Genomic DNA, 56,249 nt, shown 5'->3' with positions numbered 1-56,249 from the left:
CGCAAGTCCGCCGTGCCAAGCGCGGTGTCCACCGGCACCGTATGCACCAGCTCGAATCCGGCAATGGCAAAGTCCGCCTGGACCAGCGGACTGACAAGCAAGCCAGCCAGGCCTGCGATCCGAACGCTGAGCAGCGCTCGTGGAAACTTCATGCATACGGACATGGGCGTCCTCATATGAAAGAAAGGCGGGCGCCCCCTGCGCCCGCCCCGGGAATCACGCGGTAGTGCGGCTGTGCAACGGGGTCGGTACCCGCTGCGGTACCTCATCCTGCACCCGGGCACCGGTGGCCGCGCGGATCAGCAGCATCTTCAGTTGATCGTTGATGCGCTCCAGGCTGTCCTGGAAAAAGTTATGGAACACCACGCAGAACAGGGCGATGGCGATCCCCAGCCCGGTGGCGAACAACGCCGTGCCGATACCGCCGGAAATCTGGCCCGGGTCGGACACGCCGGCACTGGCCAGGGCCTTGAAGGTATCGATGATCCCCAGGATGGTCCCCAGCAAGCCTAGCAAGGGCGCGGCGGTGGTGATGGTTTCGATGATCCACAGGCTGCGGGCCAGCGGGGCGCGGGTCGACAGGTATTGGCTTTCGATCACATCGTCCAGGTCCTTGCGCGAGCCCTGGGCAGCCTTTTGCGCCAGGACCGGCAGGACCATGCTCAAGGGCAGGCTGTCGCGGCGGGCGGCGCCTTGCGGCAGGTCCCGCTCGCTGTGCACGTGGCTGCCCAGGGCCTCCATCAACGAGCGGGCCTGGCGCCGCACATAGGCAAAGTACAGGCCGCGTTCGATGGCGATGAAGATCGCGATGGCCACCGCGGCATACATCACATAGAAGGTGATGTCGTGAAGCAGGTTCATGTCCATGATGCTGTACCTCATTCTTCGATAAATGGCGGATGACGATCAGAAATTCGCTTCCAGGGAGACGGTCACGGTGCGTTCCAGGCCCACGATGTAGGCCGGATCGCCGTCACGAAAACCCTCGTAGGTCGCGGCGTTGGTCTTGGTGGTGTACACGCCGTCCAGGTACTTCTTGTCGAACAGGTTGTCGACGTTCAGGCGCAGGGTCGCGTCCTTGACCACTTTCTTGTCCACCGGCAGGTAGATGCCGGCGCCGAGGTTGAACACGGTGCGTCCGGAAATGGCTTCGTCGTTGGTCAGGTCGCCATACAGCTTGCTGGTGTACTTGCCACCGAAGGTGCCGTAGAAGCGCCCGTCGTCGTAGCCGATGTTGGCCGCCAGCATGTTCTTCGGCACGTTGGCGAACTGCTTGCCGCTGGTGGGCAGGACAATGGCCTTGCCGGCGTTGTAGACGGTCAGGTCGTCCTGCTGCTCGGCGCGGGTGTAGGTGTAGGAGGTGTAGTAGTTGAAGTGGTGGGGCAGCAGGCCGCTCCATTCCAGCTCCAGGCCGCTGTTGTCGACGGCGCCGGCGTTGATGTCGGCGAAGTCGCCGTTGATGTCCCTGGAGGAAACCTGGCGGTCCTTGAACTTCATGTAGAACAGGGTGGCGGCCAGGGTCATGTCGTCGCCGCTGTAGCGCCAGCCCAACTCGTGGTTCCAGCTGGTTTCCGGCTTGGAGTCGATGGAGCCGACGCCCTGGTCGTAGAGCACGTAGTTCTGCGGGATGCGCATGTTGCGCGACAGGCTGTAGAACAGCTGGTTACGCTCGTCGAGCTGGTATTTCAGGCCGGCGTTGGGCAGCAGCTTGTTATAGGTCTGGCTGCGTTTTTCCGGCTGTTCGGTGAGGCTGCCGTGGTTGGTGCCGTCGCGCTTGACGTCCATGTAGGCCAGGCCTGCCACCAGGGTCCAGTCCGGGGCGAAGTACCAGGTGTCCTGGGCCCAGACTTTCTGCGCCGGGGTAACGGTGAAGCGGTCGCGACCCTGGACCTTGTTGCCGTTGGCGTCCACCACGTTATCCGAGTCCGGCCAGGTGCTTTCCGGCTTGCCACTGCTCTTGAGCGGAATGAACGGCTGGGTCTGGCTCTGGCGCGCGCGCTCATACCAGTAGCCGAATTGCAGGCTGTGGTCGCCCAGGTCCCAGTTCAGCTTGGTGGTGATGCCCGGACGCCAGGTCTGGGTCCGCGAAGGGCGGTAGTAGACGCCGCTGGTGGAGGAACCGTCGGCGTTGTACTGGGCGGCGCTCTGCAGGTTACTCAGGTCGAATACGCCACCCCGGTTGGAGCCGCTGTTCAGCGCGTAGCTGGAGGCGCCCACGCCGCTGCCGTTGCCCCAGTAGTAATAGGGGATGACCGACAGGGCCAGGTTGTCGGCCAGCTTGAATTGAGTGTTGAGCACCGCGGTAAAGGTCTGGAACGGGTTCTGCGCCAGGGCGTAGTAGCTGGTGACCTTGCCGTTGCTGCCCAGGGCCGGCGTCGACGGGTAGGGGTCGTACTTGCGGCCGTTCTGCTGGAACTGGGTCTTGGTCAGCTGGCTGTAGCTGTTGTTGTCCTGCTCGTGGTACTTGAGGATCAGGTTGGCGGTGTTGCCGCCGCCCATGTCGAAGAAGCTGTTCCATTCCACCTTGTCCGCCCGCACCGCACCGTCGCCGCGCCATTTCTCGCCTTCGGTATGAGACAGCGAGAGCCAGTTGCTCAGGCCGTTGACTTCGCCGGTATTGAGCCGGGCGAAGGTCTTGAAGGTGCCGTTGCTGCCCGCCACCTGCTTGACGAAGGCCCCGGTTTCCTTGGTCGGGCGGATGGTCACTATGCCGATGTTGCCGCCACTGGAGCCGATGTGCGGGCCATCGGCTTCGGCCGCGCCCTGGGTGACGAAGATCTGCTCGATGTTTTCCGGGTCGCCCAACAGGTTGGAGTACAGCGCGTAGTTGCCGGAGTCGTTGATCGGCATGCCGTCCACCGACATCCCCACCTGGTCGGAGTTGAGCCCGCGCATGGTGAAGCGGAAACCCGAAAGCCCGGTGGCGTCTTCGCTGGAGATGTTCAGGCCCGGGGTGTATTTGAGCTTGTCGACGGCGTTGCCGGTGGCGGTCTGTTTGTCCAGCGCCTCCTTGGTCACCGTGGAGCGCCCCTTGATGCTCTCCTCCTGGACCATGTAGCCACCGCCCGCCGTGGCCTTGCCTTGCACGCCAATGGTGCCGACGTCGCTGTCGCTGGTGTCTGCCATGGCGATCCCATGGCCCATGCTCGCGGCCACGAGTGCCAGATGAATCCGGGTGAACTTCATCACTGTCGTCCTGCTGTTGGGTGCTTACTGCACGCTGTAGTTGAAGGTGGCGGTGAAACGTTGCTCGTTGCGTCCGCCGAAGGCTTGCTCGGGGAACGGCTTGACCTGCTTGATCCGGCGCAGGCTGTTGGTGGCGGCCCGGTTCAGCAGCATGCTCGAGGCCTGGGTCTGGATCCCGGAGTCGAGGACGCGGCCCTGGCGATCCACCAGCAACCAGACCACCACCTCGCCAGTGGGGCGTTCGAGGGAAGCCTGGCGTCCGCTGGGGTACTGCTTGTAGCTGTCCAACTCGTTGCGCAGACCTTTGAGATAGCTGCCTTCCAGGGCCTGGCCGTCGACCTTCGGCGCCGGCGGCGGGGCGGGTGGGGCCGGGGTCGGGGCGACGGCGGGCTGCACGGGCTTGGCGGCGACCGGCGGCGTGGGTGCCGGCGTTGCCTTGGCGGCCACGGGGGTTGGCTTGGGCTGCGGTTTTGGCTTGGGTTCAGGTTTCGGCTGTGGCTGTGGCTTGGGCGGCGGCGGAGGGGCCGGTTCGGCTTCCTGGTCCTCGATGACCGGCGGCGGTGGTTCCTGTTCCACCACGGGCTCGGGGGCCACTTGCGGCTCTGGCTCGACCAAAGCGATTTCAACCGCCGACTCGTCATACACCGGCTGCACTTTCAGGGTTTGCGACTGGATACCCAGTGCGATCAGCACCAGGGCGATCAGGGCCGGGACACTGCCCAGCAGCTGACGCGCACGAAACAGGGCGTACATGATCAGGACTTACGCGTGGCGATGGACACCGAGGTAAAGCCACCCAGGCGCAGGGTGTCCATGACCTCGACCAGGCGTGACACTTCCACGCCCTTGTCGCTGTTGACGATGATGGTCGACTTGCTGTCAGGCTTTTGCGCGGCCTTGAGCGCCGGCACCAGGGCTTCGACGCTGAGGTCCTTGCCATCGAGTTGCAGCTGGCCTTCCAGGCCCAAGGTGAGGATGAACTTGTTCTGCGGCTTGAGCTGTTGCGCACTGCTGGCGCTGGGCAACTGGGTCTTCATGCCCAGTGCCGGAATCACGTTCAGGCTCACCAGTACGAAAAACACCAAGAGGAACATCATCACGTCGATCATCGGGATCAGTTCGATGTGCGCCTTGCGTTTTTTCGGTTCGTCCCAGGTTCTCATTCCGTTACCCCGTCGTTGATTAGGGGCGACACGCTAGCAACGGAAAATGACCGAATGGTTAACTTTAATTTAAGCTTTTAGGTGTCTAGGACGGGGCCCGCAGAAGATCTTGCAGTCTTTTTCGACGGTCATGAAACTGACATGACGGGGGCGCACTTTTGCGATTTTATCCGGCGAGCACCCCGACATGAGCGCTGCACTTCCTTCTTTATCGACCCCGCGACTGGCGCTGAAAGCGCTGCAAAAACACCAGGCCGAAACACTGTCCGAGCTGGCCAACGGGCCTGAGATTGCCGACAACACCGCCGCGATTCCATCGCCTTACACCCTGGAGTCGGCGCTGACTTTTATCGATGGCCAGGAGGAAAATTTCCGTTCCGGGCAATCCCTGGCGCTGGGCGTTCATCTGCGCGAGAGCGATGAATTGATCGGCGTGATCAGCCTCAGGTTGTCCGCCGCTCATCGCAGCGGGCACCTGGGCGGTTGGACCGCCGCGCACTGCCGCAACCAGGGCTACGGCGCCGAAGCGGCCAACGCAATCATGGCGTTCGGCTTTACCGAACTGGCGCTGCACCGTGTTGGCAGTCGGTGTTTCGCCCGTAACAAAGGCTCGGCCCGGGTGATGGAAAAAATCGGCCTGGGTTACGAAGGCTGCATGAAAGGTGCCTTCCTCAAGAATGGGATTCATGAGGACATGTTGCTGTACGGGCTGTTGCGTGCCGATTGGCAGCCCGCGTCATGAGTGACGACTTCAGCAAAGCGGTGGATCTCGACCGTCGCCGGGTGCTGTCGGGCCTGGCGGTGGCGACGGCTTTTTCGATCCTCAGCCCCTTCGCCCGCAGTGCCGGCATCGACTATCCCTTCACCCTGGGCGTGGCCTCCGGCGATCCGCTGCCGGATGGCTTTGTCATCTGGACCCGCCTGGCGCCACTGTTCAACGCGGCCGATGGGCGTGGCGGCTTGAGCCGCGCGGTACCGGTGCGCTGGCGGGTGGCCAGTGATGCGGCGATGAGGCGGATCGTGAAACAAGGCGTGGTCACGGCCACCGAGCGTTTCGCCCATTCCGTCCACGTCGAGGTCGCGGGGTTGGAAGCGGGGCGGCCCTATTGGTACCAGTTTGAAAGCCTCGGGGCGCAGAGTCCGACAGGGCAGTCGCGCACGGCTCCGCCGCTGCACGCGATGGCGTCGGCACGCCTGGGTTTTGTCTCCTGCTCCCACTGGGAGCGCGGCTACTTCAGTGCCTACCGGCACTTGGCCGCGGAACAGCCCGATCTGGTGTTTTTCCTCGGCGATTATATTTACGAGAAATCCTATGCGCCCGACTCCGGCAAGATCATTCGCCCCCACGGCAGTGACGAGGCGCTGGACCTGGCAGGCTATCGCAACCGCTATGCCCAGTACAAGACCGATCCCGACTTGCAGATGCTCCACGCCAGCGCGCCCAGCGTGGCGACCTGGGACGATCACGAGGTGCAAAACGACTACGCCAATCGCTGGTCCCAGGATCCGGGGACTCCGGTCGCCGCGTTCCTCAGGCGGCGGGCGGCGGCGTATCAGGCCTTTTATGAGCACATGCCACTGCGCGCCCGCAGCCTGCCCAAGGGCGCGGACATGCGTATTTACCGGCGCCTGGACTACGGCCGGCTGGCCCGTTTCCATGTGCTGGATGGCCGCCAGTACCGTTCCGAGCAACCCTGCATTGCGCCCAATGGCAGCCATCAGGGGCATATCGCCGAAGACAGTTGCCTGGATTTACGCAACCCCAGGCGCACCATGCTGGGCTGGGAGCAGGAGGCCTGGCTGGACCAGGGCCTGGCCCAGTCCCGGGCGCAATGGAATGTGATCGCCCAGGACCTGCTGGTGGCGCCGCTGATCCAGCGCGTCCCGGCGAGCCAGGCGCTGGGCTCCTGGACCGACGGTTGGGACGGTTACAGGGCGACTCGCGAGCGCGTGCTGGCGTCCATCGAGCGCCGGCGAGCCAGTAACCCGGTGTTCTGGGGCGGCGACATTCATTCGTTCTGGGTCACGGACCTGCATGCGCGGGCCCATGACCCTGACTCGCGGATCGTCGCCACTGAATTCGTCGGCACCTCGGTCACGTCCGACGGCTAGTCGTTCAACGCCATCCTGCCCCTCAATCCCCATGTAAGGTTTTTCGAGAACCGCTGGCGGGGATATGTGGCGGTGGAGTTGGAGGAACGGAAGATGCTGACGCACCTGCGGATCATTTCCGATCCCCGGGATCCCCATGCCAGCGTCTCGACCCTCAAGTCCTTTGCGGTGGAATCGGGGCGGGCGGGGGCGGTTGCGGTCTAGGCAAGGAGCGGGGGCGCGCATCGATCAGCAACTTGTCTGACCGTCGTAGGCGCGTCCGCAACGAATCGAGGATCGATTTGACCCGAGCCCTGTGCGCCTGTGCTGGTGCCGGGCAAGGCGTCTCGGGTTTAATGTCGCGCAAACATAGGCCTCAGGGAGGGGGCATATGAGGTCCGTCGGCGATCGCTTATCAGCCTACAACGATGCGCTGCGCGTCTCGTCTTTTCGCCAGTTGCTCATTGGCCAGGGCCTGTCGATGGCCGGCGACGCAATTTGTCTGGCGGCGCTGCCGATAGCGCTTATCCGGGCCGGTTTTGGTGCGGAAGTATTCGGCCTGGTCATGGCCGCCGTCGCCCTGGGGACAGTAACGGGCGCCTTGGCCGGAGGCGTGCTGGCAGACCGCAAGTCGGCGAAGCAGGTGCTGATCCATACCGATACGGCAAGGGGCATTGCCCAGCTTGCCGCGGTCGCGCTGCTGGTCTCGGGCGCTGCGTGGTGGTGCCTGCTTGTTGCCTATCTGATCTTTGGTATCGGCATCGGTGTTTCCCGCCCCTGTGCCCAGGTCCTGCTGGTCAACCTGCTGCCCAGGCAGGCCCTGGTGGCGGGAAACGCTGCAATGAACTTCGTTGATAACCTGGTTGCCGTGGTGTTTCCGGCAACCCTGGGCGTGTTCATTATTCTCTGGGATCCGGTATGGGGAATATTGATCGATGGCCTGACGTTCTTCTGCGCAGCCCTGTATACCGCGCGGTTGCCCGACATGGCTGAGCATGCGCCTGAAGATGAGTTGTCCATTGGCCAAGCGCTGAAGGGCATCACCCTCATCAGCGGCAACGCCATGCTGCTACTGGGTTTCGCCGCGACGCTGGTGGTGAATGTGTTGTGTTTCCCGATCTTCCTGGTCGTCGCGCCTTACGCCATCAGCGAGCGCTTCAGCGAATCCATGTGGGGCCTGTGCCTGGCCGCATCAGGATTGGGTGCCTGTATCGGCTCCATCGTCACGGTTCTCGCCTCCGGCCATGAGCGACTGCCCGGCCTTGCCGTGACCTGCGGTCTTTTTCTAGCCGGCGCCATGGCACTGCTCGGTCTGGGAAGTTCGGCCTGGATGGCGATTCTCGGGGCAACCTTCGTCGGTATCGTCGAAGCCTCATGGCTCACGGGGTGGGCGACGGCCATGCAAAGGCTTGCCCCCGAGAAGGATCTGGGCAAGGTCGTGGCGATCGATACCTTGGTTACCAGCGGCGTGCACCCGTTCATCTACCTCGGCAGCGGAATCCTCGGCGGCATCCTTGGTTACTCCCAGACCCTGACGCTTACCGCCATTGCCAGTGCCCTTGGCACGCTATTCATTGTCCTGGCCTCCAGCCTGTTCATGTCCAGGAACGCTCGAAATGATCAAGTGCTCTAGTGTCCAGGGACAGATACTGAGGGAGGAGGGCGGGACTTGAATGGGCAAAGGGCAAGTGGCCGGGATTACGGCTTCGGCTGCCAGGCCGTCGATGCGGCCGCCGCCTTGAACTTGGCGCGGTTTTCCGCGGTGGCCGGTGGTTCCGAGTCACCGAAAATCGCCTTGAGCCAGTGCCCGTCGGTAGGGTTCGGGAAGAGGATGAACTTGCGTCCGAATTGCTCTTTGTCTTCAGTCATCAGGCTGTTGCGTTGCTTGACGTCCGCGACGTAGTACTTGCGCTTGAAGTCGTTGAGGTTGTCGCCCAGCATGACCACCACCTCATAGTCCTTGGCGATTTCCGTTTGCCGAGGCTCTTTGTTGGAGCTGTCGCGATAGACCGTCAGGTGTTTTTCATCGGCAAAGGGCAGTTGGTTCTTGCGCAAGTTGGCCAGGGCGTATTCCTTGGTTTTTTCGCCCTGGTCGCGACTGGTGACGTAGAACACCTCGACCCCCTTCGACTGCGCGTAATTCAAGAACTCCAGGGCACCGGGCGTGGCGACCGGGCCATTGTCGGCGACCCACTGGTCCCAGGCGCCGTCATCGAAAAACTCTTTCCCCGAGTTGATCATGTAGCCCCAGTAGCTGTTGCTGCCCAGCACGGTGTCGTCGACATCGCTGATGATGGCTAACGGCCGATCGCCGTCCTTGTGCGCCTGCAGGGCTTGATCCAGACGCATCCTGGCGATGTTGAAGCCTTGATGGTAAAGCGCATCGAACTCGGCCGCGGTCTGCTTCCAGGCAACCGCTGCAGTCAGCAGGTTGGAAGCTGGGCTGGCCGCCTCTGCGGCAGAGGCGGGAGTCCAGGGCAACACAAGAAGGGAGAGGAGCAGGGGGGCGATCAAGGGCTTGCTGGTTTTTATTGTCATATTCGACACCTTGGAGTGAGTTCGAAACTGCGTGAACAAATACCGCCAAGCCGTTCTATAGCAAGCGGGTTTGCCGCTCAATACAGATGTCGTGTTTTCAGATTAATGAGGCGTAATTCTCTACCTGGCATCGCCCGAGATCAGAAACAGCGAAGCCAGAGTATCTTTCGCGACACTCTGGCTTCGCTGTTCCGGCCGGGTTACTTGATCAGCGTTTCGACAATGTTCAATGGCGCCTCGGCGTACTTGGCGAACTCCATGGAGTAGCTCGCGCGACCCTGGGACATGGAGCGGACGTCGGTCGCATAGCCGAACATTTCCCCCAGCGGCACTTCGGCACGGACAATCTTGCCGGAGACCGAGTCTTCCATGCCCTGGATCAGGCCACGACGACGGTTCAGGTCACCCATCACGTCGCCCATGTAGTCCTCGGGGGTGACGACCTCGACCCGCATGATCGGCTCAAGCACCACACCCTTGCCCTTTTCCCGCAGCTGCTTGGTGGCCATGGAGGCCGCGACCTTGAACGCCATCTCGCTGGAGTCGACGTCGTGGTAGGAACCGTCGAACACGGTCGCCTTGAGGCCGATCAGCGGATAACCGGCGACAATGCCGTTCTTCATCTGCTCTTCGATACCTTTCTGGATGGCCGGGATGTATTCCTTCGGCACCACGCCACCCACCACCTCGTTGGCGAACACCAGGCCTTCGGTGATATTGCCTTTTTCGTCGACGTCGGCCGGAGCGAAACGAATCCAGCAATGGCCGAACTGGCCACGACCACCGGATTGACGCACGAACTTGCCTTCGATCTCGCAGCCGACGGTGATCTTCTCGCGGTAGGAAACCTGCGGCTTGCCGATGTTGGCCTCGACGTTGAACTCGCGCTTCATGCGGTCAACGAGGATGTCCAGGTGCAGCTCGCCCATGCCCGAGATGATGGTCTGACCGGTTTCTTCGTCGGTCTTGACCCGGAACGACGGGTCTTCCTGGGCCAGCTTGCCCAGCGCGACCCCCATCTTCTCCTGGTCAGCCTTGGTTTTCGGCTCCACCGCCACCGAAATCACCGGCTCAGGGAAGTCCATACGCTCCAGGACGATCGGCTTGTTGATATCGCAGAGGGTGTCACCGGTGGTGACGTCCTTCATGCCGATCAGCGCCGCGATGTCGCCGGCACGCACTTCCTTGATTTCCTCGCGCTGGTTCGCATGCATTTGCACCATGCGACCCACACGTTCCTTCTTGCCCTTGACCGAGTTGATCACCGAGTCGCCGGAACTCAGGAAACCCGAGTAGACGCGAATGAAGGTCAGGGTGCCCACGAACGGGTCGGTAGCGATCTTGAACGCCAGGGACGAGAACGGCTCATCGTCATCCGCATGGCGCTCGTCGATGATTTCGTTATCGTCGGTACTGTCCGGGTGATGGCCCTTGATCGACGGGATCTCGGTCGGCGCCGGCAGGTAGTCGATAACGGCATCGAGCACCAGGGGAACGCCCTTGTTCTTGAACGAGGAACCGCAGACAGCCGGAACGATCTCGCTGGCCAAGGTGCGCGCGCGCAGGCCGGCCTTGATCTCTTCGACGCTCAGTTCACCTTCCTCAAGGTACTTGTTCATCAGCTCTTCGTTGGCTTCGGCGGCGGCTTCGACCATCTTGGCGCGCCACTCCTCGGCCAGCGCCAGCATATCGGCGGGAATTTCTTCCTCGCGATAGGTGGTGCCCTTGTCGTCCTCGTTCCAGTAGATCGCCTTCATCTTGATCAGATCGACCTGGCCCGCGAAGCTGTCTTCAGCGCCGATAGCCAGCTGGACCGGAACCGGGGTGTGGCCCAGGCGGCTCTTGATCTGCCCGACCACGCGCAGGAAGTTGGCGCCGGCACGGTCCATCTTGTTCACGTAGACCACCCGTGGCACGCCGTACTTGTTGGCCTGGCGCCATACGGTTTCGGACTGCGGCTCGACACCGGCGGTACCGCAGAACACCACGACCGCGCCGTCGAGTACGCGCAGCGAACGCTCCACTTCAATGGTGAAGTCGACGTGACCCGGGGTGTCGATAATGTTGACCCGGTACTTGTCATCGTATTGGCCGCGCGAACCTTTCCAGAAGGTGGTCACGGCAGCGGAGGTAATGGTGATGCCACGTTCCTGTTCCTGCACCATCCAGTCGGTGGTGGCAGCGCCATCATGCACCTCACCCATCTTGTGGCTCAGGCCCGTGTAGAACAGGATCCGCTCGGTCGTGGTGGTCTTGCCCGCGTCTACGTGGGCGACGATACCCAGGTTGCGGTAATGATTGATGGGAGTTTTACGACTCATGATGCTCTCCTTGAAGCGGGACAAGACAGATGTTCACTGGTTCCGACGGAGCAGGCGGACGTGGTGCTCGCCGCCAGCTTGCCAGGCGGCCCGCGCACTCTGTCAAAGCGCCGTCGAACACCTGAGGATGAGCAATGAAACCAGCGTTACAAGCAATGTAGTCCTCCTCGCGGACAAGGCGCTCGATAACTTACGGCTGACCTCAGCCAAAGGGTTATATAGGCCTGGCTGGCATATATCCTATGGGCCTTGATGGTATTGCCCGCAGCCATGGCGCCATGCGTATCGCACTCCCCGGTATATCGAAGTCGAACCTGATCAACACCCTCCGCGAGGTTGACTCGACGCATCCTTTATTAATTCCAGAAGCCATGCCTGAGTAATGGATCACCTGATCGTGACCGACATAGATACCGTGATGGGTGGGTGTATATGCCACTGCCGACAATTAGGTGAGATCCTGCAAGGAATGTAGGCATGCGTGGTCTCCAGGAGACATGCTTTAAGGGAGCACCAGCGAGTTCGTCACATTCCGGGATGGCGGTGCGCTATCATCGGTAACTCTTGTACAAACACATACTGCAGTGACTGTGGGTATCAAGTAACGACCATTTTAGGCGGTTCTCCCGGACAGCCTTTCAGCGGCATAGGAGACAGGGATGTTCCGTCGTTTAGCTCAGTTTTATTTTTCGAAGCGCGAGTACGTCAGCTCCCTCCTGAATCATGCATTAGGACAGTACAAGCGCTACAGAAAAGCTGGCGACAAAGCAGTGGTCGCCGCCCGTGAATACCTGTCTGTACCCAGCAGTAGAATGGTCTTCGAACCACTTACGCCTGTTCTTTTGGAGGTAGATCGGTCGCACCGTTACGAGAGTGAGCTGCTGAGTGCACTGAGCAACGACCAGATTCGCAATATCGCGATTACTGGTGAGTATGGTGCTGGCAAAAGCAGCGTCATCCGTACGTTTGTCGATCGTCACCCTGAACTCACCTATGCGTTTGTATCACTGGCCGCCTTCGGCAAAGATCTGAACAAGGAAGGGGCAGGGAAGGTGACCTCGGCTGATTCTTCAGTCGCTCCCGTTGAGTCCAGTTCAAACTCTTCAGATCCCAAAAGTGCAGAGAAAAAAAACGATTCGGATATTTTGACGCGCATCGAGGAAACCATCGTTCAGCAACTGCTGTACGCGGTACCGTCAGGTCAACTGCCGAAAACTCGATTGAAGCGAATCATCCAGGCGTCTTCGCCCATCATCTGGTTTCGTACACTTTTCTCCTTTCTGATGATCGTAGGCACGCTAAGGCTTTACGTTCCGACAGTCGAGAAGCTACCGAAAGTCGACCCGGCTTGGTTGGTCGAATGGCTTCTAAAAATCCCGGGGTGGGCGGCTGTTCTGGTGCTGGGGGGTGGTGGCCTCTACATGATGTTCTCAGCGTTGAAGTTGCTGTCCCTGTTCAGCATTGATGGCTTCACGATCAAAGGTGGAAAGCTGGAAACGACCCACCACGGCTCCGTGTTGCACAAAAATATTGATGAAATCGTCTACTGCTTTGAACGCAGCAAAATCGACATCGTAGTGATCGAGGATCTGGACAGGTTTGGTATTCATGACGTTTTTACGCGCCTGCGGGAAATTAATTTCATCATCAAGCAATCCCCGCAAATCAACCGACCGGTTTACTTCATCTATGCGCTTCGGGATGAGCTGTTCGCCGTAGGTGAGAAAACGAAATTTTTCGACCTGATCATTCCGATAATCCCCGTGGTCAACTCCGAGAACTCTCGCGAGAAGATGCTTGAGATGCTTCGTGAGCGCCAGTTCAATGGAGCTGAGCTAGGAGCTGGGCTGGACTACTCGTTAGTTGAAACTGTTTGTTACCTCATTGATGACATGCGGTTGATCAAGAATATCGTCAACGAATTCGACATGTTCTCCAGCATTCTTGGCGGTGGCTCCGGCTTGAAGCTTGATCCGAACAAACTGTTTTCAATCATCGCAATTCGCAATCTGCATCCTGCTGAATACGCTGACTTGGTAAAGCGACGTGGGGCCATATACGAGACCATCCATGGTTTCAATGAGTGGCGATTCCAGCAGTCCAAGAATGCTGAGGATGCTTACCAAGTATTGCGCGAACAGCGGGACAGGCGGGTACAGGAAATCGCTGAGAGTACGGCAGAGCTACGGGCGTACGTTTGGCTTGAGCTTCTGAAGGCTTCAAATCTTCCAGGCGCGAACTATGTCCAGGTGGTACAAGGCAACAGGTTTACGATGCTAGATTTTGTGACCGATCAAGTTTTTGGCGGGATTTTCGATCAATCGGCTCGATTGCAGATGATCAATGTCGACATGCATGGGCGGGTGATCCAGAACTCCGAAGTTGTAGGCACGAAGGAGCTCCTAGCGTCGACGTCGTACCAAAAAAGGTATGACCTGCTCCAGCGAACTCTTGTTGATATTGATGATGAGATGGCCGAACAGCGCACCGAGGCAGGGCGAATTAATCACCAAACCTTCCGAGCCGCTGCCAAAAAAAACTATGGCGATATCATTTCTCAAAAACTGAATGGCTTGGACGTCGTCATTTACCTGATGCGCCACGGATACTTCGATACCGATTACACAGACTACTTCGGCTACTTCTACGAAGGATCCCTCACATCGGAAGACAAAAACCTGATTCTAGAACTGAGACGTGGCGCCTCCGTCGACGTTGCGACTGGGATTAGTGCTCCTAAAAAGGTCCTGGAAAAGCTGGATACTGATGATCTGAGTGATGGCAGGGGCATCATTGTCACGCTGATCGAATACCTTTCTAGCTGTCCATACAGCGATCCCAGCATGAGTCATGAGCGCAGTAAGCTCGCGAGCATTCTCAAGAGTGGGCTTGATAGACATCTGGACAGAATGGCGCAAGCGACTGAAATTTTGCTATCAACTATGACATCGCCGAAGTTCATTCAAGCTGTTTATGTTCTTGAGCCTGGGCTGTTCCGCGCGTTGTTGAACGCTGAACGATTCAAATCCGCGGGATTGAAGCAAGCACTGATCAATGCAGTCATGGATGGATTGGAGGTTGCCCAACTCCGTCAGCTGGATTCTATGCCAGACAAGAAAATCTATGATGCCGTTGCAATTCTCGAAGACGTCTCGCGCTTGATGCCTGGACTCGAAGCTGGAGGTAAGGGCTGGCCTTGGTTGACCGAGCTACCGCTGCGCTTCTCAGCGCTAAATGACAGCATCGTCCTGAACGACCTCAAGAAGCTGATCAAGTGGGGATGCGTTGACGTAAACCTGAGCATGCTGACGCTGATTTGCCAAAAAGCCGAATCCATTCACGCAAAAAAAGCTGATCACAGCTTAAGCATCATTTCATATCGTCGGCTGAGGGCGCTGGAGATTGAGGGCCTGAATGACCTCCTGCTTGAGTCCCCTGAGGAATTTACAAACACGCTTTTAGCCCAAGTCGGAACGCTTGACGAATCCGCGGCGTCCTTTAACGAACTGCTACGAGCCATCTTGGAAGAGTCGGATGATTCAGATGTCGTGGTTCAACTGTTTGATCGAACGACATGCACCTTCGACCGACTTGAAGACACAATGCCATCGTTGTGGGCGAAAATACTGCTGTCTGACCGGGTGAAATCGAAGCCTGAAGCAGTTTGGACATTCTTCAAAGACGTACTCGTGCCCGCTTTGGAACATAAAGGTTGCGAAACCTTGGATATGGAGGCCTTCGCAAGCTTTATCCATCGTCATGTAAACGAGCTACGAGGTGATCTCTGGGGCTTCAATGCCTCCATGCATCAAGAGCTGCAGGGGTACCTAATCGCCCCAACAGAGCTATCTAACGAAACGCTTGAAGTGCTCTTCGCGGATATAGTCATGAGCGATCCCGTGATCCTTAAGGGACTGCAATCCAGGGAGCGCGGGGAGATGCTCGCAAGTGCAGCGTTTCTGGCATATAGCCCTGAGATCCGCGATTGCATCAGGACGTTCAGTGCGGATCTGGAAGCACCGTATCTCGCGGCACATTGGGTACAGGCACGTGATCAAATTGATCTATCCCAAATGTCGATCGACATGGCGTTGGCTCTCAGTAAAAGCGGTGCGCTTGAGCTGAATGAAAAAATCCAAATGTGGGCGGCGTTACCGATTGAAGCCTTCAATACCAACCACGAGGCCGTCAAAGAGCTCGCTGAAACCTGCCGTCTTGCTAACCGACACTCGACTAGCTTTCCGCCGGCGTTTATCTCCACCGTCAAGAAGTTCGCGGGTGGGGAGGGGCTGACTTCAGCTCAGCGCTCTGAAATGCTGATCCAATGCTTACCATCGTGCAACTGGGCAGAATCCGCCTCCGTTCTTGGCATGCTGAGCGATGACGGTTTCACAAAGCTTTCACCACATGTCAAAAAAATTGAGGTGCCATACACCGATCTCAACATGAGGCTGGTCAACGCTATTCAAACGAGAGGCTTCGTCCAGACCGTAACGGAGAAAGGCGATGTCATCAGCGCCACTGCTAAGCCGAAAGGCATGTCTGATGATCCAGCGACGCTAGTTTAAAAAGCTGTTCGCGCGATCTGTACTTCGCGCCGCACTCACAAAATCGATCGGCATGTTCGGTGCCCGTCAAAGTTTGCGTTCAAAGGCATCGAGAGAGGTTCCAATGCCCTACGAGTTAGAAAACCGCTTGGTGATTGGCGTGGCTTCCAGCGCTGTGTTTGATCTGGTGGCATCGGACGCGGTGTTTCAGAGTCAGGGAGAGGAGGAGTACCGAAAGTTTCAGCAAGAAAACCTCCACGTCCCTTTACCAAAGGGGATAGCGTTCCCCTTCATCAAACGTCTCTTGTCGGTGAATGACCTCAGCGCCGACCCTACAGATCCGCTGGTGGAGGTGATCCTTCTCTCGCGAAATGATCCTGACACCGGGCTACGCGTACTGAAGACAATCGAGCACTATGGACTTGGGATGACAAGAGCGATTTTCATGCAAGGAAAATCCCCGTATGAGTACATCCCTGCACTGAATATCGCTCTGTTTTTGTCTGGTGAGAAAAAAGACGTGGAGGGTGCGATTAAGGCGGGGTATCCGGCCGGGCAGGTGCTCGATTCAAAATTCGAAGACGATGAAGCTGACAAAACCCTGCGTATCGCATTCGACTTTGATGGCGTACTCGCCGGCGATGAATCTGAATCGATCATGCAGTCTTCTGGGCTGACAGAGTTTCATGCCCATGAAGTCAAGAACGTTATGCAGCCCCACAACCCTGGGCCGCTGAAGGAATTCATGGTGCGGATATCCAAGATCCAAACGGTCGAAGAGAAGCACAAAAAGCTCAATCCTAAATACGAAAACCGCATACGAGTCTCGATCGTCACGGCTCGCAATGCTCCGTCTCATGAGCGTGCGATGAATACGCTCAAGAGCTGGGGCGTCATGGCCAATGACGCTTTCTTCCTGGGTGGTATCGAGAAAGGCAAAATTTTGGGCGTATTGAAACCGCACATTTTCTTCGATGACCAATCCGGGCACCTTAAATCGACTAGCGAAGTTGCTCCATCCGTCCACATTCCTTTCGGTATTACTAACAATGAGGTATCGGAGGTTGTACTAGCGCCAGAGGATCAGGTTCAGGCGGCGGTGTAACACAGTTGCCAAGCATCATTGTCGGTTGAAATCGTTGCAGCAATTTTCGCATGCTTTTTGTGAAACTGCTCATAACTCACTCCCACTACTATTCGGACAAGTACTACCCGAAAACTTCGCTAGCAGGGGGGGCACTATGTCTCAGATGTACCACAATCACAAGTTCGACTTTGATAATGTGCTATCGGGCCGGTGATCATGCATCTAGCCCCACTAGTGTACCTGACAAAGCCAGGCGGCTACGCAGAGTCCAAAGTTACCCTCTCAACCTGGAGCGTTACCCAGTTAAAATTTAGTTTTGAACTTTAACTTAATCGTACATCTTTAATACAAATAACCGTCAACGTGAATAGTGGGCAGGCAAAAATGAGCGAAATGAAGTCGGAGTCGAAGGGTGACAGCGAGAGCGAGCAACATATAGATGGCGTTTATGGAGGGTGGGAGCTCTTGATTGCGGGGGTTGTTTTGGTTTTTGTGGCACTCCTGGATGTTGTCTATCTTCAACTCTATCTATTTGATCACGAACCAGTTTATGTGTTTTCGGCGGTCATGATCAGCGCCCTGGGGGGCTTTATATTGTGGCTTCCTTTCGCAAGGAGGTGGATCGAAGCGGCCGGAGAAACCTGGTTCTCTAACTTCCTTGCCTTACCGGATTATGAGGTACCTATTACATTTCCAGTGGTTTCGGGCTTTCTGGGTGAGCAAGCGCTGGGTGGCTTTTTAGGCAGCGTACTCATGTTGACGACACACGAGATTTTTTCCAATTTTGGGGCAACGATCGCGGGAATTTATTGTTTTACTGTAATAGTTCTTGCGATCACGATTACATCGTTTTCACTTCTTAGGTTTGTTGTTCTCTTTGCAAGATATGGTTGGCCCACTTATGGGGCTGCATCTATTTCCTCGCTAATTGTGATGTTCGGTTTTTTCTGGACGGGTGTGACATCGGTATCATAGGCCAGATAGCTTGTCGTGGTCATGACATAGGGTAGGTCGCGGCATGAAATGAGGTTCAGGGGGGCGGGGTAGTCAGTTGCCGCGGACGAACTTAGAGCCTCGGTGCCGGCGGCCATACGCTGCCAGTGCGGTACTGTCCCGACAGGATTGGGCTCTGGAAATGGGGCATACAGGCCATCCGACAAGATCGCGGGTCTGTTCGAACCGCGCTCTTGTCGGTGCCTGTCTACAAGCTTTTCAGATCAATCGCCGGGGATGCCCTGCAGGTCGCGGATCATCTGTTCGATGACCTGTCCTGCATGTTCGCCATAGGCTGCGGCGTCCATGTCGATCCGCCCTGAAATGTGCTCGGTGTGCTCATCCAGGGTGATTTCGAAAGCCACGCGGCAGGTGTCGTTGGGCAATAGCCGCAGGCTCATCCACTGGTTGTCGCCCAGGGCGATGCGGCTGCCTTCGCTGCGTGAGTTCCAGGCGTTGAACAGCTGGGGAAACGGCAGTTCGAAGCCGGCGGTACGCGCAGACATGCCCTCGGGGTACAAGGCTGCCGGTTCTATGTCCTGACGAGCCGCGGCATTGATCACCGCCCGCTGCACGCGCTTGATCACGGCTGCCAATGGCTCGCCGGGCTCATGCCGGGTGCTGACCGGGATGGTGTTGGACAAGGGCCCCACCAGTGTCTGGGCCGCGGCTCCCGGACGATTGGCGAAGGGGACGCCGGTCACCACGGTGGCGACGCCGCTGACTGCACTGATTGCCCGTTGGTAGATGGCCAACAGCAGCACGAACGGCGTCACGCGCTGGGCCCTGGCATAGTCCAGGACCCTGCTGCGCGGTACGTCAGAGGTGAACTTCAGGCTCTGCATGCGCCCCATGCCGCCACTGCCTTTAGTGCGCAGTGCATCGAGCCCGTAGGGCCCCGTCCCGGGGTAGATCTCGAGCTGTTGCGCCGCGCTTGCTGGCTGCTCCGGCAGGTGCTGCGTCCGGCAATAGTCGTTCCAGGCAGTGCAAGATACCGGGGGCTGGCCCAGGTAATGCCGGGCGATATCCTCCAGCAGCAGGTCGATCGACGCGCCATCGCAGGTATAGATCCAGAAGCCGATCCAGATGTGCAGGCCAGCCTCCTCTACCGCCGAGGCGATGCGCAGCCCGGGCTCAGCGGCTTGCCTGGCCCGGTAGGCCAGGAAGTCCTGGTCGGTGACTGCGGCCTGCACCTTGCCCAATTGCTCGCGCAAGGCTTGGCGCAATGCCTGTTCGCTGGGGGCTCGACCGACCAGTTGTTCGCCTTCGATGTCGAATCGGGCCGCCAGGATCGGATGCCGGGCCAGGGTCTGGGCCACGGCGTCGAATACTTGTTCCTGGCAACACTGCGCGCTGAAGTCCAGACGCAGCGCGCCGGAATAGGCGCGCCCTGTCTGGTCAAGCATCGCCCCGGTCCATTTTTCCCGCAGCCCCGCGACGCTGGAAAGCGCCGTGAGGGGTCCCTTGAAGGGGGGGATCAGGTAGTTCTGATGCATGACGATAACCTACGGCTGGGGGCTCGATGGGGCCGGCTCGAGAGCCAGGGCATTGCGGCCGGCCCAGATCAGCATGGCACCACCGATCATCGCCAGGGCCGACAGGGCGAAAGCGCTGACGAAACCATTGGCCGCGATGGTCGGCACTCCACTGCTGTCGGAGACAGCCAGGGCCACGGCAGCCAGCAGGGTGACCCCGAACACCTGGAACAACTGCTGGATGGTGGTGGTGATACCCGACCCGGCACCGGCGTCCGCCTCGCTCAGGTCGCTGGTGGCCAACGACTGAGCGACCGGTGCGACACAACCGAAGCCGATGGAGGTGACCAGCATGGCCGGGAGCATTCCCAGCCAGTAGCTATGCAGGGGTACGCCGAAGGCGAACAGTGCGAAACCCAGCGCCGAGGTTGCCAGGCCGACAACGGCTGCTGTCTGCGGGTTCCAGCGCTGCATGACGAACTGCGAAAGGAAGATGCCGGGGAAGAAACCCAGGCAGAAGGGCAGCCAGGCCAGGCCAGTCTGCATCGGGCTCAGGCCGAGGTAGTCTTGCAGCAAGAGTACCCCCAAGTAGAACAGGGCGCCGGAGGTCGCTGCCAGGATGGCCACTATGGCGTAGCCGGCCAGGCGGGGAGAGCGGGTCATCAGGCGTGCGGGAATAATGCCGTTCTCCGAGCGCTTGCAACGACGCAGTACCAGGGCGATACCCAGCAAGCCCAGCACCAGGAGCGCCACGCGCTGTCCGGGCAGGTGCTCGATGCCGGAGCCCATCACGGCCATGACGGTCGCGGCGACGGCCACCACCAGGATCAGTGCGTTGCCCAGGTCCAGCCGGGTGGAACTGCGGTGGGTGAACTTGGGAATCATCACCGTGCTAGCCAGGATCAGCAGCATGACGACCGGTACGTTGACCCCGAACACCCAGCGCCACGACAGATAGTGCGTCAGTACGCCGGACAGCAGTACGCCGATGATCGAGCCCAGGCCGCCGAGTGCCGCCCAGATGCCAAACGCCTTGCCGCGCTCGGGACCTGCGGGAAACAGCAGCGACACCATGGCCAGCCCGGTGGCCGAAGCCAGGGCTTCACCGACCCCTTGCCCGGCCCGGCTGAGGATCAGCACGGTGGCATCTTCGGCGAAGGTCGCCAGCAAGGAAAATGCGCCAAAAATCACTACGCCGACCTGGAAGGTGCGGCGCACCCCAAAGGCGTCGCCGATCCGCCCGCCCAGCAGCAACAGCGATCCGGCGGTGATGAGGTAGGCATTGACTACCCAGGTCAGGGACCCATCCGTGAGTCCCAGCTCGTGCTTGATCCGTGGCAGGGCCACGTTCACCACGGTGGCATCCAGCAGCAGTATCAGCTGGATGATCGAGATGACAGCCAGTGCCTGCCATCGTTTTTCATTGAGCGTTGCATTCGCGGGTGTGTGAGTCATGTTTATCCAATCCTTAGATTTAATGGGTGTCGGCCGGCGTCCGGCCGGTACCCAAGGCTTTTTTCACGAGCGTTCAGCCCAGGGCGTTGACGTTGGCCAGGGCCAATGAGTTACGGATCATTTGAATCCCGTAGTCGGTGCCAATGCTCTCGGGGTGAAACTGCACGCTTTCGATCGGCCGGGTACGGTGTCGCGCCGCCATGTTCACGCCATCGTCCGTGTAGGCCGTGGCCATTAGCGAGGTTGTCGTGCCCGGGTCGGTGATTGCCAGCGAGTGATAACGCACCACGGTGACGGCCGAGGGCACATCCTGGAAAATGCCCTGTCCGTCATGGTGGACCTGGGCGTACTTGCCATGTTCGGCGGTGGGCGCACGTGTGAGCTTCCAACCGAAATGTTCGCCAAGTGCCTGGTGCCCCAGGCAGACACCAAAGATAGCCTGCCGTTCATCCATCGCACGAATTATCTGCGGGTAACCATGATCCTCCGGCGTGCCCGGACCTGGGCCCAGGACCAGTAACTGCGGTTGCCACTGTCGATACTGGGCGATGGGGTCGTCGTTGACGCGGACGACCCTGGTTTCTGCACCCGCGGCCGAGTAGTACTGCTCGATGACATGCACAAAGCTGTCGAAGGCGTCGATTAGCATCACTCTCATGCGCTGGCTCCCATCGCTCGGGAAAACGACTTGATCTTCGCTCCCGCCTCATTCCATTCATCCTCGGCCTGGGAGTCGGCGACGACTCCCGCGGCGGACTGCAATACATAGCGCCCGGCATTGCCGACGATGGTACGGATCGTCAGGGCGAGCACCGCGCTGTTGGCCCCGGTGATGTAGCCGGCACAACCGGTGTACAGCCCGCGAGCGGTGCCTTCCAGCTCGGCGATGATTTCCATTGCCCGGACCTTGGGGGCTCCGGTCATGGTGCCCGCCGGGAAGTTGGCCATGATCAGGTCCCAGACATCGCAGTGCTCGCGCACCCTGGTCTCCACCGTGGAGACCAGGTGCAGCAGGGAGCCATAGGTGTCCTGCTGCATGAACGAGCTCACGTGTACGCCCCCGGGAACTGCGCAACGGGCCAGGTCGTTGCGCGCCAGATCCACCAGCATCAGGTGCTCGGCGGCTTCCTTGGGGATCTTGTCCAGCGGACTGCCGCGCTGGTCCTCCCGACTCATGGTGCCGGCGATCGGCCGGACCTGGGCCACACCGTCCTGGAGGCGGATCATCAGCTCCGGACTGGATGACACGACGTGCAGATCGGTAAGGTCCAGGTAGTACATGTAGGGCGCCGGATTGACCGACGCCAGGCGTTCGTAGAGGTCCACCGGGGCAATCGCCGCGTTGGAGACGGCCCGACGGCACAACTGCACCTGGTAGATGTCACCGGCGCGGATGTACTCCTTGGCCCGGGAAACAGCCGCGCAGAACGCCTCGCGATCGGTGACGTCCTCGACCACCGCGGTTTCCATGGCCAGGCCAGGCAGCGGTGCCGCCGGCGGCTGGCGAAGCACCGCGAGCAGGGCTTCAAGGTCCGCTCCATCGCTGGCCCCGGCCTTGAGTACGTCGATCCGCGCCGGACCCTGGGGGTCTTCGTAGCGGACGATATGCCGGTAGACCCGCACCACCACCTCCGGCACATCCTGCTCGATGGCCATCCCCGGCAGGTGTTCGACGAAGCGCGCAGCGCTGTAGCCCAGGGCCAGCACCAGGGGAAAACCTTCCGGCAGGGCCAGGGTCTGCGCTACCCGCCGCAGGCGTTCGCCCAGGCTCGACTGCGGGTCGTCCAGCAGCCGTTCGCAAGCGGCCAGGGCCCACTGGAAGGGCGCGCTGGCGGACAGCTGCCAGGCGCCATTGACCAGCTTGAGCTCCAATAGCAGGTCGATCATGAAGGTGGTCTGGTTGCCGTCGACCGGCAGAAAACCCGCACCGGTCTCGAACAGCGCCGGACATGGATAGAGCCCCAGCAGGCCACGACGCACCTGGGCGACCGGCGCCGCATCGGCGATTTCACGCTGCTCCACGCGCCACATGGGGATGGGTTGCAATGCGCTCACAGGGCTGGCTCCCGTTGATCGCGGATACGTGCGTGCTTCCAGGAAATGTAGGCACCGGTCTCGGTCCGCGGATCCAGGCTCTGCTCCAGTTGCAGCTGGACCGAGGTGCCGAAATGGCCGGCCATCTGCTCCTGTACCTCGTCCACCGAACGCTCGCCGATACCCGCCACCATCGACACCTCGACATGGTCGCTGCCGTCGCTGGCGGTGCAGATCCTGACCTCGTAGCCAGAGACCCACTCGGCCGCCGTCAGCACCGCCGACTCGATCAGTGCCGGCAGTACCTGGGGTCATGCCGAGATAAAGGAAAATTAGGACATTCGTTCTGTAACCTTATGATATAGCTTGGGTTTAATTTTTTTGCTGTGTTGCCTTCCCTCGTCCCGAGTTTAGCCGTCTATGCTGAGGCTTTTGCTTTTTCTTGAGGGACGAACTCCATGGCCTCTCTGGAGCGGACAGCCTATCCGAAGCTGCCAGCCAATCTGTCGTCGAAAGAACTTCATCAGAGCTATTCGCTCACAGAATCTGAGCTCGAATGGCTCTCTAGAACGGCTAAAAGCCCTGCTCTTACCATTGGGTTAGCCGTTCTGCTTAAGGCATTCCAACAGCTGCATTACTTCCCTAGTATCGAGGAGATTCCAGCTGAAATCGTTAATCATGTCAGGTCTTGTCTGAATTACGGGGCGCGCATAGATCCTCGCTATGCGAATCCCCGTACCCTGTACCGTCATCAAACAGCTATTCGCCAATATCTACAAATCACCCCGTTTTATGGGAGCGATGCCCTAAAAATTGCGATGGAAGCTGCCCACGATGCGGTAGTGGTCCTTGATCAGCGCGTTGACATCATCAATGTCCTGATTGGCGAACTGCTTGAGCGAGGCTACGAACTGCCGGCCTACTCGACGCTCAATGACGCGGCTGAAGACGCCCAATTTGCTCTCCAGGAAAAGATTTTCAATCGAGTCGTCGACAGAGCGCCGATTGATGTGATCTACCGTCTCAGAGAGCTACTAGACACCGATTTCGGTCGTCGCCAAAGCGACTTTAATGCCCTGAAGCAGGTCCCCAAGAAACCTTCTCGCAAACACTTGGAGATACTGATCGATCACTTAAGCTGGTTGGAGGGGTTCGGTGATCTCGACGCCATCTTTGAGGGAATCGTTGATACCAAAATTTGGTTTTTTGCGAATCAAGCGGAGAAAGCAGATGTTTCTGAACTTAAGGATTGTTCGCTTCCAAAGCGCTACACCTTGATGCTGGCTCTGATCTACCTCATGCGTGTACGAGCACGTGATCACCTTGCTGAGATGTTCATCAAGCGAATCGCTACTATCCACAAGCGAGCCAAGGATGAGTTGGAGCAAATCCAGCTACGTCAGCGCAAAAAACTAGAGTTGCTCGTGGCCACCTTGGATGGTGTGATTCAGATTCTCAGCCAAGAGCCAAGTGATCAGGAAGCCGGCAGCTTGATTCGCGAGTATCTGTCCCCCGAGGGAAACCTTGATCACCTTCGCGAGGCCTGTGCCGAAGTCCAGGCTACGGGCGGCAGTAACTATCTCCCGCTACTCTGGAGGCACTTCAAGTCCCATCGATCATTGCTGTTCCGCCTGAGTCACCTGTTGCAACTGGAGCCAACAACCCAGGATCGCTCGCTGATCGACGCTCTGCAGTTGGTCCAAGACAACGAAAACCTGCATAGGGAGTGGGTCGACGAGCATGTAGATTTGTCGTTCGCCTCGGATCGCTGGATTAAAGTTGTCCGTCGCGCCCCCAGCGAAGGGCCATCGACCAACCGGCGCTTCCTTGAAGTCTGCGTGTTTTCCCATCTGGCCAACGAACTTCGCTCTGGCGATATCTGTGTACTAGGCTCGGAGTCGTTTGCTGACTACCGCAAACAGTTACTGCCGTGGGATGAGTGTCTGGTGCGTCTACCGGAGTACTGCGAAAAGGTTGGCCTGCCGAGTACCGCCAAAGAGTTTGTCGCCAGCTTGAAGGAGCAACTTGAGAGTACCGCTCAGCAACTGGATGACAAATTTCCCAGTTGCCGTGGCGACGTGTCGATTAATGAGGCAGGAGAACCGGTGCTGCGCCGCGTAGTCGCCCGTGACATCCCGCCTTCAGCGATCTCGCTACAAGCGGCGATCACTCAGCGTATGCCTGCCAGGCATGTGCTCGACATCATAGCCAACATCGAACACTGGATTCAGTTCACCCGCCATTTCGGGCCGATGTCCGGCAGCGATCCCAAGCTGAAGGAACCGGCCGAGCGCTACCTGATGACGATCTTCGCCATGGGCTGCAACCTAGGACCGAACCAGGCCGCTCGCCACCTGGCGGGTAACGTGACTCCACACATGCTGTCTTACACCAATCGTCGGCACCTGCCACTCGACAAGCTGGATAAGGCCAACCGGGAGTTGGTCGAACTCTATCTCCAGCTCGATCTGCCCAAGCTCTGGGGTGACGGCAAAGCGGTCGCGGCCGACGGGACTCAATTCGACTTCTACGATGAAAACTTGCTCGCCGGCTACCATTTCCGTTATCGAAAGATGGGCGCGGTCGCCTATCGACATGTGGCAAATAACTACATCGCGGTCTTTCAGCACTTTATCCCACCGGGCATCTGGGAGGCTATCTATGTCATCGAGGGCTTGCTGAAAGCGGATCATAGTGTTGAAGTCGATACGGTTTATTCAGACACTCAAGGCCAGTCTGCGACGGTGTTTGCATTTACCCATCTACTGGGCATCAATCTAATGCCTCGCATCCGCAACTGGCGCAACCTGGTCATGTATCGGCCCGATCGCTCGGCCAAGTACAAACACATCAACAGCCTCTTCACTGATACCGTCAACTGGAGCCAGATAGAGACCCATTGGCAGGATCTGATGCAGGTGGCGCTGTCGATTCAGGCCGGCAAAATATCCTCGCCAATGCTGCTGCGTAAACTCGGTTCTTATAGTCGGCGCAACAAGCTCTACCATGCAGCGCAGGAGCTGGGATGTGTGATCCGGACCATTTTCCTGCTCAAATGGATTGGCAATCGTGAGTTGCGCCAAGAAGTAACCGCCAATACCAACAAGATCGAGTCCTACAACGGTTTCTCAAAGTGGCTGTCCTTTGGCGGCGATGTAATCGCCGAGAACGATCCAGATGAGCAACAGAAGCGCTTGCGCTACAACGATATGATTGCCTCCTCGGTGATCTTGCAGAACACCGTCGACATGATGCGCATCCTGCAGAAGCTCGCCCGTGATGGCTGGCAGTTCACTGACGACGACGTATCATTTCTCAGTCCCTACCTGACCAGTAATGTCAAACGCTTTGGGGAGTTCAACCTGAAACTCAAACGCCCACCGGAACCCTGGATCAAGGATTCCATTTTCCAGCAGGCAGCGGGCTCAATGCGTGCGCAACAGATGCCCAATAATAAAGTTGAGGAGACGAACTGATGCACATCCCGCCAGCTTCGTTCCGCGTGACACCCTATGGGGACGTCGATGCCAAGGTACTCGACTCTCTGCGTGCAAGCTACGACACCTCTCAGTTGCTCAACTTGGTCGACCGGCTGGATGCCTGCCTTGCTGAAATCGGAGGGGTCGGTAGCATTCGAGAAGACTTCTTACGCCTGCATGCCATGGCCATGACGGTACTGGAAGGTTTCCCCCTCACTGTCGCTACCAGTGATGTCGACAGTATTTGGGAACAGGCGATCGCCCTCCAAGAGGATATTTCTGCTTTATGTTCATGCTTACAGGCGGGTTCTAAATACCTGGCTCCTTTGGCAGCACTTGCTCCTGGCTATCAGGACTAGTCAAGAGCTGCACAAGGACGAGATTTTGGCGATGCACTATTCTCCTGGGCGTTCCGAGGTAATGGCCGTGACCTGCATGAGCGAATGCACCGTACATTAGATGCTAGATATCGACCGGTCCTTGCAGCGCTCTGATCGCGTCGGCCACCTCATCAAGCACCACTTCTGGCGCTATTCGACTTGCCTTCGCTTTTACGACAGATGCCAGTCAATGTGCCACTGAAGAGTTTTGTTGCAGATGACTGGCGCTGTGCTTCCCAGCATTTGCTCAGTAGTGAACGAAAGCCAACCCTGTACTTACCACCGCGGCCATCCAGACCAGAATGATGATTACCGCAGCGATCCTGTTCACAGGGCGCCTCGCATCATTTTTCTCCCACTCACTTGCTTTCAGCTGACTTTCTTCAAGCACCGAAGGGGGCATCAGCCTGATGGCGAGCAGGATGCCGAGTGGCAAAATGATTACGTCGTCCAGATAGCCCAATATCGGGATGAAATCTGGAATGAGATCGATTGGGCTCAGCGCGTAAGCCACCACAAAAACTGAAATCCACTTAGGCAGCCATGGGGTTTGAGGATGCTGGTAACAGAACCATAGAACCATGGTTTGTCGTTTCAGACCTTTTGCCCAACGCCGCAGATGCTCAAAAATACCTTTTATTTCGTCATTGTCCGTGCGAGAGCGAATGTCACTATGAACATTAACAAAGTAACAACGATAATGCCGAGCACAGGAGAAGCCGCCGTCCGGAGTACGTCTAGTAGGGGTGCCTACAGAATTCGGAAAAAATCGTACGCTAAGAAAAATCGTACGCCTTGAGGCTGCTCCAGCAGCCCCTATACTGGTTCTGTCTAGGGGGAGGGAATGGAATGGGAAGCCCGGCACGCATTCTAGTTATCATGTCCATCGTGATATCGCTTTCGGCGTGCTTTGACCGCTCAATTTCAGGTAGTTACGTGGCCAAAGACTCATCAAGCGCTGAGCTCTTGCAACTTACTCAGGCCCAGGACGGAAAGATCGTAGGAACCTGGCAGCACATAGCTCTCAAAAGCAGTGGCGGGATAGAAACATCGATGACAAACGTGAGTGGAGTCGTTGATGGTGAGAGTCTGACGCTCGCTGTATCCTTGGCCGGTCTCCCAATCAGTCAGAATTTCAGCGGAACGGTCACCGCATCAGCTTTGGAGCTAAATCTGGTTGGCAGCGCTGGCGCGGTCGCCAAAGCTCATTTCGCGCGCGGCAGTGTCGCTGACTTCAACTCTGAAGCTGAAAGATTGGCACAGGCCGGCCAGTCGATCAAAACTGAGAAGTTACGGACTGATCAGGTCGAAACCTTGGACCGGTCCGCGTTGGCTCTCGAAGAGGCGCTGAATGCCTATGTGAAGAAAGCCAGAAAGCAAATCGACGATACTCCCCGCTTCATTTCTTACTTCACTCGCGCAAGCAACGATATCAGGGACAGGCTGCATTTTGCTCAGCATCTTAACGGTGCGCAGAGAGCTCAAGCCGAGGCTGTATTGGCACAAATCTCCGCCTCCGAGCCCGCAATCCGGAATACCGGAGACTCGATCGATACGGCAATTGAGGATATGACCCGGGAAGAGGCATCTCTCAACATCCGAATGATGGACTTCAATGGTAACTGCCTTGGCACGTCCACCGTCAAACCTGGAGATGTCATACCCAACATGGGCCCCTGCAAAGCACTTATATCGGCTGCTGCACGCTTTGGGGAGGTGAGAGTGCTTGTCCACGCAGCGCATGAGCGCCTCCAACTCCAAAAGAACAAAGCGATGAAAGAGATGGAGGCCACTTGGCAGTTGGCTACTCGTCTTCCTTAACCCGCGAGATGACCTACTCTCATCAGTTCAGATCAGTGCCTCAATGGTGTGGGGCTGGATTGCCTCAACTCCGAACTCCTTCAATACCGCATCAGGGAAGTCCGATATGACACTTGAGGAGATGCTCACCCGCTCGGCTGATCTACAGGACGAGATCCTGCGACTGCTCGAAGACGTCCCCACACATCCCGGCGAGCGGTTTGAGGCTTCGATGGTTGCCTGTGGAGTCGCCCTAGAACACGCACAGGCACTACGCATCCTGTTCGAGCATGGCAGTCCGACCACCGCGATGTCGACGCTGCGCCTCCAGTTTGAAGCTCTCACCAGGGCGATGTGGATGCTGTACGCTGCGAGTGACCTGGCCATCCAAAAGCTCATGGCACCACTGACAGAGGAAAGCGCGCGGGTCGCCAATAAACTCCCCCAGGTTGGGGAGATGATAGAGGCTATCGTGAAGAAGGCCCCGGCAGGTGCCTCATCCATGCTGATCCAGTTTAAAGACATTTCCTGGTCGGCGATGAATTCCTATGTGCACAGCGGCATTCACCCGCTGCGGCGGCACTTAGAAGGCTATCCAGCCCAACTCGTACTGCAAGCCCTGCAGAACTCCAACGGCTTGATGACCATGACCGGCATGCTCGCGGCGATCCTCACCGGCAATGACTGCTGCATCAACCCGATGCGAGTCATCCAGACAAAGTTTAAGGACTGCCTGCCGCCGCTTACCCCCTTGGCCCCACAGGTGTAAACGATATGGCGTTGACCCAGATACAAATGGGGGGGGCTGCATGGTCCCTCACGCTGCGCAGCGGTTCAGCCGAACCTCTTGGCGTAAGTAAGTAGCTGCTTGTTGAGGTCATCGGCGTATGGCGCAAAATGTGCTTCGCGGTGACAGCACGGGCACAGGGCCACACAGTTGTATACACGGTCTGACTTCTCGGCCCCTAAGATGTGATGAACATCCAAGAAGCCAGGGAAGTCCCGGCGTTTGCCACAATCCTCACGCTCGCACGCAAACCCGGCCCTTTCGAGTACCGCTCGACGTACGTGGGGATCGCGACGAACCTCCGAGCGAAGCACGGGCACGCGCTCGCCTTCATCCCGACCCAGAGTCGAGTAGTTTGGAGCTGGGCAGTCGTCGTAGGTATCGTCGACCACTACCGACTCCACTACATGGGGAGTGAGCTTGGCTAAGTCGATCACACCCGGCCACTGCCACAATGCATCGGCCACTTCGTGTCCGTCAGGTGTCCGGTCATCTTGCAACCACACGGTCGGGCTAGTGCCGTTCTGAGCGTGATTCTTCTTGGCCCGCCCCTTCAACCCACGGCGTTGCAGGTCATCGCTGACCTCGCGCTGACGGTTCCAGATGGCATGGAGGCTTTCGATAGGAATGAGCGCTGCGAAGATGATGGCGTCTTCGTCACGCTGCACGAGCAAATTGTGAGTGAGCCCGCGCTTCGTGTCTCGGGAGACGATGTGTTCCAGCGTAGCATCCCATCCACCCTGCCGCAGGTGTGCCGCCAACTGAGCCGCTGCGTACTTCTTTTCGTTGGGATTTCGTCCGTCGCGCCTCCAGCACAGTCGGACGCGCATGCTCAGTACCTGGCCATCAGGAGTGCGGATACTGATGAACTGCTGAGTGGCCACGCCCGTTGGAATTCGCTCGTCGGCAATGACAACGTAGCCTCGATCATTCAGGAAGGGGGCTAGTGCCTCCCTAGTTAGCTTTTCCGCAGCGTGACTTTCAGGCCCCCGAAAGAGGCGATCTCCATTCGACACTTTGGTGCTCCTGCTGTTGATCTATGACGAAGCCATGCCGAGATAAAGGGAAATTTCACTCATTTGGCTCGTAACTGGCTGTTTTTAGAGTGGTTATTGCTTATAGCTTTCGCAATGGTCGGCACTTCCCGTCTTCCAGCCTTCGGCTCTGTCGCCAGACGTAGTCGCCGGTCAGGTTGACGTGCTCCCAGCCCAGCGGCGACAGGTACTGATACAGGTCGGTATTCACCGGCTTTCCGCCGTCAGCCAGCCCTTGGGTGGCGCGTTCCAGGTAGACCGTATTCCACAGTACGATAGCAGCTGTTACCAGGTTGAGGCCGCTGGCCCGGTAGCGCTGCTGTTCGAAGCTCCGATCCCTGATTTCTCCAAGGCGGTTGAAAAACACCGCCCTGGCCAGGGCGTTGCGCGCCTCGCCCTTGTTCAGGCCCGCATGCACACGACGGCGCAGCTCGACACTTTGCAGCCAGTCCAGGATGAACAGTGTGCGCTCAATCCGGCCCAGGTCCCGCAGGGCCACGGCCAGGCCGTTCTGACGTGGATAGCTGCCCAGCTTGCGCAGCATCAACGAGGCGGTAACGGTGCCCTGCTTGATCGACGCGGCCAGACGCAAAATCTCATCCCAGTGAGCGCGGACGTGCTTGATGTTCAGCGTGCCGCCGATCATTGGGCGAAGTGTCGGATAGTCCTGGACACTTTGTGGGACATACAGCTTGGTTTCGCCCAGGTCGCGGATGCGCGGCGCAAAGCGAAAACCCAGCAGGTGCATCAGCGCGAAGACGTGATCGGTGAAGCCCGCGGTGTCGGTGTAGTGCTCCTCGATCCGCAGATCCGACTCGTGATACAGCAGACCATCGAGCACGTAGGTCGAGTCCCGCACGCCGACATTCACCACGCGAGTGCTGAACGGCGCGTACTGGTCGGAGATATGGGTGTAGAACAGTCGGCCCGGTTCGTTGCCGTACTTCGGGTTGACGTGCCCGGTGCTCTCGCCTCGACCGCCTGCACGAAAGCGCTGCCCATCGGAGGATGAGGTGGTGCCGTCTCCCCAGTTGGCAGCAAAGGTGTGGTTGAACTGGCTGTTGACCAGTTCGGCCAGGGCCGCCGAGTAGGTTTCGTCGCGGATGTGCCAGGCTTGCAGCCAAGATAGCTTGGCGTAGGTCATACCCGGACTCGACTCGGCCATTTTGGTCAAGCCGATGTTGATGGCATCGCCGAGGATCGCCGATAGCAGCAGCGTTCGATCCTTGGCCTGGGCACCATCCTTCAGGTGGGTAAAGTGGCGGGTAAAGCCTGTCCACTCATCCACATCCATCAGCAGTTCGGTGATTTTGATGCGCGGCAACAGCTGACTGGTCTTGTCGATCAGCGCCTGGGCGGTGTCCGGTACCGCCGCATCCAGCGGGGTGATCTTCAGTCCGGACTCGGTGAGGATTGCGTCGGGTAACTCGTTGTCCTTGGCCAGTTTGGCGACGGTCGCCAGTTGCTCATTCAGCAGCTGTAAGCGCTCTTCCAGGTACTGGTCGCTGTTGGGGTTGATCGCCAATGGCAGCGCTTGTTCCTTCTTGAGTGCAGCAAACTTCGCGGGTGGTAGCAGGTAATCTTCAAAGTCGCGGAACTGCCGTGAGCCCTTGACCCAGATATCGCCGGAGCGCAGCGCGTTTTTCAGCTCGGACAAGGCGCAGATCTCGTAAAAGCGTCGGTCAATGCCCTCCGGCGTGATCACCAGCGGTTTCCAGCGCGGCTTGATGAAGGCGGTCGGTGCGTCTGACGGCACCTTGCGCAAGTTGTCTGCGTTCATCTCGCGCAGCTGCTGGATGGCATCCAGCACGCGTTGTGCTGCCGGTGCGGCCCGTAGCTGAAGCGCCTCCAGAAAGGCCAGGGTGTAGCGGCGAAGCGTGTTGAAGTTCTCGCTGACCAGGTGCAAATGGTCGAACGTCTCGGGGCGTGCCAGCAGCTCGGCATCGGTCACGCTCTGGGCGAATTCTTCCCAGGGGATGACCGCCTCGATGGCGGCGAACGGATCGTCACCCGACGCTTTGGCCTCCAACAAGGCCTGACCTATTTTCGAGTACAGGCGCACCTTGTCGTTGATCGCCTTGCCCTGTTTCTGGAACTGCTGCTGATGCTTGTTCTTGGCGCTGCTGAACAGCTTGATCAGGATGCGGTCGTGCAGATCGACTAGTTCATCGGTCACCGTCGCGGTGCTTTCCAGCACCACGGCCGCCAAGGTCGCGTAGCGCCGTTCGTTCTCGAACTTGCCCAGATCCTGAGGTGTCATCTGCCCACCCTCACGGGCCAGCTTGAGCAGCCGGTTCTGGTGGATGTGCCGGTCGAGCCCTTCGGGCAGGGCCACCAGTTGGAAGATCTTCAGCCGTTCGATGTGCTCCATCATGTGCCGCGAATTCGGTTTTAGCGGTGACTGGCGTAGCCAGGTCAACCAGGTGCTGTTGCTGCCAGCCTTGAGGGTCAGTAGTTCGTCGAGCTTGTTCCGATGTTGTTGACTCAGCGGCTCGATCAAAGCGCGGTAGACCCTCCGGTTGGCTCCAGACAAAGTTGCACGGCAAAGCCGAGGCGATTGGCATCACCCCGTCGCTGACGGATCAGCGACAGGTCGGACTCGTTGAAGGTGTAATAGCGGATCAGGTCGTCTTGGCTGTCCGGCAGTGCAAGCAGGGTATCGCGCTCACTGGCCGAGAGGATCGAGCGACGGGGCATGTGTCAGTCATCCGTGCGAAGGTACTGGTAGAGGGTTTCCCTACTTATACCGAACTCACGGGCCAACTGGGCTTTCGGTTCGCCGGCAGCGGCGCGCTGCCGGACTGCGACGGTCTGTTCATCGGACAGAGCCTTCTTGCGGCCCCGGTAAGCGCCGCGTTGCTTGGCCAGGGCGATGCCCTCGCGCTGCCGCTCGCGAATGAGCGCTCGCTCGAACTCAGCGAAGGCTCCCATGACCGACAACATCAGGTTGGCCATAGGCGAATCGTCACCGGTGAACACCAGGCCTTCCTTCAGGAACTCGATACGCACGCCGCGCTTGGTCAGCTTTTGCACCAGGCGCCGCAGGTCATCCAGGTTACGGGCCAAGCGATCCATGCTGTGTACCACAACGGTGTCACCCTCGCGGACGAAGCCGAGCATGGCCTCCAGTTGCGGACGCTGGGTATCCTTGCCAGAGGCCTTGTCGGTGAATAGCTTGCTCACCTCGGTTTGTTCTAGTTGGCGTTCCGGGTTCTGGTCGTAGCTACTGACCCGGACATAACCGATACGTTGTCCCTGCAAGGTGCCTCCCTAGGCTAGGTCGATGATTACTGACCAGACGCGGCATTCGCCGCTTCTCGACCAGCCAACTGGATTGCTTCGGACAGTTCACGAAACTCTTCACTCGCCAATACACCAGCTGCCAGCAAGCCGGTCATCAGGCCTGTCGTATACATGCGTTGCCCATGGATTTCGACCAAGCCAGACTGTGCGCGCAGGTCTTCAATTTCGTTGCGCACGAGTGCGATGCATTGACTCTTTTCATCTTCAGTGAAGGTCGCCATGACGGTCTCCTAGCGGTTTTCAATGGTCAGCAGCGCTTCTTGCTCATACCCGTACAACACTCCTTTTAAAGCAATTCTGGCCTGCCTTCTCAGCTCGGGTGGAAGAGCGTCAAAGCGTTTCAAAATGGGCGCCAGATCCTGAGACAGATCCATTGTTGCTGGATCGAGCAGCAGTTCGTCGGTGGTCACTCCAAGCACTTGTGCCAGGCTCACAACTTTTTCAGCAGAAGGGATACCGCGACCTGCCTCGTAGGACGTGTAGCTCGACTTGCTGATACCGGCGGCTTCCCACACATGCTGCTGTGTGAGTCCTTTGACTTCGCGCAAGCGCTTCAGGTTTTTACCAATACTCATGGGATACGAAGCCTTAGGTTCAGTGTTCTGTTTTCAGTGCTCGAAGGATGGCGTCTTGCAGCAACTTCGGGCAGGCCCGGAATCGCTCAAGCAGCAAGGCTTCCTCTACTGGGAAATCACCCGAGAGGACAAAGTGGACGTTTCCACCAGCCTTCAAGAAGGCTTGTAATACATCGGCACCTGGTAAACCGTTGCCCTGCTCATAGCGACACCAGACTTCACGAGAGATGCCGCAAAGACTGGCCATAGCCGCCTGCGTGAGATTCAGGCGCTTGCGTTCCGTTTTCAGCCGCGCTGCAATCGTTGGCATCGCACTGCTTCCGTTAACAGATTGGCGTGAGGTGAACACTTGCGATGTTCTCGCGATGAACCTTCACTTCGCACCCAAAAGGCTTACCGGTGTGGCCGTCAATTCTGAGTGGCTTGCCATTGAAGTTTCCATAAACGACAACCGAACCCGCGTGATACTCGTTGGTGGCTTTCACCAGGTATTCCTGACCGTCCTTGAGAGTGACGATGAACTCTTTCCACATGGCCTGGTTGTAGACCAGACCACACCCCCAGCAGCACACATTGCCGGGTTTGCCATCGGGCCCGTTCTTCGGGCCGTGCAGCCCGAGGCGGCAAAAAATCTGGCGTCGAAGCAGTGCGTATCCCCGAATGCCAATAATCCGCTGTAGCAAGTTCATATCATTCCTCTGTTTTTCGACCAGGCCGCATTTCCAGGATCTGGGCGGGCAGCTCGGGCAAAGGCGTCACGCGGCGGAGATAACCTTGCAGCCTTAGCGACCGAATGGCTCGTGCAAAACGCTTAGGCAATAAACCGCTGGAGCATTCCAGCTCGGCGAGGTTGATTGTCATGTTCTGATCCTTCGGCTTCATGGCGATTTAGTCCGGGGTTTGGGAGTGACTGGTCAAACCGCGCCTCTCCTACTGATCCAACCCCGCGTTGACGGCGAGGTTTGGTGTGTACCTGGGCGGGAATTTCCCTTATGGCTGTGCTGCTGCCTCAAGAATTGCAATCTTTTGATTCAGAAAGTTGTTCAGTTGCCGCATCTCCTCGTATTTACGCTCAAGATCCAGCGAGCCATCAATTCGCGCGACAATTTCACCATTCATGCTTCGGTGATTGTTTTCTGCCGCTTCGCTGATACGTCCACGCAGCCCATCCGGCAGGCGCACTACAAACTTATCTGCCGTCCTAGAGTTGTACGACGCCATTAGGGTCGGTTCAGATTTGCTTGGCATGTTGTTTTCCTATCGTGCTGCGTCTGGTCGCCAAACAGGCGCCGCGTTTGCCAGGGTCATGGAGGACTGTTTGGTAAACCATGCGTGCCTATCAATTTGCGCGGCATGCCCTGCTATTACCCGATGAACAAGGTCTTTAGGCCAATGCGGGGCCCTGGCCTGCACATGAGCTGTGTGCTCGGTCAAAGCCTTAATCAGCTGATCTTCAAACCGAATTGATGAAAAGCCCTCCAGCCAATGGGCTAGATCCTCCTCACGGTACAGTTCGGGTATGGCTTCAGTGAGATTGTGCGGATCAAAAAAATAGACAACATCCTTCGCAGGCATTCGCACGATATTTTTAACTGGTGAAGCCCAAAACCGTGGCGACGGTACGCCATGAAGCAAACGGGCACAGCGCGAACCTACGAATGGCTTGTTCATCCAAACGTCCAGTCGGACTTCATCTTTCCAGCTGCCAGCAGTGCGAAGCTCACGTTTGGCCGCTGACACCAAGCTGCCTCGGCTGCCAGAAAATTTAGAGGCAGCGCGCTCGATCAACATTGTTTCGGTCTGACCGCTGATAATCATTGGCGATTTCCCGTGAGTTCCGTTGTGTTTGCCAAGGCCGGTCAGCTTTCGGCGGCTTCAGGTGCCAAAACGGCAATTTGCTTGCCCAGGTCCTCGGCGGCTCGTTCCGTGGCCAGGAACAAATCGGCGCCTTCGTCAGTACCATGACCTACCGCCTCGAAAGCCGACAGCGCCTGCCGGTAACGCGACAGAGCTTCGACCGCATTCGCGTCCAGGGTCACAGTCATTGCTTGGGTGTTCTTCACGGTGGCAGGCTTACCCAGTACAAAGTTGGTATACGCACAGCCGTTATCGAAGCCCGGCACGATTGCGAGAAGCGACCAACCAGCAGCCAACCGCTCATTCGCCGAATTTTGATCGCGGACCTGTACAACCTTTTCAACGTGTTCAAACGACATGGGCCATTCCCTCGACGTGATGGACGCGAAAATCGCGCCTCTCTTTACGGCCTCGGCCCCGGTTTTAGGCCGGGGCTTGGGGTGTACCTGGGCGGCAGTGCCGCGCCAATTCCTAGAACTCTCGGGGGTTATCTAATCGCCATAGGACAAGGCACAATGTTGGTGATCGACGATCATGACAACTGTCAAATATGAGGGTGTTCACGACCGCAGGCATCAATCAGCTGCTGCTTAAAATCCCTGTACTCTTCAAGGCTGATAATTTCCGCATCGGCCAATGTGGAGATGATCCCGAAGGCCACACCGTAGTAATAGCCATCGTAAGGCACACCGTCTAACTGGCGTTCAAAACACCCATTTATCAGGCTGTTGATGCGTGGTAGCTGCATATTGCGAATTGCATTTTTCAATTCATTCATCTTTAGGTCTTTTTCCCGTTGGTTAGTACATGTGGTGCAGTGGGGCTCCTCGATCTTTACTGCCTTGACCGAAGTGTCTGCGGTCCCCGCCGCGAATTCAATTAACCCACAGTCGGAACTAGCTGCTCTTTTAAGTCAATCCAAGCAGTTGTCGTGATAGTGCCAACTGTCGCTAAGCCATGTAAAAAACCGCCAAGTCTTTCAGGGTTCAGCTCCCCGGATTCTGCAGCTTGGGCGTAGCTGGCCAGGACTTCAATTGCAGCGCGATTTTCGGTACTGGTGGGATCTTCAAGCAAAATGCGTTTGGCATTTTCGCAGACGTCTACGAGATTCACATTTTTCATCTCTATTCCTTTTTTCTCGGGTTTTTCAGGCGCGAAAACCGCCCCCCTGGCAAATTGTGTAAGGCTGAAATCTATGACCTTTGATAGCACGTGTCAATAAAATCAATACAAGGCTCTAACCTGACGGCTTGTCCTATAGCGTCCTGACATCAGGTTAGGGTATAGCCCAGACTGACACCTGCACTTGACGCTGTGCTATTATTCATTATGATTAACTATAAATCGTCTATGCGCAGATGTGCGCGAAATGAATCGTCGAGGATAGAGCAATGACCCAATCCAGCCCGTTGACTATTCCGGATGACAACCGCCGCGACTCCGCCTGGGAACGCGCCGCGAACTATGAGAAGGAAGAGCGCCTGATGCGCTCCGTGAGCAAGATCGTGGTCAAGGGTGCGGTGGACGTGGTGTTCTTCCGCTCGCCGGTAGCGCACCTGGTCGTGGCTGGGGAGAACCAGGACGCCATTCGCAACATCAAGACCCGCTTCGAGGGTGGCAAGTTGGTTATCGAGCAGGAAGGCGTCTCCATCAGCGGCGCTGGTGGCAGCATTCATGTATCGGGCTCCGGTATCAATATGGCCGGTGGCACCATCTATGTCGGTGGCCGCCAGGGCGGCGTTACCATGCAGTTCAATGGCACGGTTGGAGGTGTTGTTTTGGGCCATGGTCGCTGCATCGTCGGCATCGCGCTGCCTGAAGCGCCGAGCATCCGTATCAAGGGCAGTGGCGACGTGACCCTGTACGACCTTCAGCAGACCGTCCTCGATCTCGGCGTCCAGGGTTCGGGGGACATCACGGCCTTTGGCCGCGTTGACCTTCTTGACGCCGAGGTAGCCGGTTCCGGCGATGTGGACGCCAGTGAGCTGGTGGCCACGTCCGCCAAACTGTCGGTGGTCGGCTCCGGCGACATCGACGCCTATGTCAGCAACTCCGTGAAGGCCCGTGTGGCGGGATCTGGCGATATCGTAATCCGAGGTAACCCTCCGATCCGCGATCACTCTGTTGCCGGCTCCGGCGATATCAAATTCAAGAAGAAGTAACGCCGAATGAACAACGACCAAGAACGAACCGAGCTGTTGCAGCAAATCGACAAGCTGCTATCAGCAGTGGACACCATGCAAACCTGCCTTGAAAACCCTGTAGTCAGCAAAGCCGATGGGCGCTTCGATATCGCTCGTGCCGACTTACGCAGTACCGCCAGCGAGGCCGCGCAGGTTATTGAGCGTCAGAACGGCGCGCAGACTCTGAATCAGAAGGCTCGCCAAAAGACGACACTTTCCAAGTCGCTGTTTGCCGCCGCTGAAGCATCGGAGTGGCAGGCCAACAAGCTCAAGACTAATGGTGATGAGGCCGGTTCGTGCCAGGCCAGCGCAGATGCCGTGACGCTGCGCCGGATGGCATCGGAGGCCGCTGTTACTGAACGCCGGCAGAGCATCCACCTTGTACCGCCAATTGATCAGGAGTAACCCCACCATGGCAACCACCGCGAAAACCCGATCCGTGACAGCCCACGTCCCAGTGCAGCTTGCCGAAAAAGTCGATTTGATGGCTGAGCGCCTGGAGCGCTCCAAGAACTGGATCGTCAAACAGGCACTGTCCGCCTGGATAGATCAGGAAGAAGAACGCAGTCGCCTGACCCGCGAGGCCATGGCCGATGTGGACGCAGGTCGCGTGATTGACCACCAAGCCGTCCAGGCCTGGGCTGATAGTCTCAGCACCGACACTCCGTTGCCGGTACCGCGCTGATGGAGTTGAAGTGGACAAACAAGGCGCTTTCCGACATTGCCCGGCTGTACGAGTTTCTGGCGGCGGTGAATCAGCCTGCTGCCGCACGGACAGTACAGCAACTCACGGCTGCGCCGACCACGCTGCTGGCCAACCCGCGCATAGGCGAACGCCTTGAAGAGTTCGAGCCACGGGATGTGCGCCGAATTCAGGTCGGCCATTATGAAATGCGTTATGAGATCGCAGGCTCTACCATTTACCTGCTGCGCCTGTGGCACACCCGCGAAGACCGCTGACTGCTCGGGCTTCTCAGTTTGATCTTTGGTCTGATCATTTGGAAATTGTTATAGGAAGGGAGGCAGGGGGATGGCAACGGTTATGGTTTCTCCGATTCATTTCGAGGATTACAGTGGCCTCCAATTTGAACGTCTTGTCTTTGCCTACCACTTGCGAGCAGGGTGGCGCGATTTGGCCTGGCGTGGCCAATCTGGAGGCGACCAAGGACGGGACATCACTGGTGTCGAGCCTTTTGATGACCAGCCGGCACGGAAGACCATCATCCAGTGCGCCAACCGGAACACTTTAACACTAGCAAAAGCCAAGGCCGACATGGCCAACGCGGTCAAGGCTACAGGTGGAACTCCAGATGCCTTCAAGTTTGTCTCTCGTGGCGCAGTCTCGGACACCAGCCGAACGCGGATTGGGCAGGCAGCAGCTTCTTTGGGAGTTGCGAATGTGACGATTTGGTCGGGTGTAGAGTTCGAGGAGAATCTACGGCTTCGTGCGGAGTACCTGTTGCATCGGTTTGTCCAAGGCATCGAGTTTCCCGATGCCGTGGCCGACATTTGCAGGTTCGTTGATGACTTTCCCGATCTCACGGATGCCGAGGCACTGCAACTCATGGCGGCTGTTTTTGATCGGCCTGCCTTTTACACGCCGTTTTATCAGGAAAGTTCGTTGCCTGCCTTTCAGCAGGCAGTAGAGGACACTATCGGCGCCCTCAACACCGGCATATGGCGGACGCGCGAGGGCGACGAGATCAGACGCATCCCGTCAATTCACCATCTTCGAGACCTACATACTCGTGAGGTGCTGGGAAAGGTTGTTCGACAGGTCGATGAGCTGCGCCGCACCTTTGTGGGCGGCCTTCGGGACGGAAAGATTAAGCACTGTGGGTGCGGTAAGCCTGATTGTCCGACGTATATGCTGACGCACCGCATCGCCGACGAATTGGACGGAGCCAGGCGAAAGGTCCTGATGACGTTTCGATCCGCGCTTCCAACCTTTGAGTTGGACCTTCGATGATGCCGAAAAGGCCCGTCGCTAGATGCAAAATTGCATTCCACTTGACCGCCTGATTGCATCGGTACTGACCACTCGTTTGCATTGCGCTTGACCACCGCACAGGCGTTTGCATTCGAGTTGGCCACCTATTTTCATCGGTTTCGCGCAACCCCTGGATCGCGACGTAAGGAGTTCGCGGGCTGCCGGTTCTTTCCTGTCACGGCACTGCCGGCTGCCCCATGTTCAGGCACTCCCCCGAGAGCCACCCCAGGTCGAGTCCCTGAAACTTACACAAAGTAAGCCTTCAAATATGGCGAAGTGATTCATTCAGCCAGCCAAGTGGAATTCAATCGTTTTCTTCAAAGAATTTTTTCGCTTTCTCCGAGCACTCCAAAAGCTGCTCTTCGATTCGCTTCATACCCCATTGGGCACCTTGATAGGTTAGGTTGTATTTTTCTCTCAGCGCCCTTGCGACCATGAGCGCCTCGTGCCCGAAGTACCCGACCAAATCAGCGTCTGCCTCTAATGCGTCCTCGGCATCAAGATAGACATACCATCGAGCTTGAATGCCGTCATTACCCAGCTTGATGTCGTTTTCAATCCAGGCAATCCGGCAAGCTATCGCTCGATCAATTTTTGAGAGATTTTCTGGCTCAATTTTCAGCTCAGGCTTGACGCAACTTCCTATACTCCGCTCATGCTCAGTACCTCGGGCGTTGCTCAAAACTCGGTGAAATTCCCAATAATTCCTGGCGCACTGGGCCGCCAATGCATCAAGCTTTGAAATCAGGTGGATAGCTTCTATTTCAGCTTCTTTTAGCGCCTGAGCATTACGCTGTGAGCGATCCTTAAGCCATCCAATCCCAGAATTAATTAGGGCAGCAATTACACCACTGCCTGCCGCAATTTTGATCACGTCAGCAACTGCAAGTCCTTCCATAGATTGTCACTCCGCCTCTTTAATTTGATAAATGACTGCCGCTACCTGGCTCACGGCCATCATATCAATATCGCGGTATTTGAAGGTGTATCGGAGGGCTTACGAAGCGCTTCGCTCGGTCAAGGGTGGGCCGAATGCAAACGGGTGGTCAAGTCAGTGCAATTACCAACTTAGAGGGGCAAAAGCTTAGCGTACGATTTTTTCCGAATTCTGTGGGCTCCCCTAGTACCGGAGATCAATTTGGCCGTGCCATTGGACAGCCGTAACGCGCCGGTTATCAGGACACTCGATAGCTCAACTGCCACTGAACCAGTTGTACCCCTGATCTTCCCAATAGCCACCGGGGTAGTCATTGGTCACAAAGATCTCCATAACATGCTTGGGGTTCTTGAAGCCCAGTTTGGTCGGCATCCGCAACCGCAGGGGATAACCGTATTCCGGTGGCAAGACCTGATCGTCATAGCGCAGGGTGAGCAGTGTTTGCGCGTGCAAGGCGGTGGGCATGTCGATGCTGGTGTAATAGTCATCGGCGCATTTCAGCCCGATATATTTGGCGCTGGTATCGGCGCCTACACGTTGCAGAAAGGTCGAAAGGGTCACACCTCCCCATTTGCCGATGGCGCTCCACCCCTCCACACAAATCAGCCGCGTAACCTGAGTGGTTTGCGGCAGCTGGTTCAGCTCAGTGAGGGGCCAGCTGTGCTTATCCTGGACCAGGCCACCAACCGCGAGTTTGAAACCAGAACCATCGATGTCCGGGATGCTGTTGCGGTCATAATAGGCGTTGAAGGGAAAGGGGCGTGTCATCATCGACTCCGGGTAGGTCGGTGCCAGCCTGTTCGGATCGAATAGCGCCGCCTGTACCTTGTCATTGAAGCGCGAAACCATTTTCAACATGGACTCCACCGAGTTGCTGTCATCCAGGCGACAGCCCGTCAGTAAGGCAATCCCGCCCAGCGTCCAGGCATGGCGAAGAAACTGTCTGCGTGCAGGTAGATCAAGTTCCTGCGCTACCGATTTGATGATGGCGGAGTCATCTAGCCCTTCTTGTTTAACTTTTCTGTTCATGAGTTAGCGTCCGCGCAGCATGGCAATCAGGGTGCGTGGCACGAGGGCCACCATCACCAGATGCACCACGGTAAAGGCGACCAGCAGGCCCATGCAGACAAAATGCACGATGCGCGCTGAGTCATAGTCGCCCATCAGTTCCCTCAGCAGAGGAAACTGCACCGGTTTCCAGAGCACCAGACCCGACAGCACGAGCACAATGAGATCGAGCACGACAAAGAGGTAGGCGAGCTTTTGCAGGGAGTTGTATTGCCGCACGTCGGCATGGGCGAGCTTGCCCCTGAGGGCAGCCCGGAAATCATGCAAGACTTCGGCGGGGTGTATCGGGAAAAACTTGTAGACGATACGGCCGGAGAAAATATTGAGCAAAATGTAAATAATGCCGTTTATGGCCAGTATCCACATCGCCGCGAAATGCCACAGCAGTGCACCCGCCAACCAACCACCCAAGGTGATGCTGTCGGGAATCCGAAAGAAAAAAATCGGTGATGCGTTATAGATACGCCAGCCGCTCATCACCAGGATGAGCACCGCGATGACGTTGACCCAGTGGGTCAGTCGGAGCCAAATCGGGTGAATAGTTTGGGGGCTACTCATAATTCCTATCCTGCCGGTACCATACCGACGAATCCCCCGGCCACCACGACGTGTGTTGGCTCAATCCCCCATTGTTAACTGGCAACTCCACTGGAGTCGCAAACAGCACCGACCTAGCGGCGTATCTATCAAGACTAGCATCGGCTTATAGGCGCCGTTTTACATTGTTCATCCCTGGCAGGCAGCATTACTCATGCTCCAGTGCCTCGATGATTGGACAATTCAACCCTCCATCTCCGGCGTCACATTGCTGCACCAACCTAGCCAAGTTCTTTTGCAACGCGGCAAGGTCGGCGATTTTCTGTTCAATCAGCGCCAGTTTGCTGACTGCTAATGCTCGCGTCTCGGCGCACACACAGCCTTTATCCAGCCGTAACAGTCCACTGATTTCGGATAGCGAAAAGCCCAGTGCCTGTGCTCGTTTGATAAAGCGCAGGCACTCTGCCTGTTCCACCGCATAGCGCCGGTGACCACCTAGCGGCTTGTTAGGCTCATCCAGCAGGCCGAGTCGCTGGTAATAGCGAATGGTCTCGACATTCACTCCAACTGCATCCGCCAGTTTTCCAATGGTCAGCTCTTTCGACACCATGTTCCCCTTGATTCCGTACCTAGGTACAGGATTTAGAATATCACCTGGACAAACGGGCTCAAGGAAACCGACATGGCATTTATCACAGGAAAAAATTCGATGTTCGCCAGTGCGCTTGCCGCTATTGGTGCATCAGTATGTTGCGTCGGACCACTGGTATTACTGACCCTTGGGATCGGCGGTGCCTGGGTCGCAAATCTGACGGCACTGGAGCCCTATCGCCCGATCTTCATCGGGCTGACGCTGCTATTTCTCGGTTTGGCCTTCTACATGCTCTACCTTGTACCGCAACCCGGCGCCTCGGGTTCGTCTTGCGCTATCTCTCGACCCCTCAAGCGGCAACGGTTGATTTTCTGGCTGGTTGCAATACTGCTGCTCGGCCTGTTGGCCGTGCCTTGGCTCGTCCCGCTGTTTTACTGAGAGAAGATCACCATGCGTCAACGACTGATTGCCCTGCTCATCTGCTTACCCTTGGCAGCGCTGGCCGCCCCACCAATATCCGTTACGCTCGGAGTGCAGAACATGACCTGCGAGGTTTGCCCGATCACAGTGAAGAAGGCACTGCAGAAGGTACCAGGCGTAAATGCGGTCACGGTCGATTTCGACAAGAAAACGGCCACTGTGACCTTCGACCCGGACCAAACCACGAATGAAGCGCTCACCAAGGCGACAATGAACGCGGGCTACCCCTCCACCGTACAGAAGTGATGCCCCATGAGTACCCTTGTTCTTGAGTCCGTGCTGACCTGCCCGCACTGTGGTTTCGCCAGGCAGGAAACCATGCCCACAGATGCCTGTCTGTACTTCTACGAATGCAGCAACTGCAAGAATCTACTGCGCCCTGATCCAGGTGACTGTTGCGTGTTCTGCTCCTTCGGCTCGGTGAAATGCCCACCGATTCAAGCGCAGCGAGGATGTTGTGGATAGGCGGTACACCGGGCCGATGCGCTGTTGCTGTTTTGATACAACAACTGCACACGTCCGAGGCATAAGGACGCTTGGCTCAACACTCACAAACCGAATGTTGGCCTATCCCTTTGGTGCACTCAGTCTGAGGTGTTATTTCAGTGTTTGCCCCGCCTGTGCGATCGCGTTCCAGGTCTTGCCTTCGTCTTGCGACAGATAGACGTCACGCTTGAGGGTCGCCATCGCCCACTCCTGAGCATTGGCCGGATTTTGCGCCAAGTAAGCGACGGCATCCTGATCGAGTGGTGGCAAACCGAGCGCGCTGATCTCGTGGGTCTTCAGGTCCAGGATCGAGAGCTGCGGTATCTTGTCATAGCTGCCGAACCATAAGCTCTTTCCGTCTAGGCTGAAGCTGACGCTTAACACCTGTACATCTGGGATAACCGGTTGGAAATGCTCACCGGCATCGTTTGATAAAAACAGGCCACTGCTGGTCACCACGGCAACTGTTTTGCTGTCAGTGGGATGCACCGCCAATGCCCTCGGCTCTGGCCCCATTCCCTGCGCCATCGCATGCTGCCAGGTAGCTCCGTCGTTCAGGCTGTAGTACAAGCCAGCAGAGGTCATTTTCGAGTTCGGACGCGTGTTGTAAACGTAAATAGCCCCGCTGTCGAAACCGCTGGCTAGCAGATGGAAGTCCGACTCACCCTGAAGTCCAAGCTGCTGCCAGGTACTTCCGCCGTCACTGCTCTTGATCAGCCCGAGAGGATTGACCAAGGCACTGCCACTGGCCGGATGGCCGCTGCTATAGATCGCCTGACGACCGGCAGAAAAGCCCATGTAGTCGTGTTCAGGCCCAGGTGCCTTGCTCCAGTGACCATCACGGTACAGGGCCAGACCGTCATGGCTGGGGATGGACAGCTGCTGCCCATCCTGGCTAAAAGCGAGCCCATGGACATGCTTCAAGGTGACCGTCGTCGCGGCGCCGGCAGTCAGGTGGGTGAGCCCAATCAACACGCCAATCGATATCGTCCGGCGTAGCGTCGTTCCCAGATACATAATCCATTCTCCACTCGTGACTAAGCCCTTGCGGGTGGTTGTTACTTCGGCTGTGCCACGGTGCGCAGATAGGGCTTCAACGTCTTGAAGCCCTGCGGGTATTTCTTCCTGGCGTCTTCGTCGGATACCGAAGTCGGAATGATGACGTCCTCACCCGGACGCCAGTTCACCGGGGTGGCGACGGTGTGCTTGGCGTTCAATTGCAGGGAGTCGAGCAGGCGCAGCACTTCATCGAAGTTGCGTCCGGCGCTCATCGGGTAGATGAGCATTGCCTTGACCTTCTTGTCCGGGCCGACGATGAACACCGAACGCACCGTGGCGTTGTCTGCGGCGGTGCGCGCGCCGCCACTGGCATTGGGGTGAATCATGTCGTAGAGCTTGGCCACCACCAGGTTCTCGTCGCCGATCATGGGGTAGTTGACCGCATGGCCCTGGGTCTCCTGGATGTCGCCGACCCAGGCCCGGTGGTCACTGATCGGGTCGATGCTGAGCCCGACTATCTTGGTGTTGCGTTTGTCGAACTCCGGCTTGAGTCCGGCCATATACCCAAGTTCGGTGGTACAGACAGGAGTGAAATCCTTAGGGTGCGAGAACAGGATGGCCCATTTGTCGCCAATCCACTCGTGGAAGTGGAGCGGGCCATCGGTGCTTTCGGCGGTAAAATCCGGTGCTTCGTCACCAATGCGGATTGCCATGTTCGGTCTCCTTACAGTGACTGGGAGGGACGCTGTCAGCATTCTGCCTGCTGTTCCGACGGCGCTCGAATGTTTGTGTTGAGTCTGTCAACGCGAGTCAGTATAGGAGACGCGCCAAGACTAGGCGGAAACCAGGGTATTTACTCTGTAAGCCATTGAGTTAGCTGGTCTTACGGCATCATCAACATTGAGGTGGTGACTCCGTCGACAGACCAGTCTCCATCCTCTTTTCGCGGACGCGTCCAGCAATCACGTTGCTGCTTGACCTTGCCGCAATGGCAAGGTCCAACCTTACGGGAGAGAGGTTCCTCAGGAGGTTGGTGATGGCCAGCCTATTCCCCCATACCGCTACCGCCACGTCTAATCCTGTCCAGCAATGGACGCTCGGCGTAGCGGGAATGACCTGTGCTTCCTGCGTAGCACGTGTCGAGAAAGCATTGACCCGAGTGCCCGGTGTTTCTAGCGCCAGTGTCAACTTGGTCAGCGAAACGGCAACCGTCGAAGTTGATGTCAATACAGCGCTGACTCTGCTGCTCCAGGCCGTAGCGGACGCGGGCTACCGCGTGAAAGAAGACGAACTGGTCCTGGCCATCGACGGCATGACTTGCGCCTCGTGCGTCGGGCGTGTCGAAAAAGCCCTGATGAAAGTACCGGGTGTACAGTCGGCAGCGGTGAATCTGGCCAGTGAGGACGCCTGGGTTCGGACCGTGTCCGGCGTAGTATCGCTGTCGGTGTTGATGCAAGCAGTAGCAGCTGCCGGCTACGAGGCCAGCGTTCCGGCTGCCGAGGTGTCCACTGGTAGGCTGCGTCGCCGTGACGGGTGGCCGGTGGCTGTGGCCGCCGTGCTGTCCTTACCGTTGGTGATACAGATGCTCGCCGCATTGTTGGGCGCACGGTGGAGCCTGCCAGGCTTGGTGCAACTGCTATTGGCCACGCCTGTTCAGTTCTGGCTGGGTGCGCGTTTCTATCGGGCGGGTTGGAGAGCATTGCGCGTAGGCAGCGGCAATATGGACCTGTTGGTGGCGCTCGGTACCAGCGCGAGCTACGGGCTGTCGGTCTATCTTCTGGCGACGCATTCCGGCCTCGGCGTCCCGCACCTCTATTTTGAGGCTTCCGCAGTAGTGATTACTCTGGTCCTGCTCGGCAAGTGGCTAGAAGCGCGCGCCAAGCACCATACTGCGGACGCTATCCGTGCGCTACAGGCGCTACGACCGGACATCGCTCGCGTGCAACGCGACGGAATGGAGTACGAGGTTCCAGCCAGCTCACTGATCGTCGGAGACCTGGTGGTAGTGCGGCCGGGCGAGCGGGTGCCGGCAGACGGCGTGGTACATGAAGGGCGAAGCCATCTCGACGAATCGCTACTGACCGGTGAGAGTCTGCCAGTGGCGAAAGGTGAAGGCGATCCAGTGACCGGCGGCGCAATCAATGGCGAAGGCCTGCTACTGATCATGACCTCGGCGGTCGGCGCGGAAAGCACCCTGTCCCGAATCATTCGACTGGTCGAAAACGCCCAGGCGACCAAAGCGCCGATCCAGCGTTTGGTCGATCGGATCAGTGCCGTTTTCGTACCGGTGGTGCTGGTGGTCGCGGCTATGACCTTGCTGATTGGCTGGTGGCTGACCGGCGAGGTGGCCGGCCCGCTGATTAACGCGGTGGCGGTATTGGTTATCGCCTGCCCCTGTGCGCTGGGCCTCGCTACACCGACGGTGATCATGGCTGGTACCGGGGTCGGCGCACGCCACGGCATTCTGATCAAGGATGCGCAAGCTCTGGAGATTGCGCATCGGGTGAGCGTGGTGGTCTTTGACAAGACCGGCACGCTGACACTGGGCAAACCCCAGGTAACGGCGCTGGAAGCGAAGGATGGTAATAGTGTGCGCTTGCTGCAACTAGCGGCGTCAGCTCAGACCGGCAGCGAGCACCCACTGGCCCAGGCACTACTGGACAGAGCCCAGCAAGAAGGCATGACGTTATTACCGGCATCCGGGGTCACGGCCTTGCCAGGGCGAGGTTTGGCGGCTTCAGTGGCGGGCCACGATCTGCGTCTGGGCAGCTCGCGGCTGATGCAGGAGATTGGTGTGGACCTGTCGCCGTTGGCAGTTCGCGCAGCGGCGGTGGCCGAGGCTGGCAACACCGTGTCCTGGCTTGCCGAGCTATCCGGGCAGCCACAGTTGTTGGGGCTGATTGCCTTTGGTGATGTGCTAAAGCCCTCCGCGCGGTTAGCCGTGGCCCGGCTGAAAGCGCTGGGTATCCGTACCGTGATGATTACCGGTGACAACCTTGGAGCCGCCACCGGCGTGGCCAGGCTACTCGGCCTCGACGAGGTACGCGCCGAGGTGCTACCCGGCGACAAAGCGGCGGCGATACGGGCATTGAAGGTCGACGGCGCGGTTGTGGCGATGGTTGGTGACGGCATCAACGACGCTCCAGCACTGGCGGCGGCCGATGTCGGCATCGCTATGTCGACCGGTACCGATGTGGCGATGCATACCGCGGGTATCACCCTGATGCGCGGCGACCCGGCGCTGGTGGCGGATGCCTTGATGCTGTCTCGTCACACCTATGGGCGGATTTTGAAGAGTCTGTTCTGGGCCTTCATCTACAACCTGATCGGTATTCCACTGGCGGCGATGGGTCTGTTGAGTCCTGTGGTGGCTGGCGCAGCAATGGCGCTGTCCAGTGTCTCAGTGGTGACTTACGCCTTGCTGCTGAAGCGTTGGCAGCCGGCACAACGAGAATGGAGCTAATTCGGTGGTTCAGCGAACGAGAGGATCCAATGAACATTGGTGAGGTGGCAAGTGTCAGCGGCTTGTCCACTCGAATGATCCGCTACTACGAGCGCATTGACCTGATCCCGCCGTCACAGCGCACGCGGTCTGGCTATCGCGTCTACTGCGAGAGCGATGTACACGTTTTGCGCTTCATTCACCATGCACGGGATCTGGGATTCCCGGTCGAGCGGGTTCGCGCCTTGTTGGCGTTATGGCGGGACCGCAATCGTCCTGACGATGTGGTTCAGGCCATTGCGCTGAGCAATATCGATGCGCTGAATGCACGTATTACCACGCTTCAGGTCATGTGCGAGGCCCTGACGTATCTGGCCGAGCATTGCGATGACGCTGAGCAACCACCTGGGCCGGTTCTGGATGACCTACCTCCTACGATCTGCCCAAAAGGAGAGCATCATGACTCGTAATAAACCCTCAATGGTCCAGCTGGGTGTCGGTGCGGCCATTATCCTGGCGGCTGCCTATCTCTTGTTTCCAACTTTTCAAGCCTGGATCGTGGCAAACGCGCTGATCTTTCTGGTGTTGCTGTGTCCGCTAATGATGGTGTTTTGTATGCGCGGCATGCACAAGGATGCGCCGACCACCGATGACACACAGAAGATCAAACCAACCAAGCGTGATCCAGACGATAGGCCGTGAGCGGTAACTATTTCCATGCTGAGCGAGTTGGGCCTGGCTGTTCAGCGAGTCCTTGTACCCGAGGAGGTGCCTATTGACCCTCAAACTCTAGCCAATGGGCTCTTTCTTACGGATTTGTAATTGTCCGGTTCGTTACTAACGACTAGACTCTCCCGCATGAAACGCTACCTGCGGTGCTGCCTTATTTTCCTGATTAGCCTGGCGCTTCCCCTCAGCGGGATGGCGGGCATTCAGGCACCGACAGAACCTTGCCCAATGAAAACGGCGGGTATGGCGATGATGGATGACATGGGGCCGGACTGCTGCCATGACATGAAAAGCCCCTCCGATCACGGCAAACCCTGCAAGCCAGGCCAGGAGTGCAAAACGGGCGGCATGCTACAAGTCTCGATCATCAAGCCTCCTGTTACCTTATCCAGCCCCGTAGTGCTTTCCTTCTTCAGCGATTTCCTGCCAATACAAACCCCGTCCGGGGTATGGCGACCGCCCCGCGCCTGATTCCTGTACCACACTGAGTCTCATCCTGCCTTGGCGGGATGGCATTTCTGCGTGCATGTCCAAGAGGCGCGCAGTGGAACATCACAGGAATCGTGAGCATGAACTCCATACGCTATTGCACAGGCTGGCCCGTCGTGGCTGCCTTGGCGGCAAGCGTGCTGGCATTGCCGAGCCTAGCCGCACCCCTGACATTCGATGAAGCCTTGCGGTTGGCCGAAAACAATGCCCCGTCACTGACGGCCCAAGCGGCCAAACTGCAAGCTGCCAGCAGTGCTGCCATTCCAGCCGGTGAGCTACCCGATCCGAAGTTACTGCTGGGTGTGCAGAACTATCCCATTGGCGGCCCGGATCGCTGGAGCATTGACCAGGACTTCATGACCATGCAGATGGTTGGGGTCATGCAGGAAGTGCCCAACCGCGACAAGCGCCGGGCGCGTATCGAGGTCGCCGAAGCGGCCGTTGATCGAGCCGCGGCTGAAAGTCGAGTCGAGCGGCTGAATGTCCGACAGGCCACGGCATTGGCCTGGATCAGCAGCTATTCAGTCGAGCGTAAAGAGGCGCTGTTCCAGGACTTTTACAAAGAAAATCGTCTGTTGACCGATACCGTGCGCGCCCAAATCGCCGGTGGTCGTGCCCAGCCTGCCGATGCGGTCACGCCGAAACAGGAGGCTGCGCAGTTGGCGGAACAACAGGACGACCTGATCCGCCTGCGGGCACAGACCCGAGCGGCGCTCAAGCGCTGGATTGGCCCGACGGCCAACGACCAGCCAACGGGTGGCTTGCCGCAATGGCCCGTCGATACGTCAGATTATTCCCATAAGCTGCAACATCATCCCGCGCTGGCGGCTTTCACCCCGATGACCCGCGAGGCCGAAGCCAAGGTGCGTGAAGCCGAGGCGGAAAAGCAGTCCGACTGGAGCTGGGAGCTCGATTACCAGCGCCGCGGGCGGGAGTTCGGCGACATGGTCAGCGTGCAATTCACCTTCGACCTGCCGCTGTTCCCCGGCTCCCGACAAAATCCCAAGATCGCCGCCAAACACGCCGAGCTGAATCAACTGGAAGCCGAGCGCGAGGCCCTTACACGCGAGCATACCGAGCAACTGGAGGCGGATCTGGCCGACTACGAACGCCTGAACCGTGCCGTACACCGCAGTCAGGACAGCCTGCTGCCACTCGCCAAGGAAAAGGTCGGACTGACCATGGCCAGCTACCGCGCTGGGAAAGGCGACCTGGCGGCTGTCGTCGCGGCTCGACGTGAACTCATCGAGGCCCGTCTCAAACAAATCGACGTCGAAGAACAGCGAGCCCTGACCAATGCGCGCTTGTATTTCAATTATGGGGAAACCAGCCAATGAGCACTCGAATCTTGAAAACGGCTGTGTTGACTGCCTTGGCCGTCGCCCTGGGTGTTGCCGGCGGGTACTGGTTCGCTCAGCAACGCATGAACGCAATGCCTGATGCGCTCGCCGAGCAAAGTCCCAAGACGCAAGACGAACGCAAGGTGTTGTATTGGTATGACCCAATGGTCCCGCAGCAGAAGTTCGATAAACCAGGCAAATCGCCCTTTATGGACATGCAGCTGGTACCGCAATACGCGGATGGCGCAACCACCGGTGCCGCGATCAGCATCGATCCAGGCCTGACTCAGAATCTGGGACTGCGCCTGGCGACCGTCACCCGTGGCGTCCTCGCTTCCAGTCTGGATGTGGTCGGCGTGCTGGCGTTCAACGAGCGGGACGTCGCCGTGATCCAGGCGCGTACCGCCGGTTTTGTCGAGCGGGTGTATGCCCGTGCTCCCGGCGATGTGCTCAAGGCCAATGCGCCATTGGCGGATATCCTGGTGCCGGAGTGGGCAGCCGCTCAGGAAGAATTCCTCGCGCTTAAACGTCATGGCGATGCTGGCTTGCTGGCGGCGGCCCGCCAACGATTGCGGCTCACCGGGATGCCAGCAGTACTGATTACCCAAGTAGAACGCAGCGGCAAGATTCAGCCGAACCTGACCCTCAGCAGCCCTATTGGTGGTGTGCTGCAAGAGCTGAATGTGCGCGAGGGAATGACCGTGGCCGCCGGCGAGACGCTGGCACGCGTCAATGGCTTGAGCAGCGTCTGGCTAGCGGTGGCCGTTCCAGAGTCGGAGACTGGATCGATCGTCGTCGGGCAAACGGTCGAAGCACGCCTGCCGGCCTTCCCTGGGACTGTGCTCAAGGGCACGGTCAGCGCGATTCTGCCGGAAACCAATCCGGACAGTCGCACCGTTCGCGTGCGGGTCGAACTACCCAACCCTGACGGGCGCCTCAGACCCGGATTGACGGCGCAGGTACGCTTGAGTCGTTCGACTGAGCAAAGTGTGTTGTGGGTGCCGAGCGAGGCGCTCATTCGCACCGGCCGGCGCACGCTGGTGATGCTCGCTGAAGATGCGGGTCACTACCGTCCGGTAGAGGTGCAACCCGGGCAGGAAAACGACGGTAAGACGGCGGTATTGAATGGCTTGCAAGAAGGTCAACAGGTGGTCAGCTCCGGCCAGTTCCTGCTCGACTCCGAGGCCAGCCTCAAGGGCATCGTCGCCAGCACGCTGGAAATGCCAGCACCTCCCACCGCAGCCTCCGCCCTTCATGAGTCGGAGGGACAAGTCCTGCAAATCAATAGCAAAGACGTGACGCTTGCTCACGGTCCCTTCAAGACATTGGGCATGCCAGGCATGACCATGACCTTCCCATTGGCGGACCCTGCGCTCATGCAGGGGCTCAAGTCGGGCGACAAGGTTCGTGTATCAGTCAGCCAAACCGATGATGGTTTGCGCGTTGAGCGTCTGGAAAAACTAGGGGGTCAGCCATGATCGCGGCCCTGATCCGCTGGTCAGTCGCTAACCGTTTCCTGGTGCTATTGGCCACGCTGTTCGTCACGGCCTGGGGCGTTTGGTCGGTGCAGAGCACGCCCATCGATGCGCTGCCGGATCTGTCCGATGTTCAGGTGATCATTCGCACTCCTTATCCAGGACAAGCACCGCAGATCGTCGAGAATCAGGTGACCTATCCGTTGGCGACCACCATGCTCTCGGTGCCGGGCGCCAAAATCGTGCGCGGCTATTCCTTTTTCGGCGACAGCTTCGTGTACGTGCTGTTCGAAAACGGTACCGATATGTATTGGGCCCGCTCGCGGGTGCTGGAGTACCTGAGCCAGATACAAAGCCGTCTGCCGACCAGCGCCAAACCGGCGTTGGGGCCGGATGCTACGGGGGTGGGCTGGATCTATCAGTACGCCCTCGTGGATCGCACCGGTGGACACGATCTGGCGCAGCTGCGCGCGCTGCAGGACTGGTTTCTCAAGTTCGAACTCAAGACTTTACCGAGCGTTGCGGAAGTGGCCACCGTCGGCGGCATGGTTAAGCAGTACCAGGTGCAGCTCGATCCGCTCAAACTGGCCAGCCAGGGCATCACCCAGGCGCAGGTGACTGAGGCTATTGGCAAGGCCAACCAGGAAACCGGTGGCGCGGTGCTGGAAATGGCAGAGACCGAGTTCATGGTCCGCGCCTCCGGCTACCTGAGGACCCTGAATGACTTTCGCGCTATCCCGCTGAGGCTCGGTGCGGGTGGTGTGCCGGTGACCCTTGGCGATGTGGCCACGATCCAGCTGGGGCCGGAGATGCGTCGTGGCATCACCGAACTCGACGGTGAGGGTGAAACCGTCGGTGGCGTGGTGATTCTGCGCAGCGGCAAGAACGCCCGCGAGACCATCGCAGCAGTCAAAACCAAGCTCGACGAGTTGAAGAAAAGCCTGCCGGCCGGGGTGGAAATCGTCACCACCTACGATCGCAGCAAGCTGATCGACCGCGCCGTGGAAAACCTCAGCCACAAGTTGCTCGAAGAGTTCATCGTCGTCGCCTTGGTCTGCGGGATATTTCTCTGGCATCTGCGCTCATCCCTGGTGGCCATTATCTCGCTGCCGGTCGGGGTATTGATGGCCTTCATCGTCATGCGCTACCAGGGAATCAACGCCAACATCATGTCCCTGGGCGGGATCGCCATTGCCATCGGCGCGATGGTCGACGCCGCGGTGGTGATGATCGAGAACGCTCACAAGAAGATCGAGGCCTGGCACGTGGCCCATCCAGGGGAAGAGCTCAAGGGCGAGCATCACTGGCATGTAATGACCGAAGCGGCGGCCGAGGTAGGCCCGGCACTGTTCTTCTGCCTGTTGATCATTACCCTGTCGTTCATCCCGGTGTTCACCCTGGAGGCGCAAGAGGGCCGGCTGTTCGGCCCCCTGGCTTTCACCAAAACCTATGCCATGGCGGCGGCGGCCGGACTGTCGGTGACCCTGGTGCCGGTGTTGATGGGTTACTGGATTCGCGGGCGGATTCCCAATGAGGAACAGAACCCGCTGAACCGCTGGTTGATCAGGCTCTATCAACCGGCCCTGGACGCGGTGCTGCGTCGACCCAAAGTCACCATGCTGGTCGCACTGCTGGTGTTCCTCAGCGCAATATGGCCGATGTCCCGGTTGGGGGGCGAGTTCCTCCCGCCGTTGGACGAGGGCGACCTGCTCTACATGCCTTCAGCGCTGCCGGGGTTGTCGGCGCAGAAAGCCGCGCAATTGCTGCAACAGACTGACCGTCTGATCAAGACGGTACCCGAAGTCGAGCACGTCTTCGGTAAAGCGGGCCGTGCGGAAACCGCCACCGACCCGGCGCCACTGGAGATGTTCGAGACCACCATTCAGTTCAAGCCGCGTGAGCAATGGCGACCCGGCCTGACCCAGGAGAAGCTGGTGGAGGAACTGGATCGGGTGGTGCGTGTACCGGGACTGACCAATATCTGGATCCCGCCGATCCGCAATCGCATCGACATGCTCGCCACCGGGATCAAGAGCCCGATCGGGGTGAAAATTGCCGGTAGCAACCTGACGGAGATCGATGCCGCGACTCAGGCGGTCGAGCGCGTGGCCAAGGACGTGCCCGGTGTCAGTTCGGCTCTGGCCGAACGATTGACTGGCGGGCGTTATATCGATGTGGATATAGACCGCAAAGCCGCTGCTCGCTATGGGTTGAATATCGCCGATGTGCAATCAATCGTCGCCGGCGCAATCGGCGGTGAAAATGTCGGGGAGACCATTGAAGGGCTCGCCCGCTTCCCAATCAATGTGCGATATCCGCGTGAGTGGCGTGATTCGCTCGGCGCCCTGGAGCAATTACCGATCTACACCCCACTGGGGAGCCAGATCACCCTTGGCACGGTGGCGAAGATCAAGGTCAGCGACGGTCCGCCGATGCTCAAGAGCGAGAACGCACGGCCTTCCGGGTGGGTGTACATCGACGTGCGGGGGCGGGATATTGCCTCGGTGGTGGCCGACCTGCGCCGGGACGTCAGTGAGCAGGTCAAGTTGCAGCCGGGCATGAGTTTGAGCTACTCGGGGCAGTTCGAATTTCTTGAGCGAGCCAATGCACGGCTCAAGCTGGTGGTGCCGGCCACGCTGCTGATCATTTTCGTCCTGCTCTACCTGACATTCGCTCGCTTCGACGAGGCCTTGCTGATCATGGCTACCCTGCCGTTCGCCCTGACGGGCGGGGCGTGGTTCCTCTATCTGCTGGGGTTCAATCTGTCAGTGGCTACCGGTGTTGGCTTTATCGCCCTGGCCGGTGTGTCGGCCGAATTTGGCGTGATCATGCTGCTCTACCTGAAGAACGCCTGGACCGAACGAGAAGACGCCGGTGACAACACCGAGCGTGGGCTGGTCGACGCGATTCGCGAAGGTGCAGTGCTGCGCGTTCGACCCAAGGCGATGACCGTCGCAGTCATCATCGCCGGCCTATTGCCGATTCTCTGGGGCAGTGGCACTGGTAGCGAAGTCATGAGTCGCATCGCCGCGCCGATGGTCGGCGGCATGGTCACTGCTCCCTTGTTATCCCTGTTCGTTATTCCGGCGGCCTACCGCTTGATGCGCCGTCGGCACCTCCCCGTTGTATCCACCAACCCTCAAGGAAAAGTCGTATGAAACTGACCCTGATCGCCGTTGCAAGCACCGTTGTCGCACTGTCTCTTTCCGCCCAGGCAGAGGACATGCCGGGTATGAAAATGGACGCTATGCCCATGGAAGGCATGCAGATGAAGCAGGAAACGAAGCAGGCTCCAGTGGCCAAAGCCGAGGGTACGATCAAGGCGGTCGACACCACGAAACATACGGTGACTATCGCCCATGGCGCTGTGCCGGCCGTGCAGTGGCCTGCCATGACC

At 58.2% G+C, this 56,249-nt stretch carries 53 protein-coding genes and 4 pseudogenes (2 of these 57 only partly in view); 25 read left to right on the top strand and 32 right to left on the bottom strand.

Features of this window, described 5'->3' with window-relative positions:
• The 5 genes from ACTJKT_RS01550 to ACTJKT_RS01530 all read right to left on the bottom strand — a co-directional run.
• A protein-coding gene (locus ACTJKT_RS01550; RefSeq protein WP_440785924.1) for a phospholipase D-like domain-containing protein crosses the window boundary here: on the bottom strand, positions 1–152 show its 5' end (the start). It extends 1,075 nt beyond the left edge of the window; 152 of the gene's 1,227 nt are visible here — the first part of the coding sequence; its start codon is at positions 150–152; the stop codon falls past the left edge of the window.
• Between the two features lie 64 nt (positions 153–216).
• Entirely contained in the window at positions 217–867 is a 651-nt protein-coding gene (locus tag ACTJKT_RS01545; protein ID WP_440785923.1) for a MotA/TolQ/ExbB proton channel family protein, read from the bottom strand.
• A gap of 39 nt (positions 868–906) precedes the next feature.
• Positions 907–3,186, bottom strand: coding sequence for a TonB-dependent receptor (locus tag ACTJKT_RS01540; RefSeq protein WP_440785922.1), 2,280 nt, complete (start codon positions 3,184–3,186; stop codon positions 907–909).
• A 24-nt stretch (positions 3,187–3,210) separates the two neighbouring features.
• A complete protein-coding gene (locus tag ACTJKT_RS01535; RefSeq protein WP_440785921.1) occupies positions 3,211–3,939 on the bottom strand; it encodes an energy transducer TonB family protein in 729 nt (242 codons plus the stop codon).
• A 2-nt stretch (positions 3,940–3,941) separates the two neighbouring features.
• Positions 3,942–4,349, bottom strand: coding sequence for an ExbD/TolR family protein (locus ACTJKT_RS01530; RefSeq protein ID WP_226304393.1), 408 nt, complete (start codon positions 4,347–4,349; stop codon positions 3,942–3,944).
• Between the two features lie 187 nt (positions 4,350–4,536).
• On the opposite strand from ACTJKT_RS01530, the gene ACTJKT_RS01525 reads away from it, so the two are divergent.
• The 3 genes and pseudogenes from ACTJKT_RS01525 (at position 4,537) to ACTJKT_RS01515 (ending at position 8,073) form a co-directional block, all read left to right on the top strand.
• Positions 4,537–5,091, top strand: coding sequence for a GNAT family N-acetyltransferase (locus tag ACTJKT_RS01525; protein ID WP_440785920.1), 555 nt, complete (start codon positions 4,537–4,539; stop codon positions 5,089–5,091).
• Positions 5,088–6,665 (top strand): annotated as a pseudogene (locus tag ACTJKT_RS01520) (alkaline phosphatase D family protein). The gene ACTJKT_RS01525 and the pseudogene ACTJKT_RS01520 overlap by 4 nt, the downstream one beginning before the upstream one ends.
• Before the next feature lie 166 nt (positions 6,666–6,831).
• Positions 6,832–8,073, top strand: a complete 1,242-nt coding sequence (locus ACTJKT_RS01515) for an MFS transporter (RefSeq protein WP_440785919.1) — start codon at positions 6,832–6,834, stop codon at positions 8,071–8,073.
• 65 nt (positions 8,074–8,138) lie between these two features.
• Here ACTJKT_RS01515 and ACTJKT_RS01510 read toward each other — a convergent pair whose 3' ends face one another.
• Together ACTJKT_RS01510 and fusA are read right to left on the bottom strand one after the other, a co-directional pair.
• Positions 8,139–8,978, bottom strand: a complete 840-nt coding sequence (locus ACTJKT_RS01510; protein ID WP_440785918.1) for a 5'-nucleotidase, lipoprotein e(P4) family — start codon at positions 8,976–8,978, stop codon at positions 8,139–8,141.
• A 200-nt stretch (positions 8,979–9,178) separates the two neighbouring features.
• Positions 9,179–11,299: an elongation factor G gene (gene fusA / locus ACTJKT_RS01505; RefSeq protein ID WP_440785917.1), complete on the bottom strand. Its 2,121-nt coding sequence runs from the start codon at positions 11,297–11,299 to the stop codon at positions 9,179–9,181.
• Between the two features lie 659 nt (positions 11,300–11,958).
• Here fusA and ACTJKT_RS01500 point away from each other — a divergent pair.
• From ACTJKT_RS01500 to ACTJKT_RS01490, 3 genes are all read left to right on the top strand, one after another.
• Positions 11,959–15,867 carry a YobI family P-loop NTPase gene (locus ACTJKT_RS01500; protein WP_440785916.1) on the top strand — a complete coding sequence of 1,303 codons (3,909 nt, stop codon included), beginning with the start codon at positions 11,959–11,961 and terminating at the stop codon, positions 15,865–15,867.
• Between the two features lie 103 nt (positions 15,868–15,970).
• Positions 15,971–16,951 (top strand): 5'-nucleotidase, encoded by a 981-nt coding sequence (locus ACTJKT_RS01495; protein ID WP_307951032.1) that lies wholly within the window; start codon positions 15,971–15,973, stop codon positions 16,949–16,951.
• A 366-nt stretch (positions 16,952–17,317) separates the two neighbouring features.
• Positions 17,318–17,908, top strand: coding sequence for a hypothetical protein (locus tag ACTJKT_RS01490; protein WP_440785915.1), 591 nt, complete (start codon positions 17,318–17,320; stop codon positions 17,906–17,908).
• 242 nt (positions 17,909–18,150) lie between these two features.
• Here ACTJKT_RS01490 and ACTJKT_RS01485 read toward each other — a convergent pair whose 3' ends face one another.
• The 5 genes from ACTJKT_RS01485 to ACTJKT_RS01465 all read right to left on the bottom strand — a co-directional run bounded on the left by ACTJKT_RS01485 (position 18,151) and on the right by ACTJKT_RS01465 (position 23,168).
• Complete coding sequence (locus tag ACTJKT_RS01485; RefSeq protein WP_440785914.1) at positions 18,151–19,332, bottom strand: condensation domain-containing protein; 1,182 nt, start codon at positions 19,330–19,332, stop codon at positions 18,151–18,153.
• A gap of 99 nt (positions 19,333–19,431) precedes the next feature.
• Complete coding sequence (locus ACTJKT_RS01480) at positions 19,432–20,856, bottom strand: MFS transporter (protein WP_440785913.1); 1,425 nt, start codon at positions 20,854–20,856, stop codon at positions 19,432–19,434.
• Between the two features lie 73 nt (positions 20,857–20,929).
• Positions 20,930–21,514, bottom strand: a complete 585-nt coding sequence (locus ACTJKT_RS01475; RefSeq protein WP_440785912.1) for an aminodeoxychorismate/anthranilate synthase component II — start codon at positions 21,512–21,514, stop codon at positions 20,930–20,932.
• Positions 21,511–22,911, bottom strand: a complete 1,401-nt coding sequence (locus tag ACTJKT_RS01470) for an anthranilate synthase component I family protein (protein WP_440785911.1) — start codon at positions 22,909–22,911, stop codon at positions 21,511–21,513. Before ACTJKT_RS01470 ends, ACTJKT_RS01475 begins: the two co-directional genes overlap by 4 nt.
• Positions 22,908–23,168: a hypothetical protein gene (locus tag ACTJKT_RS01465; RefSeq protein ID WP_440785910.1), complete on the bottom strand. Its 261-nt coding sequence runs from the start codon at positions 23,166–23,168 to the stop codon at positions 22,908–22,910. The genes ACTJKT_RS01470 and ACTJKT_RS01465 overlap by 4 nt, the downstream gene beginning before the upstream one ends.
• Positions 23,169–23,348: 180 nt before the next feature.
• On the opposite strand from ACTJKT_RS01465, the gene ACTJKT_RS01460 reads away from it, so the two are divergent.
• The gene (locus tag ACTJKT_RS01460) at positions 23,349–26,366 is read left to right on the top strand and encodes a Tn3 family transposase (protein WP_440785909.1); all 3,018 of its coding nucleotides are present in this window, start codon (positions 23,349–23,351) and stop codon (positions 26,364–26,366) included.
• Entirely contained in the window at positions 26,366–26,728 is a 363-nt protein-coding gene (gene tnpC / locus ACTJKT_RS01455) for a Tn3 family transposase post-transcriptional regulator TnpC (protein ID WP_440785908.1), read from the top strand. The genes ACTJKT_RS01460 and tnpC overlap by 1 nt, the downstream gene beginning before the upstream one ends.
• Before the next feature lie 268 nt (positions 26,729–26,996).
• Here tnpC and ACTJKT_RS01450 read toward each other — a convergent pair whose 3' ends face one another.
• Positions 26,997–27,332: a YkvA family protein gene (locus ACTJKT_RS01450; protein WP_440785907.1), complete on the bottom strand. Its 336-nt coding sequence runs from the start codon at positions 27,330–27,332 to the stop codon at positions 26,997–26,999.
• 266 nt (positions 27,333–27,598) lie between these two features.
• On the opposite strand from ACTJKT_RS01450, the gene ACTJKT_RS01445 reads away from it, so the two are divergent.
• Both ACTJKT_RS01445 and ACTJKT_RS01440 read left to right on the top strand, forming a co-directional pair.
• Positions 27,599–28,570, top strand: coding sequence for a hypothetical protein (locus ACTJKT_RS01445; protein WP_440785906.1), 972 nt, complete (start codon positions 27,599–27,601; stop codon positions 28,568–28,570).
• 106 nt (positions 28,571–28,676) lie between these two features.
• Complete coding sequence (locus ACTJKT_RS01440) at positions 28,677–29,318, top strand: DUF6988 family protein (RefSeq protein WP_440785905.1); 642 nt, start codon at positions 28,677–28,679, stop codon at positions 29,316–29,318.
• Between the two features lie 65 nt (positions 29,319–29,383).
• Here ACTJKT_RS01440 and ACTJKT_RS01435 read toward each other — a convergent pair whose 3' ends face one another.
• The 13 genes and pseudogenes from ACTJKT_RS01435 to ACTJKT_RS01375 form a co-directional block, all read right to left on the bottom strand.
• Positions 29,384–30,352, bottom strand: a complete 969-nt coding sequence (locus ACTJKT_RS01435) for an HNH endonuclease (protein WP_440785904.1) — start codon at positions 30,350–30,352, stop codon at positions 29,384–29,386.
• Between the two features lie 100 nt (positions 30,353–30,452).
• Positions 30,453–33,067 (bottom strand): annotated as a pseudogene (locus ACTJKT_RS01430) (Tn3 family transposase).
• A 3-nt stretch (positions 33,068–33,070) separates the two neighbouring features.
• Positions 33,071–33,631 (bottom strand): recombinase family protein, encoded by a 561-nt coding sequence (locus tag ACTJKT_RS01425; protein ID WP_440785903.1) that lies wholly within the window; start codon positions 33,629–33,631, stop codon positions 33,071–33,073.
• Positions 33,632–33,657: 26 nt separating this feature from the next.
• Positions 33,658–33,894: a hypothetical protein gene (locus tag ACTJKT_RS01420; RefSeq protein WP_440785902.1), complete on the bottom strand. Its 237-nt coding sequence runs from the start codon at positions 33,892–33,894 to the stop codon at positions 33,658–33,660.
• A 9-nt stretch (positions 33,895–33,903) separates the two neighbouring features.
• Positions 33,904–34,248 (bottom strand): helix-turn-helix domain-containing protein, encoded by a 345-nt coding sequence (locus ACTJKT_RS01415; RefSeq protein ID WP_440785901.1) that lies wholly within the window; start codon positions 34,246–34,248, stop codon positions 33,904–33,906.
• A 19-nt stretch (positions 34,249–34,267) separates the two neighbouring features.
• A complete protein-coding gene (locus ACTJKT_RS01410; RefSeq protein ID WP_440785900.1) occupies positions 34,268–34,558 on the bottom strand; it encodes a helix-turn-helix domain-containing protein in 291 nt (96 codons plus the stop codon).
• A 13-nt stretch (positions 34,559–34,571) separates the two neighbouring features.
• Positions 34,572–34,937 carry a hypothetical protein gene (locus ACTJKT_RS01405; protein WP_440785899.1) on the bottom strand — a complete coding sequence of 122 codons (366 nt, stop codon included), beginning with the start codon at positions 34,935–34,937 and terminating at the stop codon, positions 34,572–34,574.
• A gap of 1 nt (position 34,938) precedes the next feature.
• On the bottom strand, positions 34,939–35,109 hold the full coding sequence (locus tag ACTJKT_RS01400) for a hypothetical protein (protein WP_440785898.1): 171 nt from the start codon (positions 35,107–35,109) through the stop codon (positions 34,939–34,941).
• A gap of 219 nt (positions 35,110–35,328) precedes the next feature.
• A pseudogene (locus ACTJKT_RS01395) lies at positions 35,329–35,496 on the bottom strand (Arc family DNA-binding protein); the annotation flags it as partial.
• Positions 35,497–35,505: 9 nt separating this feature from the next.
• Complete coding sequence (locus tag ACTJKT_RS01390; RefSeq protein WP_440785897.1) at positions 35,506–36,066, bottom strand: hypothetical protein; 561 nt, start codon at positions 36,064–36,066, stop codon at positions 35,506–35,508.
• Between the two features lie 41 nt (positions 36,067–36,107).
• On the bottom strand, positions 36,108–36,464 hold the full coding sequence (locus ACTJKT_RS01385) for a hypothetical protein (protein ID WP_440785896.1): 357 nt from the start codon (positions 36,462–36,464) through the stop codon (positions 36,108–36,110).
• A 185-nt stretch (positions 36,465–36,649) separates the two neighbouring features.
• Positions 36,650–36,883, bottom strand: a complete 234-nt coding sequence (locus ACTJKT_RS01380) for a hypothetical protein (protein WP_440785895.1) — start codon at positions 36,881–36,883, stop codon at positions 36,650–36,652.
• Between the two features lie 101 nt (positions 36,884–36,984).
• Positions 36,985–37,227, bottom strand: coding sequence for a hypothetical protein (locus ACTJKT_RS01375; RefSeq protein ID WP_440785894.1), 243 nt, complete (start codon positions 37,225–37,227; stop codon positions 36,985–36,987).
• Positions 37,228–37,496: 269 nt separating this feature from the next.
• Here ACTJKT_RS01375 and ACTJKT_RS01370 point away from each other — a divergent pair, with 269 nt between their 5' ends.
• The 5 genes from ACTJKT_RS01370 to ACTJKT_RS01350 all read left to right on the top strand — a co-directional run bounded on the left by ACTJKT_RS01370 (position 37,497) and on the right by ACTJKT_RS01350 (position 40,257).
• Entirely contained in the window at positions 37,497–38,267 is a 771-nt protein-coding gene (locus tag ACTJKT_RS01370; RefSeq protein ID WP_440785893.1) for a GIN domain-containing protein, read from the top strand.
• A 6-nt stretch (positions 38,268–38,273) separates the two neighbouring features.
• Positions 38,274–38,693, top strand: coding sequence for a hypothetical protein (locus tag ACTJKT_RS01365; protein WP_440785892.1), 420 nt, complete (start codon positions 38,274–38,276; stop codon positions 38,691–38,693).
• Positions 38,694–38,700: 7 nt separating this feature from the next.
• Positions 38,701–38,973, top strand: coding sequence for a CopG family ribbon-helix-helix protein (locus tag ACTJKT_RS01360; protein WP_440785891.1), 273 nt, complete (start codon positions 38,701–38,703; stop codon positions 38,971–38,973).
• A complete protein-coding gene (locus tag ACTJKT_RS01355; RefSeq protein WP_440785890.1) occupies positions 38,973–39,248 on the top strand; it encodes a type II toxin-antitoxin system RelE/ParE family toxin in 276 nt (91 codons plus the stop codon). The genes ACTJKT_RS01360 and ACTJKT_RS01355 overlap by 1 nt, the downstream gene beginning before the upstream one ends.
• 70 nt (positions 39,249–39,318) lie before the next feature.
• Complete coding sequence (locus ACTJKT_RS01350) at positions 39,319–40,257, top strand: hypothetical protein (RefSeq protein WP_440785889.1); 939 nt, start codon at positions 39,319–39,321, stop codon at positions 40,255–40,257.
• A 325-nt stretch (positions 40,258–40,582) separates the two neighbouring features.
• Here the strand turns inward: ACTJKT_RS01350 and ACTJKT_RS01345 are convergent, their stop codons facing one another.
• The 4 genes from ACTJKT_RS01345 to merR all read right to left on the bottom strand — a co-directional run bounded on the left by ACTJKT_RS01345 (position 40,583) and on the right by merR (position 43,427).
• Positions 40,583–41,176, bottom strand: coding sequence for a hypothetical protein (locus ACTJKT_RS01345; RefSeq protein WP_440785888.1), 594 nt, complete (start codon positions 41,174–41,176; stop codon positions 40,583–40,585).
• A 294-nt stretch (positions 41,177–41,470) separates the two neighbouring features.
• Positions 41,471–42,244 carry a molybdopterin-dependent oxidoreductase gene (locus tag ACTJKT_RS01340; protein WP_440785887.1) on the bottom strand — a complete coding sequence of 258 codons (774 nt, stop codon included), beginning with the start codon at positions 42,242–42,244 and terminating at the stop codon, positions 41,471–41,473.
• Positions 42,245–42,247: 3 nt separating this feature from the next.
• Positions 42,248–42,841, bottom strand: coding sequence for a cytochrome b/b6 domain-containing protein (locus ACTJKT_RS01335; protein ID WP_440785886.1), 594 nt, complete (start codon positions 42,839–42,841; stop codon positions 42,248–42,250).
• Between the two features lie 187 nt (positions 42,842–43,028).
• A complete protein-coding gene (merR, locus tag ACTJKT_RS01330; protein WP_440785885.1) occupies positions 43,029–43,427 on the bottom strand; it encodes an Hg(II)-responsive transcriptional regulator in 399 nt (132 codons plus the stop codon).
• Between the two features lie 75 nt (positions 43,428–43,502).
• Here merR and merP point away from each other — a divergent pair.
• Positions 43,503–44,138, top strand: a pseudogene (merP, locus tag ACTJKT_RS01325) (mercury resistance system periplasmic binding protein MerP).
• 6 nt (positions 44,139–44,144) lie between these two features.
• Entirely contained in the window at positions 44,145–44,357 is a 213-nt protein-coding gene (locus ACTJKT_RS01320; protein WP_440785884.1) for a GDCCVxC domain-containing (seleno)protein, read from the top strand.
• A gap of 132 nt (positions 44,358–44,489) precedes the next feature.
• On the opposite strand, the gene ACTJKT_RS01315 is transcribed toward ACTJKT_RS01320, so the two are convergent.
• Positions 44,490–45,395, bottom strand: a complete 906-nt coding sequence (locus ACTJKT_RS01315) for a F510_1955 family glycosylhydrolase (RefSeq protein ID WP_440785883.1) — start codon at positions 45,393–45,395, stop codon at positions 44,490–44,492.
• 41 nt (positions 45,396–45,436) lie between these two features.
• On the bottom strand, positions 45,437–46,090 hold the full coding sequence (locus ACTJKT_RS01310; RefSeq protein WP_440785882.1) for a peroxiredoxin: 654 nt from the start codon (positions 46,088–46,090) through the stop codon (positions 45,437–45,439).
• 323 nt (positions 46,091–46,413) lie between these two features.
• Between ACTJKT_RS01310 and ACTJKT_RS01305 the strand changes: the two genes are divergently transcribed.
• The 8 genes from ACTJKT_RS01305 to ACTJKT_RS01270 all read left to right on the top strand — a co-directional run.
• Entirely contained in the window at positions 46,414–48,840 is a 2,427-nt protein-coding gene (locus ACTJKT_RS01305; RefSeq protein WP_440785881.1) for a heavy metal translocating P-type ATPase, read from the top strand.
• Positions 48,841–48,869: 29 nt separating this feature from the next.
• Positions 48,870–49,289, top strand: a complete 420-nt coding sequence (locus ACTJKT_RS01300; RefSeq protein ID WP_440785880.1) for a MerR family transcriptional regulator — start codon at positions 48,870–48,872, stop codon at positions 49,287–49,289.
• Positions 49,279–49,521 carry a DUF2933 domain-containing protein gene (locus ACTJKT_RS01295; protein ID WP_440785879.1) on the top strand — a complete coding sequence of 81 codons (243 nt, stop codon included), beginning with the start codon at positions 49,279–49,281 and terminating at the stop codon, positions 49,519–49,521. The genes ACTJKT_RS01300 and ACTJKT_RS01295 overlap by 11 nt, the downstream gene beginning before the upstream one ends.
• A 156-nt stretch (positions 49,522–49,677) precedes the next feature.
• Positions 49,678–50,019 carry a hypothetical protein gene (locus ACTJKT_RS01290; protein WP_440785878.1) on the top strand — a complete coding sequence of 114 codons (342 nt, stop codon included), beginning with the start codon at positions 49,678–49,680 and terminating at the stop codon, positions 50,017–50,019.
• 98 nt (positions 50,020–50,117) lie between these two features.
• Entirely contained in the window at positions 50,118–51,374 is a 1,257-nt protein-coding gene (locus tag ACTJKT_RS01285; protein ID WP_440785877.1) for a TolC family protein, read from the top strand.
• Positions 51,371–52,855: an efflux RND transporter periplasmic adaptor subunit gene (locus ACTJKT_RS01280; RefSeq protein WP_440785876.1), complete on the top strand. Its 1,485-nt coding sequence runs from the start codon at positions 51,371–51,373 to the stop codon at positions 52,853–52,855. The genes ACTJKT_RS01285 and ACTJKT_RS01280 overlap by 4 nt, the downstream gene beginning before the upstream one ends.
• The gene (locus tag ACTJKT_RS01275) at positions 52,852–56,010 is read left to right on the top strand and encodes an efflux RND transporter permease subunit (RefSeq protein ID WP_440785875.1); all 3,159 of its coding nucleotides are present in this window, start codon (positions 52,852–52,854) and stop codon (positions 56,008–56,010) included. The genes ACTJKT_RS01280 and ACTJKT_RS01275 overlap by 4 nt, the downstream gene beginning before the upstream one ends.
• Positions 56,007–56,249 carry the 5' portion of a copper-binding protein gene (locus ACTJKT_RS01270; protein WP_440785874.1) on the top strand. It continues 120 nt past the right edge of the window, so only the first 243 of its 363 coding nucleotides appear in the window; its start codon is at positions 56,007–56,009; the stop codon falls past the right edge of the window. Before ACTJKT_RS01275 ends, ACTJKT_RS01270 begins: the two co-directional genes overlap by 4 nt.

The sequence above is a fragment of the Pseudomonas sp. 22526 genome, assembly GCF_052044735.1.
Classification (GTDB): domain Bacteria; phylum Pseudomonadota; class Gammaproteobacteria; order Pseudomonadales; family Pseudomonadaceae; genus Aquipseudomonas; species Aquipseudomonas piscium.
This window is presented reverse-complemented; position numbering and strand designations above follow the sequence as displayed.

What these genes read in the sequence shown, in the direction of transcription:
- fusA (WP_440785917.1), bottom strand. Translation starts at nt 11,299, where the DNA reads ATGAGTCGTAAAACTCCCATCAATCATTACCGCAACCTGGGTATCGTC.
- ACTJKT_RS01380 (WP_440785895.1), bottom strand. Translation starts at nt 36,883, where the DNA reads ATGAATGAATTGAAAAATGCAATTCGCAATATGCAGCTACCACGCATC.
- ACTJKT_RS01475 (WP_440785912.1), bottom strand. Translation starts at nt 21,514, where the DNA reads ATGAGAGTGATGCTAATCGACGCCTTCGACAGCTTTGTGCATGTCATC.
- ACTJKT_RS01345 (WP_440785888.1), bottom strand. Translation starts at nt 41,176, where the DNA reads ATGGAAGGACTTGCAGTTGCTGACGTGATCAAAATTGCGGCAGGCAGT.
- ACTJKT_RS01300 (WP_440785880.1), top strand. Translation starts at nt 48,870, where the DNA reads ATGAACATTGGTGAGGTGGCAAGTGTCAGCGGCTTGTCCACTCGAATG.
- ACTJKT_RS01450 (WP_440785907.1), bottom strand. Translation starts at nt 27,332, where the DNA reads ATGGTTCTATGGTTCTGTTACCAGCATCCTCAAACCCCATGGCTGCCT.
- ACTJKT_RS01305 (WP_440785881.1), top strand. Translation starts at nt 46,414, where the DNA reads ATGGCCAGCCTATTCCCCCATACCGCTACCGCCACGTCTAATCCTGTC.
- ACTJKT_RS01350 (WP_440785889.1), top strand. Translation starts at nt 39,319, where the DNA reads ATGGCAACGGTTATGGTTTCTCCGATTCATTTCGAGGATTACAGTGGC.
- ACTJKT_RS01320 (WP_440785884.1), top strand. Translation starts at nt 44,145, where the DNA reads ATGAGTACCCTTGTTCTTGAGTCCGTGCTGACCTGCCCGCACTGTGGT.
- ACTJKT_RS01315 (WP_440785883.1), bottom strand. Translation starts at nt 45,395, where the DNA reads ATGTATCTGGGAACGACGCTACGCCGGACGATATCGATTGGCGTGTTG.
- ACTJKT_RS01545 (WP_440785923.1), bottom strand. Translation starts at nt 867, where the DNA reads ATGGACATGAACCTGCTTCACGACATCACCTTCTATGTGATGTATGCC.
- ACTJKT_RS01515 (WP_440785919.1), top strand. Translation starts at nt 6,832, where the DNA reads ATGAGGTCCGTCGGCGATCGCTTATCAGCCTACAACGATGCGCTGCGC.
- ACTJKT_RS01390 (WP_440785897.1), bottom strand. Translation starts at nt 36,066, where the DNA reads ATGATTATCAGCGGTCAGACCGAAACAATGTTGATCGAGCGCGCTGCC.
- ACTJKT_RS01365 (WP_440785892.1), top strand. Translation starts at nt 38,274, where the DNA reads ATGAACAACGACCAAGAACGAACCGAGCTGTTGCAGCAAATCGACAAG.
- ACTJKT_RS01510 (WP_440785918.1), bottom strand. Translation starts at nt 8,978, where the DNA reads ATGACAATAAAAACCAGCAAGCCCTTGATCGCCCCCCTGCTCCTCTCC.
- ACTJKT_RS01375 (WP_440785894.1), bottom strand. Translation starts at nt 37,227, where the DNA reads ATGAAAAATGTGAATCTCGTAGACGTCTGCGAAAATGCCAAACGCATT.
- ACTJKT_RS01440 (WP_440785905.1), top strand. Translation starts at nt 28,677, where the DNA reads ATGACACTTGAGGAGATGCTCACCCGCTCGGCTGATCTACAGGACGAG.
- ACTJKT_RS01420 (WP_440785902.1), bottom strand. Translation starts at nt 33,894, where the DNA reads ATGGCGACCTTCACTGAAGATGAAAAGAGTCAATGCATCGCACTCGTG.
- ACTJKT_RS01400 (WP_440785898.1), bottom strand. Translation starts at nt 35,109, where the DNA reads ATGACAATCAACCTCGCCGAGCTGGAATGCTCCAGCGGTTTATTGCCT.
- ACTJKT_RS01485 (WP_440785914.1), bottom strand. Translation starts at nt 19,332, where the DNA reads ATGCTTGACCAGACAGGGCGCGCCTATTCCGGCGCGCTGCGTCTGGAC.
- ACTJKT_RS01290 (WP_440785878.1), top strand. Translation starts at nt 49,678, where the DNA reads ATGAAACGCTACCTGCGGTGCTGCCTTATTTTCCTGATTAGCCTGGCG.
- ACTJKT_RS01490 (WP_440785915.1), top strand. Translation starts at nt 17,318, where the DNA reads ATGAGCGAAATGAAGTCGGAGTCGAAGGGTGACAGCGAGAGCGAGCAA.
- ACTJKT_RS01385 (WP_440785896.1), bottom strand. Translation starts at nt 36,464, where the DNA reads ATGTCGTTTGAACACGTTGAAAAGGTTGTACAGGTCCGCGATCAAAAT.
- ACTJKT_RS01445 (WP_440785906.1), top strand. Translation starts at nt 27,599, where the DNA reads ATGGGAAGCCCGGCACGCATTCTAGTTATCATGTCCATCGTGATATCG.
- ACTJKT_RS01295 (WP_440785879.1), top strand. Translation starts at nt 49,279, where the DNA reads ATGACTCGTAATAAACCCTCAATGGTCCAGCTGGGTGTCGGTGCGGCC.
- ACTJKT_RS01540 (WP_440785922.1), bottom strand. Translation starts at nt 3,186, where the DNA reads ATGAAGTTCACCCGGATTCATCTGGCACTCGTGGCCGCGAGCATGGGC.
- ACTJKT_RS01335 (WP_440785886.1), bottom strand. Translation starts at nt 42,841, where the DNA reads ATGAGTAGCCCCCAAACTATTCACCCGATTTGGCTCCGACTGACCCAC.
- ACTJKT_RS01280 (WP_440785876.1), top strand. Translation starts at nt 51,371, where the DNA reads ATGAGCACTCGAATCTTGAAAACGGCTGTGTTGACTGCCTTGGCCGTC.
- ACTJKT_RS01355 (WP_440785890.1), top strand. Translation starts at nt 38,973, where the DNA reads ATGGAGTTGAAGTGGACAAACAAGGCGCTTTCCGACATTGCCCGGCTG.
- ACTJKT_RS01405 (WP_440785899.1), bottom strand. Translation starts at nt 34,937, where the DNA reads ATGAACTTGCTACAGCGGATTATTGGCATTCGGGGATACGCACTGCTT.
- ACTJKT_RS01285 (WP_440785877.1), top strand. Translation starts at nt 50,118, where the DNA reads ATGAACTCCATACGCTATTGCACAGGCTGGCCCGTCGTGGCTGCCTTG.
- ACTJKT_RS01530 (WP_226304393.1), bottom strand. Translation starts at nt 4,349, where the DNA reads ATGAGAACCTGGGACGAACCGAAAAAACGCAAGGCGCACATCGAACTG.
- ACTJKT_RS01340 (WP_440785887.1), bottom strand. Translation starts at nt 42,244, where the DNA reads ATGAACAGAAAAGTTAAACAAGAAGGGCTAGATGACTCCGCCATCATC.
- ACTJKT_RS01525 (WP_440785920.1), top strand. Translation starts at nt 4,537, where the DNA reads ATGAGCGCTGCACTTCCTTCTTTATCGACCCCGCGACTGGCGCTGAAA.
- ACTJKT_RS01480 (WP_440785913.1), bottom strand. Translation starts at nt 20,856, where the DNA reads ATGACTCACACACCCGCGAATGCAACGCTCAATGAAAAACGATGGCAG.
- ACTJKT_RS01360 (WP_440785891.1), top strand. Translation starts at nt 38,701, where the DNA reads ATGGCAACCACCGCGAAAACCCGATCCGTGACAGCCCACGTCCCAGTG.
- ACTJKT_RS01500 (WP_440785916.1), top strand. Translation starts at nt 11,959, where the DNA reads ATGTTCCGTCGTTTAGCTCAGTTTTATTTTTCGAAGCGCGAGTACGTC.
- ACTJKT_RS01535 (WP_440785921.1), bottom strand. Translation starts at nt 3,939, where the DNA reads ATGTACGCCCTGTTTCGTGCGCGTCAGCTGCTGGGCAGTGTCCCGGCC.
- ACTJKT_RS01275 (WP_440785875.1), top strand. Translation starts at nt 52,852, where the DNA reads ATGATCGCGGCCCTGATCCGCTGGTCAGTCGCTAACCGTTTCCTGGTG.
- tnpC (WP_440785908.1), top strand. Translation starts at nt 26,366, where the DNA reads ATGCACATCCCGCCAGCTTCGTTCCGCGTGACACCCTATGGGGACGTC.
- ACTJKT_RS01310 (WP_440785882.1), bottom strand. Translation starts at nt 46,090, where the DNA reads ATGGCAATCCGCATTGGTGACGAAGCACCGGATTTTACCGCCGAAAGC.
- ACTJKT_RS01410 (WP_440785900.1), bottom strand. Translation starts at nt 34,558, where the DNA reads ATGCCAACGATTGCAGCGCGGCTGAAAACGGAACGCAAGCGCCTGAAT.
- ACTJKT_RS01370 (WP_440785893.1), top strand. Translation starts at nt 37,497, where the DNA reads ATGACCCAATCCAGCCCGTTGACTATTCCGGATGACAACCGCCGCGAC.
- ACTJKT_RS01460 (WP_440785909.1), top strand. Translation starts at nt 23,349, where the DNA reads ATGGCCTCTCTGGAGCGGACAGCCTATCCGAAGCTGCCAGCCAATCTG.
- ACTJKT_RS01495 (WP_307951032.1), top strand. Translation starts at nt 15,971, where the DNA reads ATGCCCTACGAGTTAGAAAACCGCTTGGTGATTGGCGTGGCTTCCAGC.
- ACTJKT_RS01415 (WP_440785901.1), bottom strand. Translation starts at nt 34,248, where the DNA reads ATGAGTATTGGTAAAAACCTGAAGCGCTTGCGCGAAGTCAAAGGACTC.